The sequence below is a fragment of the Pseudolabrys sp. genome (genome assembly GCF_035943735.1).
Lineage (GTDB): Bacteria > Pseudomonadota > Alphaproteobacteria > Rhizobiales > Xanthobacteraceae > Pseudolabrys.
Map to the genome: position 1 here is coordinate 1 of NZ_DASZBV010000009.1, position 54,786 is coordinate 54,786.

61 protein-coding genes, 2 tRNA genes and 1 riboswitch (1 of these 64 only partly in view) are annotated in these 54,786 nt (G+C 65.3%); of the genes, 20 read left to right on the forward strand and 43 right to left on the reverse strand.

All coding sequences use genetic code 11. From position 1 onward, the window contains the following. Position 1 precedes the first annotated feature (1 nt). A tRNA-Ile gene (locus VGV41_RS05720) sits at positions 2-77 on the reverse strand. A 113-nt stretch (positions 78-190) separates the two neighbouring features. Beyond that, a complete protein-coding gene (locus tag VGV41_RS05725) occupies positions 191-1,156 on the reverse strand; it encodes an amidohydrolase family protein (protein WP_326862751.1) in 966 nt (321 codons plus the stop codon). Positions 1,157-1,451: 295 nt separating this feature from the next. Between VGV41_RS05725 and VGV41_RS05730 the strand changes: the two genes are divergently transcribed. Then, positions 1,452-2,546, forward strand: a complete 1,095-nt coding sequence (locus VGV41_RS05730) for a hypothetical protein (RefSeq protein WP_326862752.1) — start codon at positions 1,452-1,454, stop codon at positions 2,544-2,546. Positions 2,547-2,595: 49 nt separating this feature from the next. Here VGV41_RS05730 and VGV41_RS05735 read toward each other — a convergent pair whose 3' ends face one another. The 3 genes from VGV41_RS05735 to VGV41_RS05745 all read right to left on the reverse strand — a co-directional run bounded on the left by VGV41_RS05735 (position 2,596) and on the right by VGV41_RS05745 (position 3,928). Next, positions 2,596-3,147, reverse strand: coding sequence for a lytic transglycosylase domain-containing protein (locus VGV41_RS05735; RefSeq protein WP_326862753.1), 552 nt, complete (start codon positions 3,145-3,147; stop codon positions 2,596-2,598). 340 nt (positions 3,148-3,487) lie between these two features. Then, positions 3,488-3,646, reverse strand: a complete 159-nt coding sequence (locus VGV41_RS05740) for a hypothetical protein (protein ID WP_326862754.1) — start codon at positions 3,644-3,646, stop codon at positions 3,488-3,490. A gap of 54 nt (positions 3,647-3,700) precedes the next feature. Further along, on the reverse strand, positions 3,701-3,928 hold the full coding sequence (locus VGV41_RS05745) for a hypothetical protein (protein WP_326862755.1): 228 nt from the start codon (positions 3,926-3,928) through the stop codon (positions 3,701-3,703). A gap of 554 nt (positions 3,929-4,482) precedes the next feature. On the opposite strand from VGV41_RS05745, the gene VGV41_RS05750 reads away from it, so the two are divergent. From VGV41_RS05750 to msrA, 6 genes are all read left to right on the forward strand, one after another. Beyond that, positions 4,483-5,028, forward strand: coding sequence for an iron transporter (locus tag VGV41_RS05750; protein WP_326862757.1), 546 nt, complete (start codon positions 4,483-4,485; stop codon positions 5,026-5,028). Positions 5,029-5,179: 151 nt separating this feature from the next. Then, positions 5,180-5,416, forward strand: a complete 237-nt coding sequence (locus tag VGV41_RS05755) for a hypothetical protein (RefSeq protein ID WP_326862759.1) — start codon at positions 5,180-5,182, stop codon at positions 5,414-5,416. 158 nt (positions 5,417-5,574) lie between these two features. Continuing rightward, positions 5,575-7,311, forward strand: a complete 1,737-nt coding sequence (locus VGV41_RS05760; RefSeq protein WP_326862761.1) for a CocE/NonD family hydrolase — start codon at positions 5,575-5,577, stop codon at positions 7,309-7,311. 160 nt (positions 7,312-7,471) lie between these two features. Further along, positions 7,472-7,765, forward strand: coding sequence for a DUF1330 domain-containing protein (locus VGV41_RS05765; protein WP_326862762.1), 294 nt, complete (start codon positions 7,472-7,474; stop codon positions 7,763-7,765). An 82-nt stretch (positions 7,766-7,847) separates the two neighbouring features. Beyond that, entirely contained in the window at positions 7,848-8,147 is a 300-nt protein-coding gene (locus VGV41_RS05770; RefSeq protein ID WP_326862763.1) for a hypothetical protein, read from the forward strand. Between the two features lie 110 nt (positions 8,148-8,257). Beyond that, positions 8,258-8,971, forward strand: coding sequence for a peptide-methionine (S)-S-oxide reductase MsrA (msrA, locus tag VGV41_RS05775; RefSeq protein ID WP_326862764.1), 714 nt, complete (start codon positions 8,258-8,260; stop codon positions 8,969-8,971). 73 nt (positions 8,972-9,044) lie between these two features. Here msrA and VGV41_RS05780 read toward each other — a convergent pair whose 3' ends face one another. The 10 genes from VGV41_RS05780 to VGV41_RS05825 form a co-directional block, all read right to left on the reverse strand. Next, entirely contained in the window at positions 9,045-9,431 is a 387-nt protein-coding gene (locus VGV41_RS05780) for an acyl-CoA thioesterase (protein ID WP_326862765.1), read from the reverse strand. Between the two features lie 96 nt (positions 9,432-9,527). Further along, positions 9,528-9,884 (reverse strand): hypothetical protein, encoded by a 357-nt coding sequence (locus VGV41_RS05785; protein WP_326862766.1) that lies wholly within the window; start codon positions 9,882-9,884, stop codon positions 9,528-9,530. Positions 9,885-10,408: 524 nt separating this feature from the next. Further along, complete coding sequence (locus VGV41_RS05790; protein ID WP_326862767.1) at positions 10,409-12,961, reverse strand: DUF4238 domain-containing protein; 2,553 nt, start codon at positions 12,959-12,961, stop codon at positions 10,409-10,411. 5 nt (positions 12,962-12,966) lie between these two features. Then, the gene (locus VGV41_RS05795; RefSeq protein ID WP_326862768.1) at positions 12,967-13,263 is read right to left on the reverse strand and encodes a DUF2293 domain-containing protein; all 297 of its coding nucleotides are present in this window, start codon (positions 13,261-13,263) and stop codon (positions 12,967-12,969) included. 84 nt (positions 13,264-13,347) lie between these two features. Continuing rightward, a complete protein-coding gene (locus VGV41_RS05800; RefSeq protein WP_326862770.1) occupies positions 13,348-13,614 on the reverse strand; it encodes a DUF2442 domain-containing protein in 267 nt (88 codons plus the stop codon). A 49-nt stretch (positions 13,615-13,663) separates the two neighbouring features. Next, a complete protein-coding gene (locus VGV41_RS05805) occupies positions 13,664-13,873 on the reverse strand; it encodes a DUF4160 domain-containing protein (protein ID WP_326862771.1) in 210 nt (69 codons plus the stop codon). A gap of 158 nt (positions 13,874-14,031) precedes the next feature. Beyond that, positions 14,032-16,164 (reverse strand): RNA polymerase sigma factor RpoD, encoded by a 2,133-nt coding sequence (gene rpoD, locus VGV41_RS05810; RefSeq protein ID WP_326862772.1) that lies wholly within the window; start codon positions 16,162-16,164, stop codon positions 14,032-14,034. Positions 16,165-16,422: 258 nt separating this feature from the next. Further along, positions 16,423-18,399: a DNA primase gene (gene dnaG / locus VGV41_RS05815; RefSeq protein WP_326862774.1), complete on the reverse strand. Its 1,977-nt coding sequence runs from the start codon at positions 18,397-18,399 to the stop codon at positions 16,423-16,425. A gap of 457 nt (positions 18,400-18,856) precedes the next feature. After that, entirely contained in the window at positions 18,857-19,459 is a 603-nt protein-coding gene (locus VGV41_RS05820; protein WP_326862776.1) for an SCO family protein, read from the reverse strand. A gap of 22 nt (positions 19,460-19,481) precedes the next feature. Then, positions 19,482-19,646 carry a hypothetical protein gene (locus tag VGV41_RS05825; RefSeq protein WP_326862903.1) on the reverse strand — a complete coding sequence of 55 codons (165 nt, stop codon included), beginning with the start codon at positions 19,644-19,646 and terminating at the stop codon, positions 19,482-19,484. A 191-nt stretch (positions 19,647-19,837) separates the two neighbouring features. Between VGV41_RS05825 and VGV41_RS05830 the strand changes: the two genes are divergently transcribed. Beyond that, on the forward strand, positions 19,838-20,728 hold the full coding sequence (locus VGV41_RS05830) for a polysaccharide deacetylase family protein (protein WP_326862777.1): 891 nt from the start codon (positions 19,838-19,840) through the stop codon (positions 20,726-20,728). Positions 20,729-20,997: 269 nt separating this feature from the next. Next, a complete protein-coding gene (locus VGV41_RS05835; RefSeq protein WP_326862779.1) occupies positions 20,998-22,077 on the forward strand; it encodes a lytic transglycosylase domain-containing protein in 1,080 nt (359 codons plus the stop codon). 1 nt (position 22,078) lies between these two features. Here the strand turns inward: VGV41_RS05835 and VGV41_RS05840 are convergent, their stop codons facing one another. After that, positions 22,079-22,300 (reverse strand): hypothetical protein, encoded by a 222-nt coding sequence (locus VGV41_RS05840; protein WP_326862781.1) that lies wholly within the window; start codon positions 22,298-22,300, stop codon positions 22,079-22,081. Between the two features lie 225 nt (positions 22,301-22,525). Here VGV41_RS05840 and VGV41_RS05845 point away from each other — a divergent pair, with 225 nt between their 5' ends. Beyond that, on the forward strand, positions 22,526-22,735 hold the full coding sequence (locus VGV41_RS05845; RefSeq protein ID WP_326862782.1) for a hypothetical protein: 210 nt from the start codon (positions 22,526-22,528) through the stop codon (positions 22,733-22,735). A gap of 354 nt (positions 22,736-23,089) precedes the next feature. After that, a complete protein-coding gene (locus tag VGV41_RS05850) occupies positions 23,090-23,809 on the forward strand; it encodes a Crp/Fnr family transcriptional regulator (RefSeq protein WP_326862899.1) in 720 nt (239 codons plus the stop codon). A 14-nt stretch (positions 23,810-23,823) separates the two neighbouring features. On the opposite strand, the gene VGV41_RS05855 is transcribed toward VGV41_RS05850, so the two are convergent. Next, entirely contained in the window at positions 23,824-24,654 is an 831-nt protein-coding gene (locus tag VGV41_RS05855; protein WP_326862784.1) for a sulfite exporter TauE/SafE family protein, read from the reverse strand. Between the two features lie 215 nt (positions 24,655-24,869). Here VGV41_RS05855 and VGV41_RS05860 point away from each other — a divergent pair, with 215 nt between their 5' ends. From VGV41_RS05860 to VGV41_RS05870, 3 genes are all read left to right on the forward strand, one after another. Beyond that, entirely contained in the window at positions 24,870-25,823 is a 954-nt protein-coding gene (locus VGV41_RS05860; protein ID WP_326862786.1) for a 1-phosphofructokinase family hexose kinase, read from the forward strand. 6 nt (positions 25,824-25,829) lie between these two features. Continuing rightward, on the forward strand, positions 25,830-26,711 hold the full coding sequence (locus tag VGV41_RS05865) for an NAD(P)/FAD-dependent oxidoreductase (RefSeq protein ID WP_326862787.1): 882 nt from the start codon (positions 25,830-25,832) through the stop codon (positions 26,709-26,711). A 155-nt stretch (positions 26,712-26,866) separates the two neighbouring features. Then, positions 26,867-27,193, forward strand: coding sequence for a hypothetical protein (locus VGV41_RS05870; RefSeq protein WP_326862788.1), 327 nt, complete (start codon positions 26,867-26,869; stop codon positions 27,191-27,193). Between the two features lie 508 nt (positions 27,194-27,701). Here the strand turns inward: VGV41_RS05870 and VGV41_RS05875 are convergent. The 7 genes from VGV41_RS05875 to VGV41_RS05905 all read right to left on the reverse strand — a co-directional run bounded on the left by VGV41_RS05875 (position 27,702) and on the right by VGV41_RS05905 (position 32,018). Further along, entirely contained in the window at positions 27,702-28,106 is a 405-nt protein-coding gene (locus tag VGV41_RS05875) for a response regulator (RefSeq protein WP_326862789.1), read from the reverse strand. Between the two features lie 3 nt (positions 28,107-28,109). Further along, positions 28,110-29,162: an HWE histidine kinase domain-containing protein gene (locus tag VGV41_RS05880; protein ID WP_326862790.1), complete on the reverse strand. Its 1,053-nt coding sequence runs from the start codon at positions 29,160-29,162 to the stop codon at positions 28,110-28,112. 111 nt (positions 29,163-29,273) lie between these two features. After that, positions 29,274-29,666: a cupin domain-containing protein gene (locus VGV41_RS05885; protein ID WP_326862791.1), complete on the reverse strand. Its 393-nt coding sequence runs from the start codon at positions 29,664-29,666 to the stop codon at positions 29,274-29,276. Positions 29,667-29,777: 111 nt separating this feature from the next. Beyond that, positions 29,778-29,987: a DUF302 domain-containing protein gene (locus VGV41_RS05890; RefSeq protein WP_326862792.1), complete on the reverse strand. Its 210-nt coding sequence runs from the start codon at positions 29,985-29,987 to the stop codon at positions 29,778-29,780. A 219-nt stretch (positions 29,988-30,206) separates the two neighbouring features. Continuing rightward, the gene (locus VGV41_RS05895; protein ID WP_326862793.1) at positions 30,207-30,704 is read right to left on the reverse strand and encodes a cupin domain-containing protein; all 498 of its coding nucleotides are present in this window, start codon (positions 30,702-30,704) and stop codon (positions 30,207-30,209) included. Positions 30,705-30,769: 65 nt separating this feature from the next. Beyond that, positions 30,770-30,843, reverse strand: a tRNA-Gly gene (locus tag VGV41_RS05900). A gap of 53 nt (positions 30,844-30,896) precedes the next feature. Next, positions 30,897-32,018 (reverse strand): 2'-deoxycytidine 5'-triphosphate deaminase, encoded by a 1,122-nt coding sequence (locus VGV41_RS05905; RefSeq protein WP_326862794.1) that lies wholly within the window; start codon positions 32,016-32,018, stop codon positions 30,897-30,899. Positions 32,019-32,101: 83 nt separating this feature from the next. Beyond that, positions 32,102-32,180: riboswitch (SAM riboswitch) on the forward strand. An 82-nt stretch (positions 32,181-32,262) separates the two neighbouring features. Between VGV41_RS05905 and VGV41_RS05910 the strand changes: the two genes are divergently transcribed. Continuing rightward, positions 32,263-33,447 carry an O-succinylhomoserine sulfhydrylase gene (locus VGV41_RS05910; protein ID WP_326862795.1) on the forward strand — a complete coding sequence of 395 codons (1,185 nt, stop codon included), beginning with the start codon at positions 32,263-32,265 and terminating at the stop codon, positions 33,445-33,447. Between the two features lie 171 nt (positions 33,448-33,618). On the opposite strand, the gene VGV41_RS05915 is transcribed toward VGV41_RS05910, so the two are convergent. From VGV41_RS05915 to VGV41_RS05925, 3 genes are all read right to left on the reverse strand, one after another. Beyond that, positions 33,619-34,416 (reverse strand): SGNH/GDSL hydrolase family protein, encoded by a 798-nt coding sequence (locus VGV41_RS05915; RefSeq protein WP_326862796.1) that lies wholly within the window; start codon positions 34,414-34,416, stop codon positions 33,619-33,621. Positions 34,417-34,489: 73 nt separating this feature from the next. Continuing rightward, complete coding sequence (locus tag VGV41_RS05920) at positions 34,490-35,239, reverse strand: SGNH/GDSL hydrolase family protein (protein WP_326862797.1); 750 nt, start codon at positions 35,237-35,239, stop codon at positions 34,490-34,492. Continuing rightward, positions 35,236-36,450 carry an OpgC domain-containing protein gene (locus tag VGV41_RS05925; protein WP_414705063.1) on the reverse strand — a complete coding sequence of 405 codons (1,215 nt, stop codon included), beginning with the start codon at positions 36,448-36,450 and terminating at the stop codon, positions 35,236-35,238. Before VGV41_RS05925 ends, VGV41_RS05920 begins: the two co-directional genes overlap by 4 nt. A 47-nt stretch (positions 36,451-36,497) precedes the next feature. Between VGV41_RS05925 and apaG the strand changes: the two genes are divergently transcribed. Next, on the forward strand, positions 36,498-36,890 hold the full coding sequence (apaG, locus tag VGV41_RS05930) for a Co2+/Mg2+ efflux protein ApaG (protein ID WP_326862799.1): 393 nt from the start codon (positions 36,498-36,500) through the stop codon (positions 36,888-36,890). Here the strand turns inward: apaG and VGV41_RS05935 are convergent. From VGV41_RS05935 to VGV41_RS05950, 4 genes are all read right to left on the reverse strand, one after another. Next, positions 36,883-37,596 (reverse strand): hypothetical protein, encoded by a 714-nt coding sequence (locus VGV41_RS05935; protein WP_326862800.1) that lies wholly within the window; start codon positions 37,594-37,596, stop codon positions 36,883-36,885. The two genes, apaG and VGV41_RS05935, sit on opposite strands and share 8 nt — an antisense overlap. A gap of 76 nt (positions 37,597-37,672) precedes the next feature. Then, entirely contained in the window at positions 37,673-38,680 is a 1,008-nt protein-coding gene (locus VGV41_RS05940; RefSeq protein WP_326862801.1) for an Hsp33 family molecular chaperone, read from the reverse strand. A gap of 61 nt (positions 38,681-38,741) precedes the next feature. Then, positions 38,742-39,665: an ornithine carbamoyltransferase gene (gene argF, locus VGV41_RS05945; RefSeq protein ID WP_326862802.1), complete on the reverse strand. Its 924-nt coding sequence runs from the start codon at positions 39,663-39,665 to the stop codon at positions 38,742-38,744. Next, on the reverse strand, positions 39,662-40,867 hold the full coding sequence (locus tag VGV41_RS05950; protein WP_326862803.1) for an aspartate aminotransferase family protein: 1,206 nt from the start codon (positions 40,865-40,867) through the stop codon (positions 39,662-39,664). The genes argF and VGV41_RS05950 overlap by 4 nt, the downstream gene beginning before the upstream one ends. 432 nt (positions 40,868-41,299) lie before the next feature. Between VGV41_RS05950 and VGV41_RS05955 the strand changes: the two genes are divergently transcribed. Further along, positions 41,300-41,788, forward strand: coding sequence for a GcrA family cell cycle regulator (locus tag VGV41_RS05955; RefSeq protein ID WP_326862804.1), 489 nt, complete (start codon positions 41,300-41,302; stop codon positions 41,786-41,788). Between the two features lie 189 nt (positions 41,789-41,977). Here the strand turns inward: VGV41_RS05955 and phoB are convergent, their stop codons facing one another. From phoB to VGV41_RS06005, 10 genes are all read right to left on the reverse strand, one after another. Continuing rightward, complete coding sequence (gene phoB / locus VGV41_RS05960) at positions 41,978-42,679, reverse strand: phosphate regulon transcriptional regulator PhoB (protein WP_326862805.1); 702 nt, start codon at positions 42,677-42,679, stop codon at positions 41,978-41,980. Positions 42,680-42,690: 11 nt separating this feature from the next. Next, on the reverse strand, positions 42,691-43,413 hold the full coding sequence (gene phoU / locus VGV41_RS05965) for a phosphate signaling complex protein PhoU (RefSeq protein WP_326862806.1): 723 nt from the start codon (positions 43,411-43,413) through the stop codon (positions 42,691-42,693). Between the two features lie 14 nt (positions 43,414-43,427). Then, on the reverse strand, positions 43,428-44,243 hold the full coding sequence (gene pstB, locus VGV41_RS05970; RefSeq protein ID WP_326862807.1) for a phosphate ABC transporter ATP-binding protein PstB: 816 nt from the start codon (positions 44,241-44,243) through the stop codon (positions 43,428-43,430). Then, on the reverse strand, positions 44,240-45,079 hold the full coding sequence (pstA, locus tag VGV41_RS05975; RefSeq protein WP_326862808.1) for a phosphate ABC transporter permease PstA: 840 nt from the start codon (positions 45,077-45,079) through the stop codon (positions 44,240-44,242). Before pstA ends, pstB begins: the two co-directional genes overlap by 4 nt. Before the next feature lie 3 nt (positions 45,080-45,082). Then, on the reverse strand, positions 45,083-46,078 hold the full coding sequence (gene pstC, locus VGV41_RS05980) for a phosphate ABC transporter permease subunit PstC (protein WP_326862810.1): 996 nt from the start codon (positions 46,076-46,078) through the stop codon (positions 45,083-45,085). A 142-nt stretch (positions 46,079-46,220) separates the two neighbouring features. Beyond that, complete coding sequence (gene pstS / locus VGV41_RS05985; protein ID WP_414705064.1) at positions 46,221-47,258, reverse strand: phosphate ABC transporter substrate-binding protein PstS; 1,038 nt, start codon at positions 47,256-47,258, stop codon at positions 46,221-46,223. A 229-nt stretch (positions 47,259-47,487) separates the two neighbouring features. Continuing rightward, positions 47,488-48,720 (reverse strand): ATP-binding protein, encoded by a 1,233-nt coding sequence (locus VGV41_RS05990; protein ID WP_326862811.1) that lies wholly within the window; start codon positions 48,718-48,720, stop codon positions 47,488-47,490. Beyond that, complete coding sequence (locus VGV41_RS05995; RefSeq protein WP_326862813.1) at positions 48,717-49,772, reverse strand: UPF0104 family protein; 1,056 nt, start codon at positions 49,770-49,772, stop codon at positions 48,717-48,719. The genes VGV41_RS05990 and VGV41_RS05995 overlap by 4 nt, the downstream gene beginning before the upstream one ends. 139 nt (positions 49,773-49,911) lie before the next feature. Continuing rightward, complete coding sequence (locus tag VGV41_RS06000; RefSeq protein ID WP_326862814.1) at positions 49,912-50,799, reverse strand: alpha/beta hydrolase; 888 nt, start codon at positions 50,797-50,799, stop codon at positions 49,912-49,914. 95 nt (positions 50,800-50,894) lie between these two features. Then, positions 50,895-51,122, reverse strand: a complete 228-nt coding sequence (locus VGV41_RS06005) for a hypothetical protein (protein ID WP_326862816.1) — start codon at positions 51,120-51,122, stop codon at positions 50,895-50,897. Between the two features lie 235 nt (positions 51,123-51,357). On the opposite strand from VGV41_RS06005, the gene VGV41_RS06010 reads away from it, so the two are divergent. From VGV41_RS06010 to VGV41_RS06020, 3 genes are read left to right on the forward strand one after another with little or no spacing between them, the layout of a single operon-like run. Continuing rightward, on the forward strand, positions 51,358-51,918 hold the full coding sequence (locus VGV41_RS06010; protein WP_326862817.1) for a sigma-70 family RNA polymerase sigma factor: 561 nt from the start codon (positions 51,358-51,360) through the stop codon (positions 51,916-51,918). After that, on the forward strand, positions 51,915-52,586 hold the full coding sequence (locus VGV41_RS06015; RefSeq protein WP_326862818.1) for a hypothetical protein: 672 nt from the start codon (positions 51,915-51,917) through the stop codon (positions 52,584-52,586). Before VGV41_RS06010 ends, VGV41_RS06015 begins: the two co-directional genes overlap by 4 nt. A 17-nt stretch (positions 52,587-52,603) precedes the next feature. Next, the gene (locus VGV41_RS06020; RefSeq protein WP_326862821.1) at positions 52,604-54,124 is read left to right on the forward strand and encodes a S8 family serine peptidase; all 1,521 of its coding nucleotides are present in this window, start codon (positions 52,604-52,606) and stop codon (positions 54,122-54,124) included. A gap of 8 nt (positions 54,125-54,132) precedes the next feature. Here VGV41_RS06020 and VGV41_RS06025 read toward each other — a convergent pair whose 3' ends face one another. Both VGV41_RS06025 and VGV41_RS06030 read right to left on the reverse strand, forming a co-directional pair. Next, positions 54,133-54,444 (reverse strand): cytochrome c, encoded by a 312-nt coding sequence (locus tag VGV41_RS06025; protein ID WP_326862822.1) that lies wholly within the window; start codon positions 54,442-54,444, stop codon positions 54,133-54,135. A 45-nt stretch (positions 54,445-54,489) separates the two neighbouring features. Beyond that, positions 54,490-54,786, reverse strand: partial view of an EAL domain-containing protein gene (locus VGV41_RS06030; RefSeq protein ID WP_326862827.1) — the final stretch only. 2,550 nt of this gene lie beyond the right edge of the window; 297 of the gene's 2,847 nt are visible here — the last part of the coding sequence; its start codon lies off the right edge, out of view; the stop codon is at positions 54,490-54,492.

Here is a 54,786-nt window from a genome sequence, read left to right on the forward strand (position 1 = left end):
GTGGTGGGCCCGGCAGGACTCGAACCTGCAACCAGACCGTTATGAGCGGTCGGCTCTGACCATTGAGCTACGGGCCCGTTCCGTCATTGTACTATCAATGCCCCCAGGCGGCGCGCAATCCTCACCTGCCCGGGGCACCGCCTGCACGCCGCAGGCGAATGCAGCCGCGGCCGCCCGGCACCGCCCCGCATCACAGCCTGAGCAGCCGCCGGGCGTTGCCGCTCAATATTTTGGCCTTGTCTTCGTCCGACAGCGGCACACCGTTCATCCATTCCACCGCCGGCCGGTTATCGGGCACGAACGGCCAGTCGACCGCGAACAGCAGATGGTCGACACCCATCTCCATCACGCAACACAGCAGCGCCGGGTTGGAGAAGAAGCCGCTCGTCGTCAGGTAGAAGTTCTTCGAGAAGATGTCGCGGAAGCTCAGAGGCTTCTGCCCGGGACGCCTGAGCGCGGCGTCGATGCGCCACATCAGGAACGGGAGCGTCTCGCCCAAATGGCCGAGGATGATCTTGAGGTTCGGGTACTTCTCGAACGCGCCGGACAGGATGAGACGAATCGCCTGCGTCGCCGTCTCCACCGTGAAGCCCCAGGCCGGCCGCACGACCAGCGGGAAGTCCTTCGCGTAGTCCTGATAGTAGACCTCGGTCACGCGCGGATCCGGCAACGACGGATGGAAGTAGATCGGGACGTCGAGCTTCTCGGCGCGAGCATAGATCGGCCAGTACTTCGGCAGGTCGACGAATTCGCCGTTGGCCATGCCGTGGATCATGGCGCCCTTGAACCCGTGTTTGGTAACGCAACGCTCGAGTTCGTCGGCGGCCGCTTCCGGATTGGCGGTCGGCAGCACGCCGAAGGCGGCGAAGCGCCTCGGGTTGGCGGCGCAGGCCGCGGCCAGCCTGTCGTTCACCTCGCGCGCGAGCTTGACGGCGATGTCGGCCGGCAGCTTCTGCGTCGACGGCGCGCCGTGCGAGATCACCTGCACGTCGATGCCGGCCGCGTCCATTTCCTGCAGCCGCAGACTGCCGAGATCGTACAGCTTCTTGTCCACGTCGGCGCCGCGCGGCGCCTCGATGCCGGTGTAGTGCCTGGTGAGTTCCGGGTCCCAATAATGCTCTTCGATCGCGATGATCGGGCAGTTCGGCTTCTTCATCATCGGTTTCCCCCCGCCGGTCTTTGCCGGACGTGGCCCTCCCTAGCAAACGGGGGCAAGGCCTGTCACCCGGCCAGGGGCGTTCGCCGTGAAAGGCGGATCGATCGATGCCGGAGCCGCGCCCCCATCGGCATCATGCAGCGCGATCGCGCCGCGCACTGCTTTGCGCTGCGATGGCGTCAAGCCGGCTGTTCATCGGACCGCTGATGCAGTTCCGCCACGCCACCCCGCCGATATCGCACACAAGGTTTCATTTTGCGTGTTGCATTCTAGCCGACTCAGTTAAGCACGGAACATGTTGCCGTTTCTTCGCATCGTACCGATCGGTGGCGTATGCCTTACCGCTTTGGTCCTGGTGCTGGCTCTCGAGCCGCCGGGCAAGCCGCCGCGCGTCCCCTCGCCGGATATGGTCCTGGCACGTGGCCCGCTGATCGACCGGGCGGCACATCCGGAATGGCCGCAGATGCTGGTGCGCGCCGCCTACACGCGCGCCGGCGAGATCCTCAAACTGCGCGATCTGCCGAACACGCCAACACAAGTCGCGCCGATCATGTTGCCGCCGGAACGGCCGGCGATCCCGTCCGTTCTACCTGCGCCCGCGGCTGCGACGGCTGCGCAACCGGGACCGGATGACGCGGCGGCGAAGCCGACACCGCAGCCAGTCACGCGGACGGCGAGTTTGCCGGCCAATGTTGACAGTGTGAAACCGACGCCGGTCGCCGCGCCTTCGCCGACACCGCCGGCCGCGAGCACATTGACGCGAGACGAGACGCAAGCCGCACCGGCTGCTTCGGCTGCTAGCGCGACAATGTCCCAGGCCGACATCAAGACCGAAGTGAACCGGAAAGTGGCCGCGCCTGCCGCGCAGGTCGACCTCGCGGTCGCGGCGGATGTGCAAACCGCGCCGCCACCCGAGACTTCGACAGGCGCGGTGCCGATGCCGGAGCCGAAGCCGACAAAACTCGCCGCGTTGCCGGTCGAGCGCGCGGCGAGCGCACCCGCATCCGATGACGACGTCACCGGGTCGGTCGCCGATTCCTCGGGCGCGACCATCCCTGTCGACATCGGCGAGGCGTCGTCGACGGAGTTGCCTATCGTCCTGCCACGTGAGCGGCCGGCCATCCTGCGCATTCGCCACCGGGCCGAACCGCGGCGACGCGTGCAGCCGCATCATCAGGTCAAGGCAAGGGCGAAGCCGAAACCGAAGCTGCAGGGGAACGAGCAGCCGGCGAGCCAGGTCAATCTGTTCGATCAGTTGTTCGACGACAAGAATGCTGCGAACCGAAAGGCGCCTGCGGTCAGGGCCCGCGGCGCAAAGACGGCGACGACACAGGCGCCGAGTGCAACGAGCAACCTCTCGCCGCCGCCGCCCTACTACGACGCCCACTAAGCGGCAGCGCCGCTCGCGCGGCGCGGCTGCGGACGTCGCGTCTTGATCCTCAGTGGAAGTTCATGCCGCCCGGCGACAACGTGGCGAAGCTGCGGGTCTCCTGCGCGGCGGTCGGCGCGTGCTTGAGCGAGGCGAAGGAGTCCATCGCGACGTCATTCGCCGGCGCGGTCGCCATGCCCTTGCGCTTGGCGGCGAAATAGTAGCCGGCGGCATAATAATGGACGGCGCGCTCGGCATTGCCGCCGGCCACGTGGTAGGCGCCGGCGAGATATTTGACAGCGTAATTCATGTTGGTTTCGGCATCGAGCAGGCCGGCCGCGCCGCCGCGGTAGCCGAGCGAGCGAGCGGTCGCGAGCTTGATCTGCATTAGCCCGAAATTGCCGCGCGAGACGACGCGGGGATTGCCGCCGCTCTCGCGCTTGATCACGCGCCGCACCAGCGATTCCGGCACGCCGTTCTCGGAGGCGTATTTCGCGATCAGCAGGTCGAGATTGCCGTTGGCATCATAGGAGACGGCACGGCGTTCACGGGCTGAAGCGGGGACTGCGAGGGAGGCGGCGAGCATGAGAATCGTCGAGGCGAGGCAGAGGCTGCGAATCATGTCGTCTCCGGGTTTGGGGGGAGGCGCGGGATGTCGCGGACAACCCCGGCAACTTTGTGGCGCAACCGGCGCGGTTTAACCGCGTTCCATCACGAATTGATGCGATTTGTTGCCTTAACTTTAACGCGTCGGCCAGGACGGCTGTTGGTCCGGCCCGCGGCCGTCGAGGCAGATAAATGGCGGGAACCGGCGCCGTTCACGGTTTCACTTTGAAAAAGAAACCGTACCGCCCGATATCATTATCAATATGTGATCGCAGGGACTTTGGGGCCGTCGCCGCAGTGCTGGCCGGCGTCGACAGCAGCGGCGCACCGAAAGGGGCGCGCCGCATCGACGGATATCAGGCCGCCAGCGGATACCGTTCGGTTGCCGCGCGCGCCCGTACCAGGGCATCGGCGATCACGTCGATCACCGCCCTGAGGACCGTCAGGAAGCGGCCGAACACGGCGAAGGGCGAGGCGAAGCGGGCCTGCGATGGGCGCAGAATCAGAGTGGTCATTGTCGTGGTCTCTTGTCTTACGAGCGATCGGAAGTGCGGCTGGGGTGAGCGGGCTCACCAGCGCTGGTTCGACAGAAAGCGGCGCTCGATCTCGCGCTCGCCCTCGTCCGTGAACTTGCCGCCGGAGCGGGCCAGGTAGAGCCCGATCTCGCGTTCCGCCTGCCGCAGGCGGGCAGCCTGCATCGTGCGGAGCAGATGGCGGAAGAAGCCTTCCTTGCGGGCGGGCTTCACGCCACCGGTGTAGAGGTCGCGGGTCGTCAGTGCGGAATGTGCAAAGGCCATGGTTGTCTCCTTCGGAGATGACCAAGGACGTTTTCTCTCAAAGTTTCTTGCTGTTGTTGCGATGCAATATACTCGCTTCGCAGTGCAACAGAAGCCTTGCCGCCGCATGTGATCCATTCGTAATTCACATGGCGGGTTAGGAACTCCTTAAGGCAGCCAATTTTATTGCCAGTTAATCCGCATATAAGATTATTTGTTGCGTCATTCAGGCACATAAAGACATTATGCAATCGGTCATGTTTCCGTCATGCGATTTATGACGGGCAGCGGGATTTAGTGCATCCGGTTTTCGACCGGTTTGCTCTTCTGGCTGTCGGGGCTGTCGTCCAGATCCAGCGAAACCTCCAGACGGTATCGATCGGTGGCGCCGTCGGCGGCTCGGGAAAGGCGCCGGCATTGTCGGTGAGCACGTCGCGATTGCCGAGCTTCGTGACGCATTCAGCGATGCAGGCCTTTCGCCGGAATTCGCCCGGCGGCGCTCGACTACGGGCGATGAAACCCGAAGTTTCGCCTCTGCGTTGCGGTAACGAAGCTGAACACGAGGAGAAGAGCCATTGGCCGAGACCGCCGTATTGAAGAAGAGTGACGAAGCCGACGCGCGCGGTCTCGATCTCGGCAAGAAGGAAGGCGAAGCGTTCGGCCGCATTCTCAAGCACATGCTGGAAGAGGTGGCCGACGGCGGCAAGGAGATCGCGCACGGCGACTATCTCATCGCCTATGCCTTCGAGAAGGCCGAGGGCATGTATGTGCCGCGCGACGGCAAGCTCGAATGGATGGCTCCGGAGCGCGAGAACATCCACATCGAAGTCGCGGTGCGCGACCGCGCCGACGGCAGGCTGTTGCCCGGCCTCGATATCGACGTGACGCTCACCGATGCCGACGGCAAGGAGGTCGGCACCTATAAGCACGCGCTGCTTTGGCACCCCTATCTCTATCACTACGGCCGCAACTGGGTGATCCCCGGCGATGGCACCTATTCCCTACGCGTGCGCTTCCCGGCGCCGCAATTCCACCGCCACGACAAGAAGAACGGCAAGCGCTTCGCGCAAGGCGCCGATGTCACGTTCAAGAACGTCGCACTGAAGACTGGTCGGGAATAGAAGCCGCCCTTCACGCGAGCCCGCCCTGCGCGCTCCGCGGCGCGGCACGCTTTGCAATCCCCGCCGCAGACGCTTATATCCGGCCCTGGAGTTTCCAAACCCCGCGCGCGCCGCGGGGTTTTCGTTTGAAGGGCAAAAAGGACAAACCCGCATGGCCAAGAAGCCGGGAAGCAACAATAAAGGCGAATGGGCCTTTTTTGACGTCGTCTACGAGGACGGCTCGCAGCGCTCCAACCGGCGCGTGCCGGCCGAACTGCTCGGCGGGCTGGAGAAAGACGAGCCCGCGCGCGGCTACATCATCGAGCAGGATCGCGAGATCGCCGAGAAGTCTGGCCGCTCGCCGTTGGCGATCAAGAGCATCGCGCGCACCGGCGCGAAGAAGAAGTAGGCAGAGCCGGACCTCAAACTTTCACGGAATGAACCGACGCCCCACTTCCGAAGGACGTGAAAGAACGAAATGACGGCGCGGCCGGCCTTGCCGAGCTCGCGGACGACCTCCTAAAGTCGGCGGTACACTAGCCCTTCCAAGCGGGCCTCACTCCCGACATGGCCGATTACACGCGCGCTCCGGACCAGCCGCTCGATCAGGCGCCTGCGAACAGCATTCCGACGCATCCTCGAGACTGCCGATCTGGCCGCAACGACGTGATCGTTGGCACCATGCACTACGGCATGAAGTGCATGGTCTTCGAAAAGGATGTGCCGGTAAAAACCAGAGATGGCACGATCCTGTATGTGAACGTCTTTCGCCCTCCACACGAGGGACGGTTTCCGGCCATCGTGTCGTTCGACATCTACGGCAAAGACTCCATTCACGTCGATTCCGGGATGCCTGCGGGCGGGCCCTACACGCTCGGACAATACAATGCGTCCCTGTTCGCGGCGTGGGAAGCGCCGGACCCCGGCTTCTGGGTCCCGAACGGCTACGCGGTTGTCAAAGCCGCCGCCCGCGGCACATCCGGATCGGCGGGCAGGATATCGCCGATGTCCACGATGGAGGCGGAAGACTTCCATGACGTGATCGAGTGGTGCGGCGTCCAGGATTGGTGCAACGGCAAGGTCGCGACCAACGGCGTCTCCTACCTTGCAATGACGCAGTGGCGCGTCGGCCAACTCAATCCGCCGCATCTGGCCGCGATGATCCCCTGGGAGGGCGTGAGCGACCTCTATCGGGAATGGGCCTTCCACGGCGGCATACCGGAAACCAGCTTCTGCCCGTTCCTCGACGCGCTCGTGAAGAAAAGCTGGCCCGACGCCGAAGTCGATGAGCTGGATGTCGGCAAACGCAATCATCCGTTTCTGGACGACTACTGGAAAGAAAGACACGGCGACTTATCGCAGATCAAAGTGCCACTGTATGTCTGTGCGAGCTGGTCGACGCAGGGGCTGCACAATCGCGGAACGATCGAGGGGTTCCGTCAGGCCGCATCGGAACACAAGTGGCTGGAAATTCACGGACGCAAGGAATGGGAGTCTTACTTCCACCGTGAGTGCCTGGAGCGTCAGCTGCGCTTTTGCGACTATTTCCTGAAAGGCGAGGACAACGACTGGCTCGAGACGCCTCGCGTTCGCTACGAGCTGCGGACGCGTTTTTACGATGGTCGAACCAGGTTCGGCTCCGCCTGGCCGCTGCCGGACACGCGTTACCAGAAAATGTATCTGGACGCGACGGAGCGAACGATGCAGCCCGTCCCTCCGACAACGGCATCTGTCGCCTCCTATGTTTCCACGGCCCCAAATACCCCTGATGGCCGCGCAATCTTTCGTTGCACATTCGATGCGGACACCGAGATCACCGGCCACATGAAGCTGAAGCTATGGGTCTCGGCCGAAGCGGCCGACGACATGGACCTCTTCGTCGGGATTCGGAAGTACGACCGTCGCGGGCAGGAGGTGCATTTTCCCGATTTCAATCACGTCGAGAATGGACTGGCGGCACGTGGATGGCTGCGTGTCTCGCATCGGGAGCTCGATCCGCTCCGTTCGACGGATTTCCAGCCATGGCTCAAGCACGAGCGCGCCCTGAAGCTTGAACCCGGCGAAATCGTCCCTGTCGAAATCGAAATCTGGCCTTCCAGTACCTTCTTCCGGGCAGGAGAGACCCTGCAGCTGGAGATACAGGGCGGGTCTTTCACTTACACGCGATCCAACCCTTTGCCGCTACGCCACGGACGAATTTGCACCGACCACCACGAGACCATCAACAGTGGACGCCATCGGATTCATGCCGGTGGCATTCATGATTCCTTCCTGGTGCTCCCCACGGTTCTTCAAGGCGTCTGAGTTTCTTGGCGTCGTCGCGGTCCGCGCTCCACTCTGACCGGTCTTCTGCAGCAGTAAAGGCAGGACACGGGCGCCAAACCAAAGCGCGCTCGGCATCCTTGCCTCGCGCCGATGGGCCGCTACAGTGCCGCTTCCCAAACGACGCAAGAGGAAGCGCCCGATGCCGAAGGCCTACTGGATCACCGTCTATCGCGAGGTCAGAGACCCCGAGAAGCTCGCCGCCTACGCCAAGCTCGCCGCCCCGGCGACCAAGCCGTTCGGCGCGAAGTATCTCGCCCGCGGCACCGCGCAGATGGCCTACGAGCACGGGCAGAAGGAACGCGTGGTCATCACGGAATTCCCCTCGCTCGAACAGGCGATCGCGGCGCACGACTCGCCTGGTTATCAGGAGGCCGTGCGCGCGCTCGGCGACGGCGCCGTCCGCGACGTGCGCATGATCGAGGCGCTGGAATAACGGCGCCGGCGAGGGCGTGGCGCGCACCGCCGCGCCCTCACCGCGGTTGCGCTTTTGAGGCAGCAGCGCGATATAGCGCGCCATGCGCCTTCTCCGGCTGCCGCTGATCCGCCTGCTCGCGATCAATCTCGCCATCGGCGCGACGATCGCCGCGCTGATGCTCGGCGGCCTGCTGGCGCTCAATCCCGGCAACCTGCGTGGCCTGATCCTGGCCGACCGCAACGGCCCCGCCGCGCTGCTGCTGCTGGCCTTCGGTTTCGTCGTCACCTTCGGCAGCGTCGCCATGGGCACCGCCATCATGGCGCTCGGCAAGAAGCCGAAACAGTCCGGTGGTGGCGGCGGCACGCCGGCGCCGGTGCGGATCGCCCGCAAGGCACGCTGAGCCGGCCGTTCCGGACACGGCGCTGTCACGCAGACGTGTCAATTCGTGTCGTGCAACAGGGCCGCCCCGCCGCTATAGCGGAACGAGATTACTCTCGGGAGGCCGCCACGATGAAACGCCCTGCCCTGCTCATTGCCGCCGCGCCCGCTTTCCTGATCGCATTCGCGCTGTCGGCGCCGTTCGGCGTCCACGCTGAAACCCCCGTCATGGTGCCGCCGCCCGCGATGGACGCCCCGGCGCCCGCAGCGGGCCTCGAGACCGCCGTGCTCGCCGGCGGCTGCTTCTGGGGCGTGCAGGCCATCTACCAGCACGTCAAGGGCGTCACCAATGCCGTGTCCGGCTATGCCGGCGGCGCGCAGAAGGACGCCGAGTACGAGACCGTCAGCACCGGCACCACCGGCCACGCCGAAAGCGTCAGCGTGACGTTCGACCCGAAGCAGATCACCTACGGCAAGATCCTGCAGATCTATTTCTCGGTCGCGCACAACCCGACCGAGCTCAATTATCAGGGCCCCGATCACGGCACGCAGTATCGTTCCGAGGTCTTCCCGCAGAACGACGCGCAGCGCGCGTTCGCCACGGCCTACATCGCGCAGATGAACAAGGCGCACGTGTTCGACCGGCCGGTCGTCACCAAGGTCGACGCGACGACCGCCGCCTTCTTTCCCGCCGAAGGCTATCATCAGGACTACGCGACGCTGCACCCCTCGCAGCCCTACATCATGTTCAACGACGCGCCGAAGGTGGCGAACCTGAAGAAGATGTTTCCCGACGTCTGGCGCGACAAGCCGGTGCTGGTGCGCGAGGCGACCAAGACGAATTGACGAACGCCGCAGCCGACGAACAAAGACGGCGGGCTTGTGGCCCGCCGTTTCGATTCCATGTCGACGCCGCCGCTCACGCCGGCGGAATAGGCCGCGGCTTGCCGTTATCGTCGATGGCGACGAAGGTGAAATTGGCATCGGTGACCTTCTCGTGGATCTGCGTCTGGAAGCGCCGCGCCCAGGCCTCGACGTGGATCTTCATCGAGGTGCGGCCGATACTTTCCACGACCGTGTAGACCTCGAGCACGTCGCCGACGCGCACCGGCCGGATGAACTTCATCGCCTCGACCGTGATGGTGACGACGCGGCCGCGGGCGCGCTCGACGCCGGCGATGCCGCCGGCCTGGTCCATGCGCGACATCACCCAGCCGCCGAAGATGTCGCCGTTGGCGTTGGTGTCCGCCGGCATCGCGCTGATGCGCACGGTGAGTTGGCCGCGCGGGCTCAAGTCGTCGCTCATGTCGGCTTCCCTGCTTTGCATCTGACAGCCCATATGGAAACGCGGCAACGGCCGTTGTGCAACAGGCAAACGCGGGCGCGCCGTGCGGCCGGACGCTCATGCATGCGCGGTCCCACCGGGCGCTTCGCGCTCCGTCTCCTCCGCGCCGAGCGCGCGCGCGAGCAGGATGTCCAACAACTGTTCGCGCAAGCGCGCGGCGAGCCAGGCGTGCGTCGTCTCGATACCGGCGAGCGGGACGCGCGGCGCGGCCATGCATTCCCTCTGCGGCGCCATGCAGCATTGCTCGCGCCGGCAGCGCCGCTCCGGGCATTTGCGCCAGCGGCCGGTCATGTCGCTCACGGCGATCGGGACGATGCGCGACATCGCCTCGCGGATCACCTGTCCATCGGTCGGCAGCGGCGGAATGCCGGCAAGCGCGTCGCGCACGGCGGCTTCGCGGTCGGGGTCGGTCATGTCGCAGATCTCCGTGGGTATGAGGGTTCGTTTCCGCGCGCCGGACGGCGCCGGACTTTGCGAGGTCGCCCGTCCCGCCCGACCGGGCGAGAAGGGGTGGAGCGCCGGAAGGCGCTAACCACGGCCGCGCGAGGCGGCGGCGCCGGTTCGAGCGCCTCGCCTCCCGGCACTCCACCGCGGCGTTTTTCGACCCTGGGACCGTGCTTCCGAGCGGCGCGCGAGGCATGAGGCCCGCCGGACGGCCCGATCGGCCGCCCCTTGGGCCTGGCCTTGTCGGAGCGGCTTTCGCCGCCCCTAGCGCCGCCTCGTCCAGCCATTGAAGGCAGCCCCTCATAGTGGGGGCGGACGGGCACCCAGGGCCCCCGAGCGCCGGTTTGACGGACCGGCCCGCGGGCGCCGCCCTCCCCCCGTTCGCTGCGTCACTGCAGAACGCCCTCGCGTGGGGAAGGTGACCTGTATATAGACCTAACACGGATTATAGTCAAGGAGTATTTTACTAGGAAAAATAGACGAAATCCGGAGCTTCACCCAGCCTGCTCTGGCGATTGCGGTCCGTTAGCACTTCCCGAGAGCTCTTCGGCGGGTTCGACGAAGAAGGCCATCGGCACACCCGACAAGTGCCTTTCAGAACTCGACATCAAAAGCAGCCGGTTGACCGTATTGTCTTGTATGCCGCCCGGAGGGAAGACGCATGAGATGCGCCCCTCCTTGACCGGCACGCCCGACTTTTTGAATCCGGCCTGCGCCGCGGCATGCGCTTTGGCAAACCGGCTGACAAACTGCGCCTCGCGATTGGGTTTCGCCCCGCGCTCTTCGAGATTGGAAAGGTACTTGAAGAGGTCTCGTAGTAAATCCGGGTAACCCGCGCCGGTCTTGCTCAAGGCCGCGGCCACAACGTCCGTCGCGCTCTGTGGGAACGCGAATTTCGAGCGCTCGATGTCGGTCACGAGCGGGGCGAGACCGGGAGTCGCCGCCTTGTAGCGCCGCCGGATGGCGCCCTGGACCTCACTCCAGCGGAACGGGCTATCCGTGACGATGCAGGCACCCGTTGCTTGGGCCAAATACATCGTCATCTCAAAGTTCGGTACGAGCTTGAACATACTCATCTGCCCGCCGCCTTTCCCGCCTTCCAACGAGCCTTCCTGGAGGACGGCCAGGGGATCAGCCTCCCGCATTCGCACGCCGGCGCGCATGACTGCCTCGATCTCCTCCTCATTGAGGTCCGGCTTGAGCTCGCGGAGCTGCCTGCGCATCGCGTCCGTAGGCATCAGCATGATGCTGCGCCGATGGCCCTCTTCCATCGTCTTTTGTAGGCGGGAGTCATCCTTCGGGTCGAACCGCGGTGCCCGAGCCCTTGCCATGCTCATCATCTGATTGCGGAGATGAAAATCGAAGTCGCAGGGGTCCGGTATGAGGTTGACTATGCCGAGATCGACGAGCGGCATGATGTTCAGGAAGAACAAAATCGTCTTGAGGAACTCCTGCCGGTAGGACTTCGGGTTGCCGGTCGGGCTCATCTCCTTTTTCATTATTCCGGCGTGGACGAACGGGTGCGCGACAATCAGCTCCCCGAAATACAGGGGAGCCGCCAAGGCGAAATCCGTGATCGACGACGGGTGGATAGACCCAGTGTAGATGGCGCGAGCCTCGCCGTCGGGCTTGGGCAGCAGTGCGAGCAGATCGGTTTCGAGCGGCCACAGCGCTTCGTAGAGATTATAAATCTTGCCGATCTTCTCGTCGGTCAACTCGCGGCGAATCTGCACCCAGTCCTTCCCGGACTCGAGCTCTAGCATATTCACAATGGCATTTTGGAGCATCAGGTTGCGCTCGCGAATGCTCCTTTCGTTCCAGGCCGGGCGCAGCGCCTCCGGCTTGGACTGGCAGCACTCCTTAAATGATCTTCCGCGCCCGCATCCGCAGTAGTCGCCCGGCCGCAACCGCTTGTCCGGCGGCTTCTTGATCAAGAACTCCCGCGGCTTTTCCGTCCTGCCGAACTCATCCTGGTAATGGACATGGCCGCTGTCGTACTTAACGAATATCTCACCGCCGAACTCAAACAGGCCGAACTCTGGCGGCATCAGCGTTTTTCGGAGTTCGCTCCACGGCTGCGTCACGGCCCTTTCCGGGTACAGCCATTCCTTGCGCCCGCCGCCGATATACCGGCTCGCGCGCTTCTTGATGATGAAATTGATTTCCGCGACTTCTTGCGCGGTGAGCTTCCGCTCGCGGATAACCGAGTCGATCTTGGTTATCGACTGCCGGTAGTTGCGCGCAAAGGTCCTCTTCTGGAGCGGATCGGTGCTCGGGTTTTTCGCGTACTCTAGGTTCGTAAGGATTAGGCAGTGGTTCCGGTCCATCGGGTAAAGCGTCTGCGAACCCCGCAGCGCTATCCCGGGATCAAGCGGGTACGCGCACGCGCGATCCGTGGGAGGGACTGCATGGTTGTAGATCGTCACCGGGTGGTCGCTCGTAATGAACTTCACGTCGGACTCTTCGGCAGAGACAATCTCGCGCACGCCGCCGACCCAGATCGCGCAGTGCAGCATGCGGATGCCCTGCATCTCGAACATCAGCTCGTTTTGCGTGAGGGCGGGATATTGGGCCTGGAGCCAGGCCAAGCCCTTCGGTGTGCGGATTTTCTGAATATCGAGAAACTCGAAGAAGTCTTGGAAATGGTCGTGCCATTCGTGCATGTCCGCGCCTATGAATGCGCGGACGGCTTGCGACCCTCTAGTATCGACATCGCCAAACAAGCGGCGTTCGATCTCGTCGTTGACGGACGTGCCGAAGAAGGTCGAGTACAAGTCCCTCTGACAGAATGCCCTTGAGGTCGGCGTGTAATTCCACGCGCCGTTTTGAATGATCACGCGCCCGTCCGGGAGGACTTGCTGCTCCGGTGTCATATCAACATAGGCGAGCGACTTCCGACCGGGCTCGAAGAACCCTTCTTGATACCATTGCGGGACGTAATGGTTGTTTCTGGTGACCGACATCGCAGCGATACTAACCGCTGCAAACCAAAGGAAACAGTTCTTCGCCTGATCGCTTACGCCCTCGCCCAGGACGACAGCGGACAAGCCCCCTACTCACCCTCACCGAGCTTGCGCTTCACGCCCCAGCCGGCGAGCAGACCGGCAAGCTCGTCGGCCACGAAAAAGCGCGCGCTGTCGCGGTCGTAGCCTTGCGCCAGAAGCGTGTCGTAGTCGGTCAAAGTGTGCCGGGCATAGGCGACGAGCGACAGCCACGCGGCATTTTCGGGCGAGGCGACGCGCAGGCCCGGACTGTCCATCGCGTGATCGACGACCGCGGCGAACTCGTGCGCGGGGAGATGCGGCGCCAGATGGCGCAGGGCGGAGGCGATGGCGGAGCGGGACGACATGAAAGGAGTATAGCGGCGCGCGTGCTGGTGCGGTGCGCGACCCGCGCGGTTTCGAGTCGTCCGTCCTTGTGCTTCCGTGATGCGCTACTCGGCAGCGACCTGCGTCAGTTCGCCCGCCTTCGCCATGCGCTCGTGCAGGGCGATCGGATCGAGATCGAAGCCGTTCGGCCAGGTGAGCGCCCCGAGTTCGATGAAGACCCTGGCAAAGAATGCGGGATCCTTCAGCGGCCGGACCATCTCGCCATCGCGCGCGGCAGTCGACGAGAAATCATGCACGCCAGCGGAGCCATCGGAAAATCCCACGCGCAGCTTGTAGCCCCGCAGATGCTTGACCGAGACGACGTCAATCATTGGCGGGACCTGCGACCCGGAAGCAGCGGCCGTCGGTTTGGGCATGTCGTCAGTTCTCCATCAACGCGGTTTGCCGCAGCAGCACCCAGGACTTTACCAAATTCGCCTGCGTGCGGGGAAGCGAGCCGCGGATCATCGCGCCGTCGCTGAGCCGCACAAGCGCTTTGAACTCGCCGTAGAATGCGTGCACGTGCGGCGGATTGTGATCTTCAAAGAACATTTGGATGATGATGCCGTTGAAGATCGCGATAGTGGGCATACCAAATTACTATCATGGGTTGCAGGAAACGAAAAGCGGTCCGCCAGACATGAAAACGGCGGGCTCGAGGCCCGCCGTTTTCATTCCGATGGAAATAACCGGGGTCCCGTTTCTGCGGCGCACCACATCGTGCTGCGCCGCGCCCGGGACACGAGAGATCAGTTGTCGAGGAACGACCGCAGCTTCCGCGACCGGCTCGGGTGCTTGAGCTTCCGCAGCGCCTTCGCCTCGATCTGACGAATGCGCTCGCGCGTCACCGAGAACTGCTGACCGACCTCTTCCAGCGTGTGGTCGGTGTTCATGCCGATGCCGAAGCGCATGCGCAGAACGCGCTCCTCGCGCGGCGTGAGCGACGCGAGCACGCGCGTCGTCGTCTCGCGCAGGTTCGACTGGATCGCCGCGTCGATCGGCAGGATCGCGTTCTTGTCCTCGATGAAGTCGCCGAGGTGCGAATCTTCCTCGTCGCCGATCGGCGTTTCGAGCGACAGCGGCTCCTTGGCGATCTTGAGGACCTTGCGCACCTTCTCCAGCGGCATGCCGAGCTTTTCGGCGAGCTCTTCCGGGGTCGGCTCGCGGCCGATCTCGTTGAGCATCTGCCGCGACGTGCGCACGATCTTGTTGATCGTCTCGATCATGTGCACCGGAATGCGGATGGTGCGCGCCTGGTCGGCGATCGAGCGGGTGATCGCCTGCCGGATCCACCACGTCGCGTAGGTCGAGAACTTGTAGCCGCGGCGGTACTCGAACTTGTCGACCGCCTTCATCAGGCCGATGTTGCCTTCCTGGATCAGGTCGAGGAACTGCAGGCCGCGGTTGGTGTATTTCTTGGCGATGGAGATGACGAGGCGCAGGTTGGCCTCCACCATTTCCTTCTTCGCCTGGCGCGCCTCGCGCTCGCCCTTCTGCACCATCTGCACGATCTTGCGGAATTCGGCGATCTCGACGCCGGTCTGCGCGGCAAGGTCGTGCACCATGCCGCGAATGTCCTTGATCCGGTCCTTCTCGGCGCCGACGAAGTTCTTCCAGCCCTTGGCCGAGAGCTTCGACACGCGGTTGAGCCAGCGCGGATCGAGCTCGCCGCCCATGTAGTTGCGCAGGAAGTCCTCGCGCGCGACGCCGTAGGATTCGGCAAGCCGCATCAGCCGGCCTTCGTTCGACACGAGGCGCTTGTTGATGTCGTAGAGCTGCTCGACAAGTGAATCGATGCGCGCCTGGTTGAGCCGCAGCGACTTCACCTCGGCAATGATCTCTTCCTTCAGCTTCTTGTACTTGCGCTCCTGCGACGGCGAGAGATTGTCGCTCTTGAGGCGCAGCTCGATGTCCTGGTCCTGCAGGCGGCGCAGCTTCTTGAAGGAATCGGCAATGGTGTCGAAGGTCTCCACGACCTTCGGCTTGAGCTCGGCTTCGATCGCGGCGAGCGACAGCGAGGACTCCATGTCGTCCTCGTCGTAATCGCTCTCGGCAGCGGACTCGCCCGGATCCTTCTCCTCGCCGTCGCCGCTGTCGGCGGTCTTGAACGGCGTGGCGGCCGGCGGCGCGGCCGGCGGCGCCGGCGTCTGCACGACCTGCAGATGCGGCGCGCCGGGGACAGGCGTGCCGACCTGCGAGCCGGGAATCGGCTTGCCGTCCGGACCGATCACGGGCGGCTGCATGTTCTTGGCGTCGGGGCCGGCATAGGTGGCCTCGAGGTCGATGATGTCGCGCAGGAAAACCTTTCCTTCGTTCAACTCATCGCGCCAGATGATGATGGCCTGGAAGGTGAGCGGGCTTTCGCACAGCCCTGCGATCATCGCCTCGCGGCCGGCCTCGATGCGCTTGGCGATCGCGATCTCGCCCTCGCGCGAGAGCAACTCGACCGAACCCATCTCGCGCAGATACATGCGGACGGGATCGTCGGTGCGCTCGGACGGTTCTTTCTTTTCGGTGGTGGCGAGCGATTTGGACTTCGTCTCGACGAGCTCGGAGCCATTGTCCTCCTCGTCGTCGTCGGCGGCCTCCTCCGTCTTTTCGGCGTCGTCGGCGTCCGCTTCCTCGTTCTCGACGACGTTGATGCCCATCTCCGACAGCATCGCGTAGATGTCCTCGATCTGGTCGGAGGACACCTCGCCCGAGGGCATCACCTCGTTGATCTGGTCGAGCGTGACGTAGCCGCGCTTCTTGGCGGCCTTGATCATCTTCTTGACGCCGGCGTCGGTCAGATCGAGCAGCGGCAGCGGCGTATCGGGGGCGCCTTCGCCCTCCTTCTCCTGGGTCTCTTCCTTCGCCTGCGTCGCCTTTACTTTGCTCGCCATCTCTTGTCTCTCTGTAGCGGCCGTTCTGGCCGTCTTGCCGGCTCATCGGGACCGGACGGCGCCAGCCCGTCGCCAAAAAGGGCCCGCGCCCCGCTCGGAAGTGCGCCGGCCCGAATCAGGCCGCCAGTGTCGCGGGGCGCCACTTAAGCCCCTCTTAACTCTGTCAAAAACGACGGATTGTCGACCCGAACAATCCCTGCCGTCAGCTGCCGCCGAACCGGGCCGCGCCCGTCCTGGGCCGCCCGCCGTGGGTAGTCGTCATAAGCCACGAGCGCCCCGGCCGGAAGAGGCTCCGAAGCCCTCAATCAGGGCCTCGGTTCCGTCCATCCGGGCGAGGCGCGCCTTCACGTCTCGCAACCGCAAATAGTTGGCTTCGCTGGCGTCCTCGCCGAGGGCGTGCTCGGCTTCCTTGAGCTCCTTAAGTAGTGAATGCCACTGACGATGCAAGCCAACGAGCTGGCTCCAGGTGACCAGAACGTCGTCCGGCGCGGCGTCCTCGCGGGCGCCCCAGACCGAGGCGGTCGTGATGGCGGCGCCGAGGCGGGCGAGCGCATCCGACACGTTGCGGGCGGCGAGCTCCGCCTTCAGTCCCTCGGCATCGAGCGTCGCGGCATGGGCGGCAATGTCGATCAGCACGGCTTTCAGCCGTTCGGCATCGGCATGGCGGAATTCGAGCTGGCTCAGCTCCTCCAGATGGTCGTGCAGCAGCCACGGGTGGTTCAGCGCCGCCTGCAGGATCAGCGCCTCGCGCAGCGGCACCGCGGCGCGGTGCCCACGATGCACCGGGCTCGCCGCCAGTTGCTGGCTGACGACGACATAGGGCGTGGCGCGGCCGGTCTGCGGCCGGGCGAAGGCGCCGCCCTGGCGCGGTGGCCAGTCCCGACGCGGACCTGACGGCCGCGCGTTGCGCCAGGGTTCGCGCGACGCCTGCGCCGGGGCGAACAACTGCTGCAGCCGGCCGCGGAAGTCCTCGCGGTAATACCGGCGCACGGCCTCGTCGGCGATAGCGTTGGTCACCTCGCCGATGCGCGCCTCGAGCGCGGCGCGCCGTTCCGGGGTGTCGAAAACATGGCCTTCGGTCATGTTTGCCCACAGCATCGCCGCGAGCGGCTTGGCGGCGTTGATCACGTCGGCCGCCGCCTCGCGTCCGGCCGAGCGCACGAGGTCGTCCGGATCCTGTCCCTGCGGCAGCAGCGCGAATTTGAGACTCTTGCCGGGCTTGAGCCGCGGCAGCGCCAGATCGACGGCACGATACGCCGCGCGCACGCCGGCGCCGTCGCCGTCGAAGCAAAGCACCGGCTCGTCGGCCATTTTCCAGAGGAGGCCAAGCTGATCCTCGGTCAGCGCCGTGCCAAGCGGCGCCACGGTCGCCGGGAAGCCGGCCGTGACCATGGCGATGACGTCGACGTAACCCTCGACGACGATGACGGTCGCGCCGGCATTTTCTTGCCCAGCCTTCGTAGACCTGGCTGCGTGCACCGCCTCGCGCGCGGCAGCGCCGTTGTACAGATTCGAACCCTTGTGGAAGAGCGGTGTCTCCGGCGAATTGAGATACTTCGCGGGGACGTCCTTCTCCAGCGCGCGGCCGCCGAAGGCGATGATGCGCCCGCGCAGATCGGTGATCGGGAACATCACGCGGTCGCGGAAGCGGTCGTAGGGCACGGGAATCTCGTCGCCGGCAACGAGCAGCCCGGCTTCGATCATGTCTGGCACGGGGATGCCGTGCGAGCCGAGGTGCTCCTTGAGCGCGTAGCGATCGGGAGACGCGTAACCGAGGCGGAATTTCACTTGCGTCGCGGGATCGAGCCCGCGGTCGGCGAGATAGCCGCGCGCCTTGGCGCCGGGGCGGGCGGCAAGCGTCGCCTCGAAGAACTTCGCCGCGAGATCCATGACGTCGTAGAGCGACTTGCGTTTGGCCTCGCGCGCCTCGTCCTCGCGCGACACCTTCGGCAACGGCACGCCCGCGAGCTGCGCCAGGCGCTCGACCGCCTCCGGGAAGGAGACGCCTTCGGTCTCGATCAGGAAGTCGAAGATGTTGCCGTTCTTGCCGGAGGAGAAGTCGAACCACATCATCTTCGCGTCGTTCACGAAAAAGGACGGGGTTTTCTCCTTGTTGAACGGCGACAGCCCCTTCATCTCGCGGCCCGAACGAATGAGCTTCACCCGCCGCCCCACCACCTCGGAGACGGGGATGCGGGCGCGCAGCTCATCGAGGAACTGGGGCGAGAAGCGCATGGGTTCTGGTTCGAACGCCGCGAGGTGCGGGGGTTGGCGGCTTTTCCGCGATCCTGCGAATCGGTCGGCTATCTTAGGCCGGCAATCGCAGCGATTGCGGGGCATATGGCGAAACCGGGCGCCGCCGGGGTCGTTGGCGGCGTTTTCCTGCTTATCCACAGGACTGCGGCAGCGGATGGCGGGACCGGCAGCCGACGCACCGGCCTCGGTGGGCCGCAATGCAGCGCCTGCCCACGCATGTCGCGTGTCCGATGTTCGCAGGTGGATCGCATCCGACGGTGCCTGTTCGTTCCCCTCGGACAGACGCCCATCCAATACCGAACTACCGGTAAACGCCGGTTCGTTCGCCGTCCGTTTCACGGCGATAACGAGCGCTAATGAGTCATAAGACTGTACTTAAAGGCAAAGACGCCGCAGCGGCTTTCAGATCGTCGAATACATATCTACCAAAACTTGCTCAAAGGTACTTACGCAACTCAGACGCGGAGTCCTGCGGCTTGCGATCCAATCTGAATGGGGCGACGAAGCGGCCACTCTTGTCCATCAGATACACGATCGCGCTGTGGTCCATGCTGTAGTCGCCGTCCTTTCCGGTCGGCACTTTCTTGGCGTAGACGCGATATTCCTTCTCGACCTTGCCGAGCTCGGCCTCGTTACCAGTGGCGCCGCGCAGATGCGGATCGAAGCTCGAGAGGTACTCCTTCAGGACCGCCGGCGTATCGCGATCGGGATCGACGCTGATGAAGAGTCCCGCCGTGCGATCCGCATCCGGCCCGAGCGCACGCATCACCTCGGACATGTCGAACAACGTCGTCGGGCAAACGTCGGGACAGTGCGTGTAGCCGAAGAACACGAGGAACGGCTTTCCTTTGAAGTCGGCCGCGGTGATCACCTTGCCGTCCTGGTCGGTCAGCTTGAACGGGCCGCCGACCGCCGACGATCCCGACCCGCCGCCGCCGCCGAACTGCCCGGTCGCGTAGAGAAACACGGCAAGGAAGACGACGAGGCCGGCGAAGAAGGCGGACAGGACGAGAAGGATGTGCGACGCGCGCGAGGCCATCAGGGAACCCTTGCTCACGAGATCAGAAGCACGCCGCAAAGCCGGCGCGCAGCATCTCGAAGAAAACCGTCGTCCCGTACCAGGCCCACAGGCCCAGAGCGGCCACGGTCAAGAGGCCGGCCGCGGCGCCGAGTACGGCGAGCGGGCGCGCCATGGAGACCGGGGCTATGGGCGTTTGCGCTGTCATTAGGCTCCCTTGAGCCATCAGATAGGACCGTTCCCCCCGGAAGGCAACAAACCCGGCACGCGGGTGACGGCAGCCCACGCCGTTAACCATTTTCGCGCGCAAAAGCTGTGTTTTGGGGCGTTGCGTTGACTCAAAAGGTTAAACCCGAAATGAATAGCCCAACCTGAATTTATGGCAGTTGGGAGACCTCGATGCGTACTGCTATCACCTTGGCCGTAGCCTTCTTCATGGCGGCCGGCACCGCGGCATGGGCCGAAGACGCCCAGGCTCCCGCGCCGGCAGCGCCGACGCAGGCCAAATGCGACAACCCGAATGCACTCGGCGTGTCCCGCATCGTGCAGATCGACACGACCGGCGGCCCGGGCTTCGGCTTCGAGCACTTCAAGGCCTACGACTTCCTCAAGGACAAGGAAGTCGTGCTCACCTTCGACGACGGCCCGTGGCCCGGCAATACGCCGCGCGTGCTCAAGGCGCTGGCCGACCAGTGCACCAAGGCCCTGTTCTTCCCGATCGGCAAGCATGCCGGCTGGCATCCGGAGATCCTCAAGGAGGTCGCCGCGGGCGGCCACACGATCGGTTCGCACACCTGGTCGCACAAGGACCTTTCGCGCCTGACGCAGCAGGAAGCCGAGGAGGAATTCGAGAAGGGCATCGCCGCGGTCAGCATCGCGCTCGGCAACAAGCCCGTCGACGCGTTCTTCCGCTTCCCGACGCTGCGCAATCCGCCGGACATGATGAAATATCTGGCGCAACGCAACGTCGCCGTCTTCTCGACCGATTTCGACTCCTTCGATTTCAAGATGCGCCGCCCCGAGCAGGTCGTGAAATCCGTGATGAGCAAGCTCGAGAAGCACGGCAAGGGCATCATCCTGATGCACGACTTCCAGCACGCGACCTCGGAAGCGCTGCCGGAGATTTTGAAGGAGCTCAAGGAAGGCGGCTACAAGGTGGTGCAGATCACCGGCAAGACGCCGATTGAGCCGAAGAAGGAATACGTCGACGCCGTGCTCAAGGAGATGGGCGGCGGGCTCGACGAGGCGCGGCCGATGTCGAGCGTGATCAAGACGATCAGCGGCAACTGACGCTTTTGAAATTGTGAACGGCCGCGCGGGTCACCCGCGCGGCCGTTTTATATTTCGGGTTCCGGCCGCGGAACTGCGGCGGTGGCGCGACGCGCGCGCCGCAATGCGACCGCATCGTTTTCAAAAAACCGGCGCGTTTGCCCAGCACAACCCGACATAACGCCGGGGCATTCCTCCCGTTCCATTGTTTGTTCGCCACGCCGTGTGTTTCACGGCGCGAAGGTCACCCCCACGCCGCAGCGTGTCCGCGGCGCGTCGAGGATTCGTGAATGCGGCCTCTGATTGCCAGTACCTTCATTTGCCTTGCCGTCATGCCCGGTTCGCTGGGCTTCGATCAGAAAGCTTTCAGCAGCCGCCTCGACGATACTTTCGCCGTCGCCGCGGTTCCGGCCGGCAACGCCATCTCGGTACGGAGCAAGACGCTGCGGGAGCAAAAAGCTGCGGACCGGCTGGCGCCGCCCGCCGATGCCTTCAGCCCCGTGCCGCTCGCCGGCGTTGCGCCGTCGCTGACGCCGGTTGCCGATGCACCGATCGACATCCCGCCCGAGACCGGCACATCCAAATTGCTCGAGCCGCGCGACCTGCCCTCGCCGCCGCCGGCCCCGCCGAAGCCGGTGGTGCACCGGTCCACGCGCGAGGTTTGCGACACGTTGGCCGAGGCGGCGCAGCGCAACGGCCTGCCGGTGCCGTTCTTCATCCGCCTGCTGTTCCAGGAAAGCCGTTTCAAGCCCGGCGCAGTGAGCCGCACCGGCGCGCAGGGCATCGCGCAATTCATGCCAGAGACGGCGGATGCCGTCGGCCTCGACAATCCGTTCGATCCCCTGGAAGCGATCCCCGCCTCGGCGCGACTGCTGCGCAATCTGTTCGAGCAATTCGGCAATTTCGGCCTCGCGGCTGCCGCCTACAATGCCGGACCGAAGCGGATCCATGACTGGCTGGCCCGCAAGAGCAGCCTGCCGAAGGAAACCCAGGGCTACGTGAAAACCATCACCGGCCGGCCGGCCGAAGGCTGGAAGACCGCCAGCGCCGGCACGCCCGCCGTCAAGCTCCCTGAACGCGCGCCGTGCCAGCAGGAAGCAGGCCTGCTCGCTTATAACGGCCCCGATCGGATTCCGGTGCCGGAACCGGCGCCGCGCCGCGAGGCCCGGCTCGCGAACGCCAGAGACGCGAACGCCAAGGCCGCGCAGTCCAAGGTCGCGCAGTCCAAGCTCGCGCATGCCGGAGGCGCCCACGCCGTGCGCGAGGCCGCACGCCACCACGGGCACACGACGCTCAATCTGGCGGCGCGGCGACATTCTCCGGCGCCGCATCGCAAGATGCCCAGCCGCATCGCCTCCGCCGCCAAGTAGGTCAGCCGCGCGGCTTGCGCCGGCGCTCGGGCAACTGCTCGACCGTCAGCACCCGCGAACTGTAGAAGTCGCGCGCGCCGCAAGCGGGACAACGCAGCGAAACTTCATCCGGCAGAGTCGCCAGCCGGTAGACGTGGATCGCGGTTCCGCAGGCGTGACACGCGATGGAGCCGCGCGGATAGACGGCGCGTCGGCGGAAATCGGCGGGTCGGGCAGGAAACATCGAAATCATCCAGGATCAATTTCGTTTCAAATTGACCGAAAATTCTGCCGGTCGCGTTAAACCGATCCGATGCAGCGGGTAAATCCCCGTTAGTCATGCGCGAAACGCGGGTGGCTCATGCCGACGCCGCGAACAACCTGGCTGGCCTGACGACGGACGCAGCAAACCGTGCCGGAACGGCGCCCGCGGGCTGGCGTTGCCCTCCAAACGAAGGGCGACGGCACCATGGCGTCAATCAGACACAAGCGCAGGCTGGATGCGGTCGATGTGACCGGCTGGTTCCTCGGCGCGACCATCGTGGTGCTCGCTGTGCTCGACCTGATGATCTGGGCGGCCTTGTGGAACGTGCCCAACCCGATTTCCAAATTCATCGCGCCTCAAACTGCCAGCGCCGCGTTGCCACCTGCGCACGCGGCCCCTGCACCGTTCCGCTAAATTCATATCGCCCTGGCGATCGCGTCGCGCTGACGCTTGGCGGCACAGCGTTGCTATCTCCGCTCCTGCTTGCGGGCAGCAAGCCGTGCCGCAACCCGACATCAATCGCCTGATTCAAAACGGCGGTCCACGCAGCGCATCTCCTTGCAGCACCGCGACACAAATATGTGACGCAAGTAAATGCAGACATGTCACTCGCTTACCCCGGTCAGGGTGCATCAATACCGCACAAGGGAACCGTCGCCGGAACCTGAATTCGAACGGGCGGGTTCTCCATGAAAGGTCGCGCATCCAGGTCCGTCAGCGTGCGCGACATTTGCATTGAAACTGCGCGGAGCGCCGATCGTGTCGAAAATGCCCGTGCCGCAACGCAATCATCTGCTCGATCGTCTGTCGGCGGACGATCTCGGCCTGCTGCGCCCACATTTGCAGGAAGTCCGCCTCGACTATCTCGCGCCGCTGTGTGAAGCGGGACGTCCGGTTCAACATGTCTTCTTCCCGATGAGCGGCGTGGCGTCGCTCGCCAAGACGATGGAAAACGGCGCGTCGGCCGAGGTCGGCACCACGGGCAATGAAGGCTTTGTCGGCCTGCCGCTCCTGCTGGAGAGCGAACACGCACCGACCGGCGTGCAAATGCAGGTGCCCGGGCACGCGCTGCGTCTGCCGGCGCGCGCCTTCCTCGGCGCCCTGGAGCGCAGCCAATCGCTGCATCGCGTCCTGAGTCGCTTCGCCTTCGCCCTCTACACGCAGACCTCCCAGCTCGTCGCCTGCAACCGCTTTCACGACGTCGAACAGCGCTGCGCGCGCTGGCTGCTGATGGCGCACGACCGCATGCCGCACGACGATTTCCTTTTGACGCACGAGGTCCTGAGCATGATGCTCGGCGTGCGGCGCTCGAGTGTGACGATCGCGGCCGGCCAGCTGAGCGAAATGGGATTGATCGAGTACCGGCGCGGCCACGTCACCGTGACCGATCGCGCCGGCCTCGAGATGCGCGCATGCGAGTGCTACTGGTCGATTCGCCGCGAGTACGAACGACTGATCGGCTTCGCCGAAAAGGAATATGCCGACTGAGCGAGGCCGCTCGCTCAGGGCACCGCGCGGCGGCTGAAGGCGGTGAACACCGACGACGCCGAGGTCGCGTGTTCGTAGGCGAGGCGCCCGGCGACCACGAACAGCACCGCGGCGAGCACCAGCTTGAGCGCCCGCTCGGGGATGCGCACCGCAAAGTAGCTGCCGAGGAAAATGCCGGGCAGCGAGCCGGCGAGCAGCGAACCGATGATGTGCCAGTCAACCGAACCCATCAGCCAGTGGCCGCCGCCGGCGATGAGCGTCAGCGGCACCGCATGCGCAATGTCGGAGCCGACGATGCGCGACATCGGCAGGTGCGGATAGAGCAGCACCAGCGCAACGACGCCGATGGCGCCGGCGCCGACCGACGAGATCGACACCAGAACCCCCAGCACCGCCCCGACCGCCACCGTGCTGGCGGCGGTGCGCGCCGGCGCGAGCTGCTGCACGCGCGCGCGGTACAGCCCGATCAGCGTGCCGCCGAACACCAGCGCCAAAGCCGTCACGAACAATGCGCCGCTGAGTGCGAAGGTGATGAGGCCGCGCGCGGCGCTGCTGTCGAGATCGAAACGCGACAGCACCGCCATCGTCAGGATCGTCGCCGGGATGCTGCCGGTGGCGAGCCGCCGCACCACGCGCCAGTCGATCGAGCGCGCCAGACCGTGCACCAGACTGCCGCCGGTCTTGGTCGCAGCCGCGTAAAGCAGGTCGGTGCCGACCGCCGTAGCCGGATGCACGCCGAACAGCAGGATAAGCAGCGGCGTCATCAGCGATCCGCCGCCGACGCCCGTCATGCCGACGAGGAGTCCGACGAAAAATCCGGACAGCGCGTAAAGCGGATCGATCATGCATGCTCCGAGTGGCCGACAGGGCCGGCCCCGATGTAACCACATTTCGGCGGAACGGTCATGGTTCCGCAGCGTTGGAGTGCGCACAGCTTGATTGCTGGAAATGACTTTCGCGAAAGATTGAAACCGCGATTGGCGCCTCTGCGACAAAATATTACTCTCTTTCCGATTCCCTCCGTTTTTGTGGGGAAATCAGGCGAAGCGAAAGACGAAACGTGCCCGATATCGTCACGCTCACGATCAACCCGGCCGTGGACATTTTCGTCAACGTGCCGCGCGTCGAGCCGACCGCGAAGCTGCGCTGCTCGGCGCCGAAGCGCGATCCGGGCGGCGGCGGCATCAACGTCGCGCGCGTCGTGCACCGGCTCGGCGGCGACGTCGCCGCGATCTATCCGACTGGCGGCGCCATCGGCCAACTGCTGCATCGCCTGATCGAGCGCGAGGGCATCGACAGCATCGTCACCCCGTCGCATGTCGAGACGCGCGAGAACTTCACCGCCTATGAAGAGGAGACCGGCCAGCAATTCCGCTTCGTGCTGCCGGGCTCGCCGCTGCACCGACCCGAATGGGAGGCGGTGCTCGACAAATTGACCTCGCTTGCGGACAAGCCGCGCATCGTGGTGGCGAGCGGCAGCGTGCCCCCGGGCGTGCCCGAGGACATCTACGCCGAGATGACGCGCCGCGCCCGCGCGCTCGGCGCGCGCATGGTGATCGATACGTCGGGCCGGTCGCTGGCCGCCGCGCTCGCGGAAGGCGTCACGCTGATCAAGCCGAACCAGAACGAATTGAGCGAATTCGTCGGCCGGCAGCTCGAAACGGAATCCGATTGCGTCGCGGCCTGCCGCGCGCTGATCAAGTCGGGACGCACCAAGCTCGTGGCGCTGACGCTGGGCGAGCAGGGCTCATTGCTGGTGAGCGAGGAGCGCGCGCTGCGCGCAAAGCCGATGCGCATCGAAGTGGTCAGCGCCGTCGGCGCCGGCGACAGCTTTCTCGGCGGCCTCGTCGCGGCCCTGGCCAAGGGCGAGGCGCTCGACCGGGCATTTCGGGTCGCAGTGGCCGCCGCTTCGGCCGCGGTCATGAGCCCCGGCACCGAATTGTGCACGGCGGACGACGTGCGCGATCTGATGCCGCGGGTGGAGATCACGGAGGTCGCGGCAGCGGCCGCCTGACTCACCATGCTGGATTGTCTCATCATCGGCGGCGGACCGGCCGGTTTGACGGCGGCGATCTACCTCGCCCGTTACCGGCGCGACGTGCTGGTGGTCGACGCCGGCGAAAGCCGCGCCGCGCTCATCCCGGAGAGCCACAATTATCCGGGCTTCAAAGGGATCGCCGGACCGGCGCTGCTCGAGAAGCTGCGCGAGCAGGTGCGGCTCTACGGTGCCGGACTGGAGAAGGCCACGGTGACGGTGCTGGCCCGCGACGGCGACGTGTTCACGGCCGACGCTGGCGGCAAGAGCCTGCGCGCCCGCACCGTGCTCGTCGCCACCGGCCTCATCGACAAGAAGCCGGCGATCGAAGGCCTGCATGAAGGGATCGCACATGGCGCCATTCGCTTCTGCCCCATCTGCGACGGTTACGAGGCGAGCGACAAGCGCATCGGCGTCCTCGGTCCGTTCGATACGGCCGGACACAAGGCGCTCTTCCTGCGCACCTATTCGCGCGACGTGTGGCTGTTTCCGACCGACGGGCGCAAGCACAACGAACTGGCGCAGGCGCTCGATGACGCGGGAATTACCGTCGCCGGCGTGCCGCAGCGGGTGACGCCCTCGGCCGGCTCCGTGAGCGTCGGCGTGGCCGGTGGCGGCGCGCACGTGCTCGACGTTCTTTATCCGGCGATGGGTTGCGACGTCCGCTCCGATCTTGCGACGGCGCTCGGCGCCGCCTGCAACGGCATCGGCAATCTCCGCGTCGACGAGCACCAGCGCACCAGTGTCGACGGCCTTTTCGGCGCCGGCGACGTGGTTACCGACCTGCACCAGCTCAGCGTCGCCGTGGGACACGCGGCCATCGCCGCCACCGCCATCCACAACCGCCTGACGCGCAATTTGCGCTGACGCGCCGCCGATGCCGGTGCTGTCGTCCCCGACGCAATGCGTCACCGCTAAACGCTTTATTGTCCCAGTTTAACGAAACGGCCGCCTGCGGTATCCCGCTCCGCCGCCTCGGCGCCTCGGGCAGGCTAGGATTGCATCCTCCACGGATGCTCATCATGGCGAAGAAGATGGTCAGCGACCGCATGGTCGTGAAGAAGGCGGAGCTGGAAAAGAAGCTGCTCGCCTACCTGCGCAAGGCCGGTCGCTGCGTCGACGCGGCAGGCGTCGTCATCGCGCCTGTCGCCGAGGCGACCGGCGGCCATGCGAATTGGACGATCGCAGCCGTCAATTATGGAAGGGCGCCCAAGCCCGACTGTGACGAAGAGCTGACACGCATCGCGCCGCTCTTTCTCCGCCACTTCAACATTACCGTCGAACCGGCGGCGCGGTCAGTGGAAAATCAGCCCCCGGCTAAAACGGAAGAGGCCGCGTCCGCGGCCTGATCGCGGAACGCCGCGTCCGATATCCGGCATCCGCTTGTCAAGATTTGAAAGTCTGGTCGCTGATATTTGCGAGCAAGCCTCTCGGACATCGTCGCCTTTCCGTTTCACGCAACGACTATTCAAGACAAGTTCCTGATGGCGCACCGTCCGCTCCCGATGGCTCGTCCACAGCCGTGGGCACGTCTCGCACGAGGAGCGGCTCTACTCCGCATAGCGAACTTCGCTTGCTGCGTCAGCTTAGGTCGGGACGGGCCAGAAGCCGACTAAAGGCGCGCTGCGGATTAGGATCGGGCTGAGGCGGTGGTCGGCGCTGCGGCACCACATAGAGGGAGGTCATTTCCCCAAAAGCGCATCCGGAGACGCCAGCACCAGCAATCGCCCGCCCGAGGCAGTGCTTCGCTTCAAGGAAATTGACAGGCCTGCAAAGCAAGACCGCGGCCGTTCTCGTGGCTTGCCTGGATCAACATCAAAGCCCGGCAGTTCTCGCCGTCGTGGGCATTGTAGATTTTTATCGCCCTTCCGCCGGTGCCGGCTCGTCGGTAGGCTCCTTTGGCGTCAGCAGTCTTGCCAGGGTGGCGCTTAATTCCGCGCGGTGAAACGGCTTCTGCAACACCGGAAAGCCTTGGTAGCCGTTTAGCATTCTGTCTTTGTCATAGCCGGTCACAAAAACTAACGGTACGCCGCGCGCGATAAGCGCATCGGCGATTGGGTAGCTCGTTTCTCCGTTGAGATTGACATCAAGGACCGCCACGTCGATGGCGTTAGCCTCGACCATCGCCAGCGCCTGATTGACTTTGGCGACGGGACCAATGACCACACAGCCTAATTCGGCGAGCATGTCTTCAAGAAGCCACGCCACGATCATCTCGTCCTCGACGACGAAGACTCTGCGGCCTGACAAGGGGCTATTCATGGCTCATCCAACCGCCGACCGGGGGACTGGCATGGTGATCTGGCAAACTAAGCCGGCGGGCTTGTAGTCAAGGTGAACTTCGCCATCGAGGTCCCGCGCCAGCCCGCCCTCGATCAGGCGCGACCCGAAGCCCTTTCGCCTGGGCGGCTTCACCGGCGGGCCACCGCTTTCCTGCCATCGCAATCTCATCCGGCCACCTTGTGGCGTCGGATCAACCTGCCAAGCGATGTCGATCTTTCCGGCGGCGTCGTTCGAGAGCGCGCCGTATTTTGCGGCATTGGTCGCCAGTTCGTGGAATACCATGGCGAGGGTCAAGGCCGCTTTTGGTTGCAGGCGAACGTCGTCGCCCCTAATCGAAAAATGGGCAATTCGTCGGTCGTTGAGGCCAAACGGCTGCAAAATCCGATCGATGATTTCGCGCAGACCCACAGCCTGCCACTGCTTGCTTCCCAGCAGGCTGTGGGCCTTTGACAATGCCAGTATTCGACCCTCGAAGGCCTCAACCACTTCCTTGTCCGCCGCGCCGCGCAAGGTCTGCACGGCAATCGCTTGCACGGTGGCGAGCGTGTTCTGAGTGCGGTGATTCAGTTCAGCCAGCAGAAACAGGAGGTGCTCTTCCTCCTGTATGTGCTTGGTCACATCTACGAACGAGGCGAAATGCTGGACAACGTCACCGCCCTTGTCGCGAACCGGGCTGATGAAAACGGCCGCCCAGAACTTGCTGCCATCCTTGCGGCGAAAACAAATCTCAAAATCTCCTTCGGAACTGCCGGCGAAAGCGCCTTCAATCTGCGCCAGCACCGCGGGTTCGGCGGGGCGCCCGAGCAGAACGTCGAAACTCTGGCCGACTATTTCCGTCCGGCTATAACCAGCCAGAGACAAAAAGCTGTCATTGGCAAAAATGAGCGGGTGATTGGGTTCCTTGGCGTCGGTGAACACCATCGCCATACGCGTCGTTTCAGCAGCGACGACGAACGGCCCAAGGTCCTTCCGGAAGCTCTCGACTTCGGATTCGGCCGCTTTCTGCTCCTTGGATTTATCCCGTTCGCTCGGCAAAACCGATATCCTGTCTAGCCACGCCGATGCTGAATAGCGCCTTGTCGCGCTTCTGCATCGAACCCAGTTCAAGCTTATACAACAGGGATCAGCCAGTACCCAGCGGGCAATTTATTCCGTCGTTTGGCCGTCGAAGTGTTCGTTATCGGCCTCCGCATCGGCGCGGGTATGGTGGACGACGCCGTCTCGATGATTCGGCGGAGAATACAGCGTATAAAGCTTCAACGGGGCACTGCCGGTATTGATGATGTTGTGCTTGGCGCCGGCTGGAACGACGACCGCGAAGCCCGCTTTGATCGCCGTCCGAACGCCATCGAGAACCGCCTCGCCGGTTCCTTCTTCAACGCGAAAGAACTGATCGAGCTTATGGACTTCGGCCCCGATTTCCTCCTTCGGCTTTAGCGCCATGAGGACAAGTTGGCAGTGCTTTGCCGTGTAGAGCACCCGGCGAAAATCGTTATTCTTGACAGCAAGATCCTCGATATCCTGCACAAAGCCTTTCACAACAACCTCCTTTTCGCTGTCCGTTCGGTGCAAATCAATTGCGTTCCCAAGCAAGCCGCCCGGCCTTGCAGACATGCGTAGACTGTGAGTGCGTTGTGCTTCCTGCGATTATCAGATCGCGACGATAACGCGCTGAAGTTTGCCGGTGACGGATTTGGCGATAATTTCGAGCGCCGGATTCCCGACTTGCTCCATGGATGTCGCTGAGTCGATGGCCGCGACTTCGATTTTTCCGCCGCCGAGGTCCTGCACAATCACATTGCACGGCAACATCGTTCCGATCTTGTCATCGGCCGTCAATGCCTGGTGCGCCAGATGCATGGAGAACGACTGCCATATTGGATTCGTTGCTCGGCTTTTTTACGCTAGCGCTTGGCCAGTCATTTTGACCTAACGCAAATTACGGCAAGGATGCGCGGTAGACTAAATTTGTTTCTGACAAACAGCGGCCGTCCTGTTGGTCGCGGCGCAAGTCCAAGGCGGGTCAGGACCGCACTTCGGGCGCGCCGCAGGCCGCAACGGCCGCTGAGAAAAGCCAATTCAGGCCCTCGGAAAGTGTAGCCCGAAGCGTTGGATAAGCTCGGGAACGCTGCTCATGTCCACGTCGAGGGCGTAGCGTAAGCGGATCGCCGCGAGCCGTTGCGGGTCAGGATGGCCGCAGCTCAACTCCGCTCCTGCCTCGCGGAAATAATTCTCGAACCCAGCCGGTGATATGATTTCCAATATTCGGGCGGGCGTGTCACCCGCGTTCCAGAACGTGTGCCACTGTTCGCGCGGCTTGAAGATTAAGTCTCCAGGATTGCCGATAACCACTGTATCTCCGAGCAACGCCCCGATACTGCCCTCAAGGATGAAGCTATATTCGTCCTCACGATGGTGCCGGTGCATGGGAGCGGCCAAGGCTCGCGGCTGCATCGGATGTTCTACAAGCGCGAAATGCTTGCCAGCGTCTTCTCCTTCAATGATAAGTCGCGCGCCAAGACCTCCTAAAACTGCGAGATGGCCATCACGCGGACCCAGGACCCTAGGCGATGTCATGAAGCCCCTCTTTCAGCGCTGTCGTCTGCTCGAAGCGGGAGTGTGATTCTCAGCGGACATGGGCTTGGAGCGGGCGAAGGGAATCGAACCCTCGTATGCAGCTTGGGAAGCTGCCGTTCTACCATTGAACTACGCCCGCGTCGGCGGCGACCATAGCCAATCGCGCCCCCGCGCCGCAAGCGGGTCGACGGCCTAAGCCTTGAAATGCTTCGACAGCTTCAGGCTCTGCGCCTGATAGTTCGAGCCGATGCCGGTGCCGTAAAGCGTGTCGGGTTTCGCCAGCATCTTCTCGTAGACGAGGCGGCCGACGATCTGCCCGTGCTCGAGGATGAACGGCACCTCGCGCGAGCGCACTTCGAGCACCGCGCGCGAGCCGGTGCCGCCGGCGCCGGCATAGCCGAACCCGGGGTCGAAGAAGCCGGCATAGTGCACGCGGAATTCGCCGACCAGCGGGTCGAACGGCACCATCTCGGCGGCGTAGCCGGGCGGCACCTGCACCGCTTCCTTGGAGGCGAGAATATAAAATTCGTTCGGATCGAGGATGAGGCTGTTGTCCGGCCGCGCGGTGATCGGCTCCCAGAAGTCGAGCACCGTGTAGCCGGCGCGCCGCTCGACATCAATCAAACCGGTGTGACGCTTGGCGCGATAGCCGACAACGCCGTCGACGCCGGCGGCCGGCGACAACAGGCTGCCGGAGAGATCGACGCTGAAGGTCACGCCCTCGCTGACGTCGGCTGCCGCGTCGTCGACGAGCCGCTCGCGCGCGTGCAGGTCGCGCAGTTCGTCGGCGGTCAGTTGCGCGTGGCCATGGCGAAAGCGGATCTGCGACAACCGCGAGCCCTCGCGCACCAGCACCGGAAAGGTGCGCGGCGAAATCTCGGCATAGAGCGGCCCGCGATAACCAGGCTCGACGCGGTCGAAGCCGCGCGTCTGATCGGCGATCACGCGGGTGAAGACGTCAAGCCGGCCGGTCGAGCTCTTCGGATTGGCGGCGGCGGAAATATCCTTCGGCAGCGCCAGGCTTTCCAGCAGCGGTACGATGTAGACGCAGCCGGTCTCCAAGACGGCGCCGTCGGCGAGCGAGAATTCATGCAGCTTGAGGTCGGCGATGCGCTGCGCCACTGAGGTGCGGCCGGGCAGGAAGCTCGCGCGAACCCTGTAGGCAACGGCGCCGAGCCGCAGGTCGAGGCTCGCCGGCTGAATTTGGTCAGCGGCAAACGGCCGCGCCTGCACGATGGCGCCGTCCGCGGCCAGCATGGCGATCATGCGGTCGGGCAGAATGCCCTTGTGCTCGTTGGCGAAAGTGAGTGCCACCCAGTGTCCTCGTCCTGCGGCGATCGGTCCCGATCTAACCCGAGGCCTGCCTTGACGGGAAGCGCCCGCCCCCGCTACAACCTCGCTTATCCCGTGGTCATTTGAGCCGGCCGGCTTGCAGCCACGTAAAACAACTCGCTAAAAGGCCGGGGACGCGTAAGCAGCCCGGCCGAGACTTTTCTCCGGCCGGTTTTTTGTTGCCTGCGCGGGCCCTTCGACCGTGCAGGCTCGCAGGGAGGCCCGCATGTCCGCGAAGAAAGATTACCGCCCCGAAACCCGCCTGGTCCACGCCGGCACGCTACGCTCGCAATTCGGCGAGATGTCCGAGGCGCTGTTCCTGACGCAGGGCTACATCTACCCGAGCGCCGAGGAATGCGAGGCGCGTTTCTCCGGCAAGGTCCCCGGCTACGTCTATTCGCGCTACTCGAATCCGACCATGAGCATGTTCGAGCAGCGCATGGCCGCGCTCGAAGGCGCCGAGGCCGCGCGCTCGACCTCGACCGGCATGGCGGCGGTGACCACCGCGCTGATGGGCCTCGTGCGCATGGGCGATCACGTCGTGGCGGCGAAGGCCTTGTTCGGCTCGTGCCGCTGGGTGATCGAGGACTGGCTGGGGCGCTTCGGCGTCACGTCGACGCTCGTCGACGGCGACGATCTCGATCAGTGGAAGAAGGCGGTGACCAAGAACACCAAAGTGTTCTTCATGGAGACGCCGACCAATCCGACCTTGCAGGTCTACGACATCGCGGCGGTCGCCGAGATCGCGCACGGCGCCGGCGCCAAGCTCGTCGTCGACAACGTGTTCGCGACGCCGCTCTACCAGAGCCCGCTCAAGTTAGGGGCCGACGTCGTCGTCTATTCGGCGACCAAACACATCGACGGCCAGGGCCGCGTGCTCGGCGGCTGCATCCTGGCGACGGAGAAGATCATCGTCGACAATTATCATCAGCTGTTGCGCCAGACCGGGCCGTCGCTGTCGCCGTTCAATGCCTGGGTGCTGTTGAAGGGGCTCGAGACCCTGTCGGTGCGCGTCGCGCGCGAGACCGAGACTGCGGGCATTATCGCGAACAAGCTCGCCGGCCACGACAAGCTCACGCGGCTCGTTTATCCGGGCCGCAAGGACCATCCGCAGGCGGCGATCGTCGCCAAGCAGATGACCGGCGCCTCGACCCTGATCGCCTTCGAGATCAAGGGCGGCAAAGCCGGCGCGTTCCGCTTCCTCAACGGCCTGTCGCTGATCGGCATCACCAACAATCTCGGCGACGCCAAGAGCCTGATCACGCATCCGACGACGACGACGCACCAGCGGCTGACGCCGGAGCAGCGCGCCGAGCTCGGCATCGGCGACGGGCTGGTGCGGCTGTCTGTGGGCCTCGAGCATGTCGACGATCTGCTCGACGATCTCACCGGCGCGCTCGAGAAGGTGTGAGGGCTTCTTCTCCTTCCCCCTGAAAGGGGAAGGGTCGGGATGGCGGTCCACTTTTCCGAATTGGAAAAATGGCAATGCCCCACCCGCTCGCGTCGTGCGTCGAAGACCCGCGTAACCGCGCTTTTGCCTGGCGAGCGACCTCCCCCTTTCAGAGGGAGGTAAAGAACAATGCTACTGCGCCTTCGCGCGCGCGGACACCGTGGCCGACACCACCGGTCGCTGCGCGGCTTCGGCGATCGCCTGCCCGAGCCCTTTGGCCATGCAGGCGTAGCTCCAGTCGTTCATGTGCAGGCCATCGGGCGACACGAACGCCTCGAAGCGCAGATGATCGACGTCGTGCCACCGCTTCATCACGTCGTAGCGGCGGAAGAGATCGACGTTCTCCTGCTTCGCCGTGACCGAGATCAGTTCGACCATGCGCTCGGATTCCGGCTTGGCGATCACCTTGGGCGCGAACTGCGGATCGATCAGCACGACGTCGGCGCCGGTCGAGCGGATCTTCTTCAGGCCGGCGCGGATCAGCGCGCCCTGCTCGCTGCTCATGTGGCCGCGCACGACCGAATTGGTGCCGAGCTGCCAGAGCACGAGATCGGGCTTCGCCTTGACGACCGCGTCGTCGAAGCGCTTCAGCATGTCGGGGACTTCCTCGCCGCCGATGCCCTGGTTGATCACGACGATCTTGTTGTGCGGATAAAGCTTCTGCAATTCGGCGCGCAAGCGGCTCGGATAATTCGCCGCCGGCGAACTCGCGCCGGCGCCCTGCGTCGAGGACGAGCCGATGGCCACGATCGTGACGGAGTCGCGACCGGTCAGCTTCTGCGCAAGGTGATGCAGCGGATTGCTGAAGCGCGCCAGTTCCTGAGCCGTCTGGCACGTCGGTTCGGCCGCGCGGGCCGCGAGCGGCAAAGCGAAGGTGGCGGCGAGCGCCAGTGGTGTCACGCCGCGACGAACGAAAGAAAGTGCCTGCAAACGAGATACTCCCCGGCCCCGGCGCTTGCTCATCGCAGGACCGGCCCCCGGTGCCCCCCGTCGGGGTCCTGCGTCATTGCCCGCCTTTCGGCGGTTCTTCAGGTTTGACCGCGTCCACGATGAGCGCGGATAGAAGTTGCCCTATGCAATTGTGTACCTGCCCGGCCGTGTCAAGCGCCTTGGTGGCAGAATACAGGTCGAAGGTTCCCAGATCGCTCCACAATTTCATAATCGCAAAGCGATCGAGCATCGGAATTTCATGTTGCACTGCAACCCAGCGCATGACTTCCACGTAGGTGCTCAGTGCAATCATCGACTCCGTGCGGGGAGAATACTGGGCGTTGATCAAGATCATGTCGGCGCCGCCAGCCTTGGCAGCGGCGATGCCGCGGTCGAGGGCCTGATTGAACAGGTCGGGATCGACGCCCTGCATGGCGTCGACCGTGCCCGTCTGCCAGACAATCAGATCCGGCCTGGCTCGCTTCACATCGCCGGCCAGCAAGTCCGCCATCTGAACCGCGGTGCGCCGGGCCGTGACATCGGTGGCCAGCGTCACGGCGACCCCCGGCAGCGCGGCCTGCAGCGCGGCCTTCAGGCGGGCGGGATACGCCATCTCGGCACCGGCGGGACCCGGCAGCGACGAGGAGCCGGCGCCCAGCACCAATACGGTGAGGCGCTTGGCGGCGATGGCCGCCGCCGCCTTGGGCAGATGGTTGCTCTCCTCGAGCAAAGGCCGCGCCACCAGGCACTCCTGCGGCATCTCGGCCTTCGCCGATCCCGCCAACACAACGAATGCCAGCAGAACCGCTGAACGCGTCCTCATGCGTCGCCCCCAGCAAACCCCGGCTTTGCCGCCGGCGGTCGCGGCCCCCTCTCGACATTCCTATACCATGTCAGCAGGGCCGCCGTGGCAACCATGATGGCGATGCCGGACACGCTGACGATGACGTGCGTCAGCAGCCGGTTGGAGACTTCGGTGAACACGAAGTGGCCGGCGAACGCCAGGAACACGCCGAGGCAGAAGATGGCGAGCGAATGCTGGCCGCAAATGATCGCGGGTTCGGCCCACGGCGTGCGCAGGGCCGGCCAGTCGCGCGGCACGAAATTGACGGTGATCACCGCCAGCGCGAAGAAATGCAGGATGCGCAGGACGTCGAGATTGGTCTTGTCGATCGGATAGATGTTATCGCCGATGATGCGCGGCAGATACGGCGCAAGCCGCGGGAAATACCACGTCATCGCGACGAAGAAGGCGAAGCCGAGATAGGCGACGGCGAGCGCCAACGTCACCCGCGAACTGATGAACCACGCCAGCCGCTTGGCACCGCCGAGCGCGCACCAGGCGCCGAACACGAACAGCAGTTGCCAGGCGAACGGGTTGAACAGCCACACGCCGCTCGGATAGGCAGCGATATTCCAACCGAAGATGTCCATGAGCACATAGAGGGCGGCCGAGGCGATCAGCGCCAGCGACGGCGCGCGCAACAGCAGCCACAGCGCCGGCGCAAACCCGACCAGCAGCATGATATAGAGCGGCAGCACGTCCATGTTGACCGGCTTGAACTTCAAAAGCAGCGCCTGGATGATGGTGACGTCGGGATTGCGCAGGAAATCGAGGACGCCCATCTCCTCGGTGAACAGCGGATTGCTGAAGGAATGCGCGACGTAGGCGATCTCGGCGAGGTAGATCGCAAACAGGAACACATGCGCCACGTAGATCTGCCAGGCGCGCCTGAGGATGCGGGCCGCGGCGACGATAAAGCCGTGCTGCCGCATGGCGCGGCCGTAAACGAATGCCGCGGTATAACCGGAAATGAAGACGAAGATTTCCGTCGCGTCGGAAAATCCGTAATTGCGGATGGTGATCCAGCTCACCGCGTTCGACGGGATATGGTCGAGGAAGATCAGCCAGAGCGCGATGCCCCGGAACAGATCGAGCCGCAGATCGCGTTCGGAGGTTACGGGCGCCATGAACGGCTTTTCTTTCCTGCGGCATTGAGGCCATAATCCCCGCCGACTGCCCCGGAACAACACGAATCCGCGGCATATGTTTGGCGGACTCTTAGTTGACGGATTTTTGAATGTATCGGGCCGTAACCCGCAAGATCGAAGTCACCGTGACGCCGCGCTTCCTCTCCGAGCGCTCGTCGCCGGCGAACAATTATTTCTTCTGGGCCTATACCATTGACATCGCCAACCTCGGCGGCGAGACGGTGCAGCTCAAAACGCGGCATTGGCGCATCACCGACGCCACCGGCAAGTTGCAGGAGGTGCGCGGCCCCGGCGTCGTCGGCGAAGAACCGGTGCTCAAGCCGGGCGAATCCTACGAATATACGAGCGGTGTGCCGTTGCCGACGCCGTCCGGCTTCATGGTGGGCAGTTACGGCATGATCACCGACAAGGGCGAGCATTTCGATATCGATGTCCCCGCCTTCTCGCTCGACTCTTCCTACGCCGAACGGACGATCAATTAGCCGCCTGCGGCAGGCATTCCTTGAACCGGTCGAGCGCCTGCTTGGGTAGAACGGCCAGCACCGCCCCTCCCTGCGCGAAATCCTGCAGTTTCAGGACGGCCGGCGTGCGCACCGCAACGCAACCGGCGGTGCCGGTCTTTCCCGGCAGCCAGGCGTGGATAAAGATGCACGAGCCGGCGCGAGCCTTTGCATCGGTCGGGTAGTCGACGACGAGCCCGTGCGCGTAGTCCGGCACGCGCGACATGTTCTCGCCGTGCACGCGATTGCCGACCTTGGCGCGGCTGGTGATGGTGTTGTAGGCGCGCGCGTGCGGATCGTCGACGCAGACCGTGCCTTCGGCGAGGCGCAGATAGTCGCGTAGCCGCGAGGGCTGGAAGCCGAACGGACGGCCGATCCGATAGAAGCCCGCCGGCGCCTTCTTGTCGCCGTCGACCTTGATCGGCTCCCGGTCCTTCGCATAAGCGCGGAAGGCGTGCGCCCAGCCCATGCCGTTATGACCGACCAGCGCCGCGACCGGGCCGCCGTCCGCCTTCCAGGGCGCCTGCGGCGTGGGGCGGTTGAAGCGCTGCAGGGTGGCATTCGCGCTGGCCATGTCGAGCGCCGTGACGAGCACGAGCTTGCGGGCGCCGGCAAGCGGCGCCGGGCAGCTTTGCGCCAGCGCCGGCAGCGGGACGAGAAGGATCAGGAGGAGGAGAATCGCGCGCATCGCGCGCGACCATAGCACCGGCATACCGCGCCTGCATTGCGGGGCCGTCTCCTCCCCGCGATAAAGCTGCTCTTGGTTACTCTTCGCCGGCGCCCACGTCGCCGGGAGCAAACTGGTAGTTCGCGCTGCAGAATTCGCAGGTGACGGAGATCTTGCCGTCCTCGACCATGTGGTCGCGGTCGTCCTGCGAGAAGTTCTTGAGCATCGACTCCACAGTCTCGCGCGAGCAGGAGCATTCGGCACGGACGTCGCCGGGCTGGAAGACGCGGACCCCCGGCTCATGGAAGAGCCGGTAGACCAGCCGCTCGCTCGACAGCGACGGATCGATCAGTTCGAGGTCCTCCACCGTCGAGACCAGCGCCTGCCCCTCGACCCAGGCGTCGTCCTCCTCGACGACGTGCGGCTCGACCCCTTCCGGGGCGTCGCCCGGATGAAGATCGGCGACGCGCGCGCGCTCCGGTGACTTCGGCAGGAACTGCAGCATGATGCCGCCGGCCCGCCAGCGATGGCTGGCGCCGCCTTCGCCGGCCCGCAGTTCCTCGGCGACCGCGAGGCGCACCCGCGTCGGAATCTGCTCGGAGCGAAGGAAATACTCGTGCGCTGCGTCCTCCAGCGTGCCGCCATCGAGCGCCACCAGACCCTGGTAACGGCTCATGTCGGGCCCCTGGTCGATGGTCATCGCCAGATGCCCCTGCCCCAGGATGGCGCCGGCGTCGGTCTTGCCCGCCGTGATCGCCTCGGCGACGCGGCCCTTGTCGTAGCGCGCGCAGGCGCGGACCTTGCCGGGCGCGGTGAAGTCGACCACCAGCATGCGCACCGGACCGTCCGTCTGCGTCTGCAGGATGAAGCGGCCCTCGATCTTCAGCGCCGAGCCGAGCATGACGGTGAGGACGATGGCCTCGCCGAGCAGCTTCGCCACCGGTTGCGGATAGGCGTGCTTCTCCAGGATCTCGTCGACCACGGGCCCGAGACGGACGACGCGCCCGCGCAGGTCGAGCGAGGAAACTTCGAACGGCAGCACGATGTCGTCGACGGCAAGGGCCGACGGCGCGCGCGAGGGGATTTCTGTGCGAGGTTCAGACATGCGTCTTATGTAGCGCGCGAGCGCGGATTTTCGAGAGGCTGTTCCGCGCGCCCCGACGCCATCACGCCTCGGCGTGCAGGCACCAGGTGAGCACACCCTTCTGCGCGTGCAGGCGGTTCTCCGCCTCATCGAACACGACCGACTGCGGCCCGTCCATCACCTCGTCGGTGACCTCCTCGCCGCGGTGCGCCGGCAGGCAGTGCATGAACAGCGCGTCCGGGTTCGCCTTGGCCATCAGCCGGGAATTGACCTGATAGCCCTTCAGGATGTTGTGGCGGTGCTTGCCGTCGCGATCGCCCATCGACACCCAGGTGTCGGTGACGACGCAGTCGGCGTCCTTGACCGCCGCCTCCGGATCGGTGCCGATCTCGACCGAGGCGCCGGACGCCTTGACCCAGTCCTTGAGCCACTTCTTCGGCTTGAGCTCGGCGGGCGTAGCGACGCGCAGACGGAAGTCGAAGCGCTCGGCCGCATGCATCCACGAGGCGAGCACGTTGTTGGCGTCGCCGGTCCAGGCGACGGTGCGGCCGCGGATCGGGCCCTTCTTCTCCTCGAAAGTCATGACGTCGGCCATCACCTGACAGGGATGCGAGCGGCGCGTCAGTCCGTTGATCACCGGCACGGTGGCATGCTGCGCGAGCTCGGCAATCGCCTCGTGGTCGAGGATGCGGATCATGATGGCATCGACGAAGCGCGAGAGCACGCGCGCGGTATCGGCGAGCGTCTCGCCGCGGCCGAGCTGCATCTCCTGCGCCGTGAGCATGATCGCCTCGCCGCCGAGCTGGCGCATGGCGACGTCGAACGACACGCGCGTGCGGGTCGACGGCTTGTCGAAGATCATGGCCAAAGTCTTGCCGGCGAGCGGCTTGGAGTCATGCCCGCGTGACCGCGCCGCCTTCATGGCGCGGCTGTTGTCGATCATCGCCTGGAGATCGGCCTTGGAGACGTCGATCAGGTCGAGGAAATGCCGGACCTCGCGCATCATGCCGCCCCCTTCTTGGGTGCATGCATCTGCGAAAGCCGCACGCAGGCGCGGTCGATCGCATTGACGGCGTAATCGATTTCCGCCTCGCCGATGATGAGCGGCGGCAGCAGGCGCACGACATTGTCGCCGGCGGCGGGCACCAGCATGTTCTCGGTGCGCAATTCATCGACCATGGCCGAGGCCGGCGGCACCATGCGCAGGCCCATCAGCAGGCCTTCGCCACGCACCTCGGCGATCACCGAGGAATGCCGGTCCTGCAACTCGGCCAGCTTCTGCTTGAAGCGCAGCGCGGTCTGCTTCACCTGCGCCAGGAAGTCCTTGGTATTGATGACGTCGAGCACGGCATTGGCCACCGCCATGGCGAGTGGATTGCCGCCGAAGGTGGAACCATGCGTGCCGGCCGTCATGCCCTTAGCCGCTTCGGCCGTACCGAGGACGGCGCCGACCGGGAAGCCGCCGCCGAGCGCCTTGGCCAGCGCCATGATGTCTGGCGTCACGCCGCTGTGCTCGTAAGCGAACAGCGCACCGGTGCGGCCGACACCGCTCTGCACTTCATCGAACATGAGGAGCAGGCCGCGCTCGTCGCAGAGCTTGCGCAGCGCGCGCAGGAAAGCGTGCGGCACGACGCGCACACCGCCCTCGCCCATCACCGGCTCGATCAGGATGGCGCCGGTCTCGGGGCCGATCGCCTTCTTCACCGCCTCGAGATCGCCATAGGCGACCTGGTCGAAACCCTCGACCGGCGGCCCGAAGCCGTCGAGATACTTCTTGTTGCCGGTCGCCGACAGCGCCGCCAGCGTGCGGCCGTGGAAGGCGCCCTCGAAGGTGACGATGCGGTAGCGCTCGGGCTTGCCGGAGACGGCCTGATACTTGCGCGCCATCTTGATGGCGCCCTCGATCGCCTCGGTGCCGGAATTGCAGAAGAACGCCACGTCGGCGAAGGACGCCGCGCACAGCCGGTCGGCGAGCGTCTCGGCGCCAGGAATGCGGTAGAGGTTGGACACGTGCCAGAGCTTGTGCGCCTGCTCGGTCAAGGCCTTGGTCAGGACCGGGTGCGCATGGCCGAGGGCGTTCACGGCGACGCCGGAGGCGAAATCGAGGTAGCGCTCGCCCTTGGCCGTATAGAGCCAGGCGCCTTCGCCCCGCTCGAAAGCAAGGTCGACACGCGCATAGGTCGGCAATAGGTGCGGGCTTACAGGCATTGTCTCGAACGTTATCGTCTGCGCGCGGTGGTGTCGCCGCCCCGCTCACGCCTTAAGCGCTTCCGGGAGCACGCTTTTCGGGATCACGCGCGGGCCCCGAAAAGAAATGTGCCGCCTCGCCGGGCGGCACTTTTGGCATTCTATGAGCCGCGCCCGGTCCGGTCAACGGCGGCAAAGAACCGAATCAAGCGACTCAATTATGCCGCAAGTGCCGATTCTAAAGGAAAACCTGTTGGTAGTTGGGGCTTTGGCGATGGCAAAAGCTTGTGCCTGAGTCAAGCACTGGTGTAGCTTTTGGCTCAGGCGGTACGACATGTCGTACCGGGAGACGAGATTTCTGTTCATCCCTGGAGCGTGAGCGTTCAGGCGCCGAGACACGGCGCCCGGCGAACGGGGATGGATTCAAGCGAGAGGCTGGGAGGCCGCAAACCCATGAGCTGGACCGACGAACGGGTGGAACTCCTGAAGAAGCTTTGGTCGGATGGGCTGTCGGCGAGCCAGATTGCCGCCGAGCTCGGTGGCATCACCCGCAATGCCGTCATCGGCAAGGTGCACCGCCTCGGCCTGTCCGGACGGGCCAAGAGCCCCTCGTCGGCCGCGCCCCGGCCGCGCAAGGCTCGCACCTCGGGCCACATGCTGCGGGTGTCGCGCCCGGCGATCCGCGGCAACACCGCGCTGGCCTATGACTACGACCTCGAGCCGGAGCCCCAACTGCTGGAGATCCCGGTCGAGCAGCGCAAGACGCTGCTGCAGCTCAACGAGCACACCTGCCGCTGGCCGGTCGGCGATCCGGGCGCTGGCGATTTCTTCTTCTGCGGCGGCGACACCGCCAACGAGCTGCCGTACTGCTCGTATCACTGCCGCGTTGCCTACCAGCCGGCGCACGACCGCCGCCGCGACAAGCGGCCGTTCCGCGGCTGAGCGCCGCCGCGATCGTCTTCGATGGCCGGGCCAATGCCCGGCCATTTTGTTTGGGAGGCCGTGTCCGTCACGCTGAGGAGCGCGCGAAGCGCGCCTCGAAGGGTCTCAGAGTCAGAACCGCGCTGATCGCAGGATCACAGATCCTTGGAGGCCCGCGCTGCGCGCGGACGCCTCAGGATGACGGGACAGTCAATTCGCCCGGCCGAAGCGGTCGTCGAGCGAATAGCCGGCGCCGCGCACGGTGCGGATCGGGTCCGCCTCGTGGCCGCGGCTGATCGCCTTGCGCAGGCGGCCGATGTGCACGTCGACAGTGCGCTCGTCGATGTAGATGTCCGAGCCCCACACGCCGTCAAGCAACTGCTCGCGCGAGAACACGCGGCCCGGCCGCTCCATCAGGAACTCGAGCAGCCGGTACTCGGTCGGCCCGAGATCGACGGCGCGGCCCGAGCGCGTCACGCGCTTCTTGTCGCGATCGAGCTCGATGTCGCCGATCGCCAGCACGCTCGCCACGCGCTCCGGATTGGCGCGGCGCAGCAGCGCGCGCACGCGCGCGATCAGCTCCGGCACGGAGAACGGCTTGACGATGTAGTCGTCGGCGCCGGTGGCCAGCCCGCGCACCTTCTCGCTCTCCTCGCCACGCGCTGTGAGCATGATGATCGGCAGCCCCTTGGTCTCGGGACGCGCGCGCAGCCGGCGGCACAATTCGATGCCGGACAGGCCGGGCAGCATCCAGTCGAGCACCACCAGGTCGGGCGCCTTCTCCTTCAGCCGGGTGTCGGCCTCGTCGCCACGCGCCACGCTGTCGACCTCGTAGCCTTCGGCTTCAAGGTTGTAGCGGAGCAGCATGGTCAGCGGCTCTTCGTCCTCGACGATCAGAATTCGCGCGTTCATGCGTCAGGCCTTCAGACTTCGCCCGCCTTGCGCAAGGCAGCAAGCGTGGTGGTGTCGCCCTTCGGCCGCTGATCGGCGATCGGCTTGCCCTCGATGATGTAGTGCACCGTCTCGGCGATGTTGGTCGCATGGTCGCCCATGCGCTCGATGTTCTTGGCGCAGAACAACAGATGGATGCAGAAGGTGATGTTGCGCGGGTCTTCCATCATGTAGGTGAGCAGTTCGCGGAACACCGACGTGCAGACCGCATCGATCTCCTCGTCGCCACGCCACACCGCCATCGCCTCGGCGACGCTGCGACGCGCGTAGGCGTTGAGCACCGCCTTGAGCTGGCCGAGCAGCAGGTCGGTCATGTGCTCGACGCCGCGGATCAGCTTCGGCGGCGGGAATTCGCCGTTGAGAGCGATGACACGTTTGGCGATGTTCTTGGCGAGATCGCCGATGCGCTCGACATCGTTGGCGAGCCGCAGCGCGCCGACCACCTCGCGCAGATCGCTCGCCACCGGCTGGCGGCGGGCGATGGTCAGCACCGATTTCTCCTCGATCTCGCGCTGCAGAGCGTCGATCTGCGCGTCGGCGGCGGTGACGCGCTGCGCCAGCGCGGTGTCGCGGCGGGCGAGCGCATCGACGGCGTCGGCGACCTGCCGCTCGGCGAGGCCGCCCATTTCGGCGACCATGCGCGCAAGCTCCTGCAGGTCGGAGTCAAAAGCCTTGACGGTGTGGTGCTCGGTCATCGTTCGCCCTCCACCTAGCCGAAGCGGCCGGTGATGTAGTCGTGGGTGCGCCGGTCGTTCGGCGCGGTAAAGATCGTGCTCGTCTCGCCGAATTCAATGAGCTCGCCGAGATACATGAAGGCGGTGAAGTCGGAGACGCGCGCCGCCTGCTGCATGTTGTGGGTGACGATGGCGATCGTGTAGTCGTCCTTGAGCTCGGAGATCAGCTCCTCGATCTTGGCGGTGGAGATCGGGTCGAGCGCCGAGCACGGCTCGTCGAACAGGATGACTTCTGGCTTCACCGCCACGGTCCGGGCGATGCACAGGCGCTGCTGCTGGCCGCCGGACAGCGACAGTCCCGAGGCGTTGAGCTTGTCCTTGACCTCGTTCCACAGCGCGGCGCGCTCGAGCGACACGCGCACGCGGTCGTCGACCTCGGACTTCGACAGCTTGTCGTAGAGCCGGATGCCGAAGGCGATGTTCTCGTAGATGGTCATCGGAAACGGCGTCGGCTTCTGGAACACCATGCCGACCTTGGCGCGCAGAAGGTTGAGATCCTGCGACGCCGACAGGATGTTTTCGTCGTCGAGGGTGACGAGGCCGGTCGCGCGCTGGTGCGGGTAAAGATCGTACATGCGATTGAGCACGCGCAGCAGCGTGGACTTGCCGCAGCCCGACGGGCCGATGAAGGCGGTCACGTGGCCCTGATAGAGCGGCACCGTCACGCTCTTGAGCGCGCGGTGATCGCCGTAGAAGAAGTCGAGATTGCGCACCGAAATCTTCTCGGCGAGCCCTTCGGCCCTGGCCGTCCGGTTGCCGGGAAGGGCGTTGGAGTAGTCGGCGATGCTCATGACGATTTACTCGCTGCGGAAAGGGTGCGGGCGATGATGCTGAGCGCAAGCACCGCGAGCGTGATGATCAGCGCGCCGGTCCAGGCGAGCTTTTGCCAATCGTGATAGGGGCTCAGCGCGAACTGGTAGATGACCACCGGCAGGCTCGCCACCGGCGCGTTGAGGTTGACGCTCCAGAACTGGTTGTTGAGCGACGTGAACAAGAGCGGCGCCGTCTCGCCGGAGATGCGCGCCACCGCGAGCAGCACGCCGGTCACCATGCCGGCGCGCGCGGCGCGGTAGGCGACCTTGCGGATCATCAAGGAGCGCGGCAGGCCGATCGAGGCGGCAGCCTCGCGCAAGGTGTCGGGCACCAGGATGAGCATGTCCTCGGTCGTGCGCACGACGACCGGTACGACGATCACCGCGAGCGACACTGCGCCGGCCCAGCCGGAGAAGTGGCCCATCTGCGCCACCATCACTTCATAGATGAACAGGCCGATGACGATCGACGGCGCGCTCAAAAGGATGTCGTTGATGAAGCGCACGACCATCGTGAGTTTGTCGTAGCGGCCGTATTCGGCCATGTAGGTGCCGGCGAGCATGCCGAGCGGCGTGCCGATCGCGACGGCGATGCCGGTCATCACCAGGCTGCCGACGATCGGGTTCAGGAGGCCGCCGGCCGCGCCCGGCGGAGGCGTCATCTGCGTAAACACCGCCAGCGACAGGCCGCTGAAGCCTTCCCACAGCAGCACGCCGAGGATCAGCACCAGCCAGGCGAGCCCGAACAAGGTGGCGGCGACCGCCAGGCCCATGGCGACGATGTTGCGGCGACGGCGTTTCTCGTAGAGGGCCATGTGCTAGGTCCCCACCCGCGCGTTGAGCCGCATCAGCATCAATCGCGCGGCGGCGAGCACGATGAAGGTGATGACGAAAAGGATGAGGCCGAGCGCGATCAGCGACGAGGTGTAGGTATCGCCGACCGCCTCGGTGAATTCGTTGGCGATGGTCGCGGAGATCGTGGTGCCCGGCGCCAGCAGCGACGGCGAGATGCGGTGCGCGTTGCCGATGACGAAGGTGACGGCCATGGTCTCGCCCAGCGCGCGGCCGAGCGCGAGCATCACGCCGCCGATGACGCCGACCCGGGTGAACGGCAGCACCACGTCGCGTGAAACTTCCCAGGTGGTGCAGCCGAGCCCGTAGGCGGCTTCCTTCAACACCGGCGGCACCGCGGCGAAGACGTCGCGCGAGATCGAGGTGATGAACGGCAGCACCATGATCGCGAGGATCAGGCCGGCGGTCAGGATGCCGATGCCGTAGGGCGGCCCGGCGAACAGGTCCGACAGGATCGGTACGTTGCCGAACGCGTCGATGATGAATGGCTGCACGTATTGCTGCAGGAACGGCGCGAACACGAACAGGCCCCAGATGCCGTAGATGATCGAGGGAATGCCGGCGAGCAACTCGATGGCGATGCCGATCGGGCGCCGCAGCCACATCGGGCAGAGCTCGGTCAGGAATATCGCGATGAACAGACCGACCGGCACCGCGATCACCATCGCGACCGCGGAGGTGACGAGCGTGCCGTAGATCGGCGCGACGGCGCCGAATTTCTCGGTCACCGGGTTCCAGGTGTCGCTGACGAGAAAGCCGAACCCGAATTTCGCCAGCGCCGGCCAGGCGCCATGCACCAGCGAGATGATAATGCCACCGAGGATGATCAGCACGGCGATCGCCGCGCTGCGCGTCAGGATGCGAAAGACCAGATCGTTGAGACGAAGCCGCTTGAGAACGTCGACGCGATCTGAAGGCTTGCTCACGGAGACAGCCTCGCCCTTTAGTGCCAGATCGACCATGCGCGGCGACTCCGACTGTTACTCTTCTCTGCCGCCGGGCCGCCGCGGTCGCCTGTGCGAACCTCAGCTCCGGCATAACAATGCCCCACGGGGGCGGTCGAGTGGAAAAGGCGCCCGGGGGCGCCTTTTCCGTTTGTCAGGCTTAGAACACCGGCTTGCCGGCGCCGTCCTTGACCTCATTCTTCCACTTGGCCTGGATCAGCTGCACGACATTGGCCGGCATCGGGATGTAGTCGAGGCTCGACGCCATCTCGCCGCCGTTCTTGTAGGCCCAGGCGAAGAAATCGAGGGCTTCCTTGGCGGCGGCCGCATCCTTCGGCCGCTTCGGAATCAGGATGAAGGTCGCACCGGCGATCGGCCACGACTGCGCGCCCGGCTCGTCGGTCAGGATCATGTAGAAGCCCGGCGCCTTCGCCCAATCGGCACCCGACGCGGCGGCCATGATCGCTTCCGGCGTGGCGGTCACGGTCTTGCCGTCCTTGTTGACCATCTTCATCGTGGTCAGCTTGTTCTGCTTGGCATAGGCGGTCTCGACGTAGCCAATCGCGCCCTTGGTCTGCACGACGCCGTTGGCGACGCCTTCATTGCCCTTGGCGCCAATGCCGCCCGGCCACTCGACCGCAGTCGAAGAGCCGACCTTGTCCTTCCAGGCGGGGCTCACCTTCGAGAGGTAGTTGGTGAAGATGAAGGTCGTGCCCGAGCCGTCCGAACGGTGCACCAGCGCAATCGCCTGCGACGGCAGTTTGGCGGTCGGGTTGAGCTTCTTGATCGCCGGATCGTCCCACTTCTTGATTTCGCCGAGATAGATCTTGGCGAGCGTCGCGCCGTCGATCGTCAGGTCGCCGCTGGCAATGCCATCGAGGTTCACGACCGGGACGATGCCGCCCATGACGGTCGGGAACTGGATGACGCCGATCTTGTCGAGTTCAGCCGGTTGCAGCGGCATGTCGGACGCGCCGAAGGTGACGGTGCGCGCGGTGATCTGCTTGATGCCGCCGCCCGAGCCGATCGACTGGTAGTTCAGGCCGTTGCCGGTCTGCTTCTTGTAAGCATCGGCCCACTTCGCATAGATCGGATAGGGAAACGTTGCGCCGGCACCCGAGATGTCGGCAGCCTTGGCCGGAACATGCGCCGCAACGGCGATCAGGCCGGCAGCAGCCAGGGTGGTCCAGAGTTTCACGAGATATCTCCGTGTTGGCGGCCACGGCGGTACAGGGCCGCGCTCGTGTCGATGCGCCCCCGCAGGCGACCGGCCGCGTTGTTTTGACGAACTCACTCCATGTGCCCCGGGCCGCGGTTGCTTGTGCACGCAACGTCTGTCGATCCGAGACCGGGGCAGCCTTAGAGGCCGCGTGTCACCGGTATATTACCGTTTTGCGACAGATGGATGACATAACAAGCGACTGAAATTATTGACTTTTTCTGCCCTGGCCGGTTTCGGCGCTGTGCAGTGGGATGTGCATTGTGAAAGCCGCTCCGGCGCCCGGCGTGCTTTCGATGGTGATGCGGCCGCCATGCCGGTTGAGCACGTGCTTGACCAGCGCGAGGCCGAGACCCGTGCCGCCTTGCGAGCGGCTGTCGGCAACGTCGACGCGGTAGAAACGCTCGGTCAGCCGCGGCAGATGCTCGGGCGGGATGCCGAGCCCGAAGTCGCGCACTGTGATGCGCACCTCCGGCGTACCGGCGCGCGTCTGCCCGCGCACCAAGGTGATGTCGACGCGCTTGCCGGCAGCGCCGTACTTGAGCGCGTTCTCGACCAGGTTCTCGAGCGCGCGAACGAGCTCGTCGCGTTCGCCGAGCACGACGAGCGGCTCGTCCGGCGCGCTCACCTTCATGTCCACCCCGCGATCGCGCGCGAGCGTCATCAGTCCGTCCACCACCTGCCGCACCACCGGCGCCAGCTCGACCGGCGTGTTCGGCTGCAGATGCGCGTTGAGCTCGATACGCGACAGCGACAACAGGTCGTCGATCAGGCGGGCCATACGCGCCGCCTGCACCCGCATGATGCCGAGGAATTTCTCGCGCGCGGCGGCGTCGTCCCTCGCCGGCCCCTGCAGCGTCTCGATGAAGCCGAGCAACGCCGCCAGCGGCGTGCGCAATTCGTGGCTCGCATTGGCAATGAAGTCGGCGCGCATCTGCTCGACGCGGCGCAGGGGCGTCAGGTCGTTGAATGTAATGAGCAGCAGGTCCGCCGTGCGCTCAAGACCAGGCAGTTTCACCGGCGTGACGAAGGCCTCGAACCAGCGGTCGAGCGGCACGCGGTCGAAGAACTCGACCCGCTGCGGTTCGCGCCGTTTCCCGGCGCGGCGGATGGCGTCGACGAGTTCCGGCGTGCGCAGGCTGATGAGGGCCGGCTCGCGCGGCCGCAGCGCCGGCGCGACCGACGCGGCCGCGCTGTTGAAGGCGATGACCCGGCCGTCACGGTCGAGGACGATCGCCGGGGCATGCAGGCCGTTCACCAGTGCTTCGATGACCGCGGCATGCGGATGAGCGATCGCGACCTCGGTTCCGGCGGCGGCGCCAAGCGCGAAGGGGCCGTAATCCGGCTCGCCCAGCAGCGCCCGCCAGGCGCGGCCCAGGCGGACCGACCATGGCTGGCCTGTCCGTGCCTTTCCGTCCTCGGCGGCCTCTGTCGTCATCATCGGCGGCGCTCGCCCGTCTCGCTCTCGAACTCGCTGCGGATCGGGGCTGAGGCTTTCACCGATGTCAACTCCGCCGGCGTCTTGCTCCTGCGCATGTTCAGCCAGATCTCGCGGATGCCGAGGATAACGACCGCGACGATGAATGGCGCAATATAATAGAGCATACGGAACAGCAGCAGGCCGGCGACCAGATCTTCCTTGTTGAATTGCCAGAGCGCGACCAGCATCGCCGCGTCGAACACGCCGAGGCCGCCCGGCGCGTGACTGGCAAAGCCGAGCAGCGTCGCGGAGACGAACACGACCAGCAGCGTCACGTAGCCGACATGCGGTTCCGTCGGCAGCAGCATGAACATGGCCATGGCGCAGAAGCCGAGGTCGCACAGACCGATGCAGATCTGCACCAGGGTCGAAGGGCCATTCGGCAGCCGCACGGTCCAGTCGCTCTTGCCGACCGAGCGCGGCGCGCTCCACACCCAGGCGATATAGGAGAAGAGCACCGCCAGGATGCCGACCGCGATGAGGCGGTTCAGCCAGCCCGGCAATTGGGTGATTGGCCCCGCCGCGTGCGGATCGGCGGCGACGCTCAGGCCCAGCACCGTGGCATTGCCGAGCCAGAAGGTCAGGCCGGCGACAAAACAGATCTTGGCGACGTCGACGGCGGAGAGCCCGCGCGCGGAATAGATGCGGTAGCGCACCGCGCCGCCGGTGAAGACGGTGGCGCCGATATTGTGGCCGACCGCGTAGCTGGTGAAGCCGGAGAGCGCCGCGGTCGTATAGGGGATTTCGGGATGCCCGATCGTCCGCAGCGCGAACCAGTCGTAAAAGGTCAGGGTGAAATAGGCGCAGGCCACGAAGACCGCCGCGAAGGCGATGCGGCGCGCAGACACGGCCTTCAGCGCGGCGAAGACCTGGTCCACGTCGATGCCGCGCAGCATGTGCACGAGCACGATGACCGCCACCGTGATGATGGCGATGCTCAACAGGAAGCCGATGCGATTCCAGCCGATCGTGTTGCTGAAGAAGCGCGCCACCGCGCGCAGCAATCTTGGCATTCTTCCTCCGGGCCGAGGCGCGGGCCGCCGCCCTCCGCGCGCGGCCGGCCCCGACAGGGTCCGGTCCCCACTAGCAGAACTCATCCGCCGGCGCGAGGGACGCCGTCAATGAGGGTGAAAATCGGCGTCGGAACGGGATTCAAAGCCGGCGGGTGAAGAAGGAGGCCAGCGCTGCGGTCGTCTCGGCCGGCGCCTCCTCGGACAGATAATGGCCGCAGGGCAGCGCCCTCGCCTCGACGATGTTGGCGGCATAACGCTGCCAGATGTCCGCCGGCTTGTGATTGCGCCCGACGCCGCCGGTCGCGCCCCAGAGCACCTGCACCGGGCATGCGATGCGGCGGCCGGCGTCGACATCCGCCGTGTCCATCTCGAGATCGATGCCGAAGGTGGCGCGGTAGTCCTCGCAGATCGCGTGGATGGTGTCCGGATTGCGGAAGCAGCGCATGTATTCGGCGAGGGCCTCCTTGTCGAAGAAGGACAACCCCTGCTCCGTCTTCGCCAGCTTCTTCTTGATGTACCAGTCCGGATCGGCGCCCATCATGCGCTCGGGCAGATCGTAGGGCTGGATGTTGAAGAACCAGTGCCAGGAGAACGTACCCCACTGGCGCGTCACGTTGTTGAGCAGATGGTGCTGCGGGATGATGTCGAGGATCGCAGCGCGCGTGACCGCCTGCGGGTGATCGAGGCACATGCGGTGCAGGACGCGCGCGCCGCGATCGTGACCGGCGGCATGGAATTGAGAAAAACCGAGCGCCGCCATCACCTCGATCTGGTCCTGCGCCATGGCGCGGAACGAATAGTTGACGTGCCGCTCGCCGCCCGGCGGCTTTTCGGAATCGCCGTAGCCGCGCAGGTCGGTGCAGACGACGGTGAAGTCGCGCGCCAGGACCGGCGCCACGGCGTGCCACGACAGATGTGTGAAGGGATTGCCGTGCATCAGCAGCAGCGGCGGGCCGCTGCCGCCCACTACCGTGACGATGCGGGCGCCTGACGTCTGGATATCGCTGCGGGTGAAGCCGTCGAGCATTGCACCTGCCAGCGTAAGTCAATGCGCGGCAAAAGGAAGCCCCGGCTCCGCGGGGACGTCGGAGCCGGGGCGCCTGGGGCGGCGACAGCGGGGGATCAGTCGCAAACCGTCACGCGGCGAGCGCGCGGGCCCCAGGGCGTCTGAACGACGCGGCGGACGATGTAGCAGTCGGGGCCGTAGTCCGGGCCGTAGAAGCCGACGTGCCAGCCGTGATGCCAGCCGTGATGGTAGTGATGGGGGAAGGCGGAAGCGGCGGTCGGGGCGAGCGCGGCAGCGCCGAGGGCGACGGTGGCGGCGAGGGCGATGGTGAGCTTGCGGATCATGGGTCTCTCCTGGGGTTCTAGGGGATGCGGGGCATCGCATCCTGGCCATAGGTCGCGGCCGGCCCGGGGGAGGTTCAAAACTTTTTTAGCCTTGTCGGCGGGGTTGCTTGCCGGCCGCCCATGGAAGGGAGCACCCTGCAACCCTGGCCGGGGCGGGCACGCAATTTTCCGTAAATCCGCTTGAACCTCAGCGGCCTTTGCCGCGACCCATACACGAGCCGAGCGGGCATTTGCGATGCAGACGAGTTCGGACGAAGTCCTGATTTCACGCATCGCCAATGGCGACCGGCTCGCCATGCAGGTGCTGTTCGCACGGCACCATTTGCGGGTCTACCGCTTCGTGTTGCGGCTGGTGCGCAACGAGGCCACGGCGGAGGATCTCATCAGCGAGGTCTTCCTCGACGTGTGGCGGCAGGCGGCCAAGTTCGAAGGCCGCTCCGCGGTGTCGACGTGGATGTTGAGCATCGCGCGCTTCAAGGCGCTGTCCGCCTTGCGGCGCAAGCCGGAGCAGGAACTGGACGAGGAGACGGCGGCGGCGATCGAGGATCATTCCGACGATCCGGAAGTCACGCTCGCCAAGAAGGACAAAGGCGCGGTGCTGCGCGAATGCCTCACCGGGTTGTCGGCCGAGCATCGGGAGATCGTCGATCTCGTCTACTACCACGAGAAGTCCGTGGAGGAAGTGGCGCGGATCGTCGGCATCCCGGAGGCGACGGTGAAGACGCGCATGTTCTATGCGCGCAAGAAACTCTCCGAGCTCCTGAAGGAGCGCGGCATCGATCGAGGTTGGCCATGACGAGCGAACACGAAAGCGCGGAAACCGACAGCATCGAAGCGCTGCTGCCCTGGCACGCCGCCGGCACGCTGAGTCGCCGCGACGCCGAGCGCGTCGAGGCCGCGCTCGCGCGCGATCCGGAGTTGGCGCGCCGCTACCAGCTGGTGCGCGAGGAGTTTGGCGCCACGATCGCGCTCAACGAGTCGCTCGGCGCGCCGTCGGCGCGCACGATGGAGAACCTGTTCGCGAAGATCGACGCCGACCTGCAGCGACGGCCGCGCGCCATGCGCGGGCTCGGCGCGCGCATCAACGACTTCTTCGGCGCCTTGCCGCCGCGCACGCTCGCCTGGGCCTCGGTCGCGGCGGTGATCGCCATCATCGCGCAGGCGGGATTCATCGGCATGATGGCCACCCAGCCGGCCGGCGGCCGTTTCGAGACCGCCTCGGCGCCGACCACGGCGCCCGGCGTCGGCGCCTTCACCATCATCCGCTTCGCGCCGCAGGCGACGATGGACGACATCAACAAGTTCCTCGAGATGAACCACTTCGATGTCGTCGCCGGACCGAGCGCCGGCGGCCTCTACAAGGTGCGCGTCGCTGACAGAGCGCTGCCGCAGGCTGAGCTCGGCGCGCTGACGCAGAAACTGCAGAAGGACAAGCTCGTCGGCTTCGTCGCACCGACCCGCTGACCCTGACGGAGCGAGCCATGATCAAGCGCCCTGCCCTGTTCTGCCTCGCACTTTTCTTCGCCGCCGGATTTGCGCAGAGCGCGTCCGCACAGTCGCTGAAGTCGGTCGGCGTGAGCCGGCCGCCGGTCTCGGCGCCACCGCCGGTGCGCGGTGGTGGTAGCGGTGGTGGTGGTGGCGGCGGCCGCGGCGACGGCGGCTATCACGGCGGCGGTTATCGCGGCGGCCTCGGCGGCTGGGGCGGTGTGGTGACCGGCATCATTTCGGCGCTGCCGCCGCCGGGCGCCTACGGCGACGACGGCCCGGTCGACGGCGGCTACGGCCCGCCGCCGCGGCGGCGAACACCGCAACGGCAGGCGCGGCGCAATTCCAATGCCCCGCCAGCCGGCGAGCGGCGGCTGGTCCCGGACGAAGTGGTGATCGAATTGCGCAATTCGGCGACACCGGCGCAGATCGACGCGCTGCAGCGCCGCTTCCGCCTCGCGCGCATCGCGCAGACACCCAGCACGCTCACCGGCACCACCGTCTTCCGCTGGCGCATCCCCGATCGCCGCTCGGTCGCCACCGTGGTGCGGCAGCTTGAAAGCGACGGTCTCGTCGCCTCGGCACAACCGAACTACCGCTTCACGCTGCAGCAAGCCGCGGCGGCGACGCGCGAGGGCGACCCGGCGCAGTACGAGCTCGCCAAGCTGCATCTGCCGGAAGCGCATACGCTGGCGAAAGGCGATGCCATCCGGGTGGCGGTGATCGATTCCGCCGTCGATACGGCGCATCCCGATCTCAAGGGCGCCGTCGCCGCAACCTTCAACGCCACCGGCACGCCAGTCGAGCCGCACGCGCACGGCACCGCCATCGCGGCGCTGATCGCTGCGCACGGCAAGCTCGTCGGGGCGGCGCCGGGTGCCGCCATCCTCGCCATCCGCGCCTTCGACCCCAAAGGCGGCAGTGCCGAGGGCACCACCTTCGCCATCCTCAAGGGCCTCGACTGGGCCGTCGCGCAACACGCCCGCATCGTCAATATGAGCTTCGCCGGCCCGGCCGATCCCGCCATCCATCGCGCGCTCGAAGCCGCACACCGCAAAGGCGTGGTGCTGATTGCCGCCGCCGGCAATGCCGGACCGAAGTCGCCGCCGCTCTACCCGGCCGCCGATCCGGTGGTGATCGCCGTCACCGCCACCGACGCCCATGACAAGGTGCTCCCCGTCGCCAATCGCGGCCGCTACATCGCGGTGGCGGCGCCCGGCAGCGACCTCCTCGTCGCCATCCCGAACGGCGGCTATGAAGTGTCGTCCGGCACATCCTATTCGGCAGCCGAGGTCAGCGGCATCGCCGCGCTGCTCATCCAGCGCAAGCCGACGCTGCGGCCCGACGACATCCGGCGCGTCCTCGAAGCCACGGCGCGCGATCTCGGGCCGAAGGGACATGACGCGCTGTTCGGCGCCGGCCTGGCCGACGCCTACAGAGCGGTGCTGGCGGAGACGCCCGCGGTTGCTGCGACGCCGTCGCTGCCGGTCGAGCGCGTCAGCACCGACCGGCACTAAGGCTGACGCTATTGCTGGATCGTGCGCAGATAGGCGCTCGCGTCGTGGGCATCCTCGTCGCCGAACCTGAACTCCGGCATGTCCGGATGGCCGGACGATATCCCGCGCGCCAAAAGCCGCGGAAAATCGTCGAGGTCGAAGCTGCGGCCCAGCGTCCGGAACGGCGGCGCACCCTTGTGCCGGCTGCGGTCGTGCGAGCCGATGGCGTGGCACGAGCCGCAGAACTCCTGCAGCAACGCGCGGCCATGGCGCAACGGGTCCTGCGCGGACGCCGGCGCAGTCAGAAGGCCGAGGGCGATGAGGACGATAAGGACGCGCATGGCCGCCATCATGCGATCAAGAGCCGCGCCTCGCCTTGCGCAAGATCAAGCCGCCTCGCGCGCATTGAATTTGCGCAGCAGTCGCGCAACCTCGCTCACCGGCCGCGGCGGGCTGAACAGGAAGCCCTGCACCTGGTTGCAGCCTTCGACGCGCAGGATGTCGAGTTGCTCGTGCGTCTCGACGCCTTCGGCAACCGTCACCATGCCGATGTCGGCGCCGAGCTGCGTCACCGCGCGAATGATGGCGAGACAGTCGTCCTTCTTGCCGAGCTCGGAAATGAACGAGCGGTCGATCTTGATCTTGTCGAAGGGGAAGCTGCGCAGATAGCCGAGCGAGGAATA

Coding starts and splice junctions, on each gene's coding strand:
- VGV41_RS05725 (WP_326862751.1), bottom strand. CDS start 1,156: ATGAAGAAGCCGAACTGCCCGATCATCGCGATCGAAGAGCATTATTGG.
- VGV41_RS05730 (WP_326862752.1), top strand. CDS start 1,452: ATGTTGCCGTTTCTTCGCATCGTACCGATCGGTGGCGTATGCCTTACC.
- VGV41_RS05735 (WP_326862753.1), bottom strand. CDS start 3,147: ATGATTCGCAGCCTCTGCCTCGCCTCGACGATTCTCATGCTCGCCGCC.
- VGV41_RS05740 (WP_326862754.1), bottom strand. CDS start 3,646: ATGACCACTCTGATTCTGCGCCCATCGCAGGCCCGCTTCGCCTCGCCC.
- VGV41_RS05745 (WP_326862755.1), bottom strand. CDS start 3,928: ATGGCCTTTGCACATTCCGCACTGACGACCCGCGACCTCTACACCGGT.
- VGV41_RS05755 (WP_326862759.1), top strand. CDS start 5,180: ATGGCCAAGAAGCCGGGAAGCAACAATAAAGGCGAATGGGCCTTTTTT.
- VGV41_RS05760 (WP_326862761.1), top strand. CDS start 5,575: ATGGCCGATTACACGCGCGCTCCGGACCAGCCGCTCGATCAGGCGCCT.
- VGV41_RS05765 (WP_326862762.1), top strand. CDS start 7,472: ATGCCGAAGGCCTACTGGATCACCGTCTATCGCGAGGTCAGAGACCCC.
- VGV41_RS05770 (WP_326862763.1), top strand. CDS start 7,848: ATGCGCCTTCTCCGGCTGCCGCTGATCCGCCTGCTCGCGATCAATCTC.
- msrA (WP_326862764.1), top strand. CDS start 8,258: ATGAAACGCCCTGCCCTGCTCATTGCCGCCGCGCCCGCTTTCCTGATC.
- VGV41_RS05780 (WP_326862765.1), bottom strand. CDS start 9,431: ATGAGCGACGACTTGAGCCCGCGCGGCCAACTCACCGTGCGCATCAGC.
- VGV41_RS05785 (WP_326862766.1), bottom strand. CDS start 9,884: ATGACCGACCCCGACCGCGAAGCCGCCGTGCGCGACGCGCTTGCCGGC.
- VGV41_RS05795 (WP_326862768.1), bottom strand. CDS start 13,263: ATGTCGTCCCGCTCCGCCATCGCCTCCGCCCTGCGCCATCTGGCGCCG.
- VGV41_RS05800 (WP_326862770.1), bottom strand. CDS start 13,614: ATGATTGACGTCGTCTCGGTCAAGCATCTGCGGGGCTACAAGCTGCGC.
- VGV41_RS05805 (WP_326862771.1), bottom strand. CDS start 13,873: ATGCCCACTATCGCGATCTTCAACGGCATCATCATCCAAATGTTCTTT.
- rpoD (WP_326862772.1), bottom strand. CDS start 16,164: ATGGCGAGCAAAGTAAAGGCGACGCAGGCGAAGGAAGAGACCCAGGAG.
- dnaG (WP_326862774.1), bottom strand. CDS start 18,399: ATGCGCTTCTCGCCCCAGTTCCTCGATGAGCTGCGCGCCCGCATCCCC.
- VGV41_RS05820 (WP_326862776.1), bottom strand. CDS start 19,459: ATGGCCTCGCGCGCGTCGCACATCCTTCTCGTCCTGTCCGCCTTCTTC.
- VGV41_RS05825 (WP_326862903.1), bottom strand. CDS start 19,646: ATGACAGCGCAAACGCCCATAGCCCCGGTCTCCATGGCGCGCCCGCTC.
- VGV41_RS05830 (WP_326862777.1), top strand. CDS start 19,838: ATGCGTACTGCTATCACCTTGGCCGTAGCCTTCTTCATGGCGGCCGGC.
- VGV41_RS05835 (WP_326862779.1), top strand. CDS start 20,998: ATGCGGCCTCTGATTGCCAGTACCTTCATTTGCCTTGCCGTCATGCCC.
- VGV41_RS05840 (WP_326862781.1), bottom strand. CDS start 22,300: ATGTTTCCTGCCCGACCCGCCGATTTCCGCCGACGCGCCGTCTATCCG.
- VGV41_RS05845 (WP_326862782.1), top strand. CDS start 22,526: ATGGCGTCAATCAGACACAAGCGCAGGCTGGATGCGGTCGATGTGACC.
- VGV41_RS05850 (WP_326862899.1), top strand. CDS start 23,090: ATGCCCGTGCCGCAACGCAATCATCTGCTCGATCGTCTGTCGGCGGAC.
- VGV41_RS05855 (WP_326862784.1), bottom strand. CDS start 24,654: ATGATCGATCCGCTTTACGCGCTGTCCGGATTTTTCGTCGGACTCCTC.
- VGV41_RS05865 (WP_326862787.1), top strand. CDS start 25,830: ATGCTGGATTGTCTCATCATCGGCGGCGGACCGGCCGGTTTGACGGCG.
- VGV41_RS05870 (WP_326862788.1), top strand. CDS start 26,867: ATGGCGAAGAAGATGGTCAGCGACCGCATGGTCGTGAAGAAGGCGGAG.
- VGV41_RS05875 (WP_326862789.1), bottom strand. CDS start 28,106: ATGAATAGCCCCTTGTCAGGCCGCAGAGTCTTCGTCGTCGAGGACGAG.
- VGV41_RS05890 (WP_326862792.1), bottom strand. CDS start 29,987: ATGCATCTGGCGCACCAGGCATTGACGGCCGATGACAAGATCGGAACG.
- VGV41_RS05895 (WP_326862793.1), bottom strand. CDS start 30,704: ATGACATCGCCTAGGGTCCTGGGTCCGCGTGATGGCCATCTCGCAGTT.
- VGV41_RS05910 (WP_326862795.1), top strand. CDS start 32,263: ATGTCCGCGAAGAAAGATTACCGCCCCGAAACCCGCCTGGTCCACGCC.
- VGV41_RS05920 (WP_326862797.1), bottom strand. CDS start 35,239: ATGAGGACGCGTTCAGCGGTTCTGCTGGCATTCGTTGTGTTGGCGGGA.
- apaG (WP_326862799.1), top strand. CDS start 36,498: ATGTATCGGGCCGTAACCCGCAAGATCGAAGTCACCGTGACGCCGCGC.
- VGV41_RS05935 (WP_326862800.1), bottom strand. CDS start 37,596: ATGCGCGCGATTCTCCTCCTCCTGATCCTTCTCGTCCCGCTGCCGGCG.
- VGV41_RS05940 (WP_326862801.1), bottom strand. CDS start 38,680: ATGTCTGAACCTCGCACAGAAATCCCCTCGCGCGCGCCGTCGGCCCTT.
- argF (WP_326862802.1), bottom strand. CDS start 39,665: ATGATGCGCGAGGTCCGGCATTTCCTCGACCTGATCGACGTCTCCAAG.
- VGV41_RS05950 (WP_326862803.1), bottom strand. CDS start 40,867: ATGCCTGTAAGCCCGCACCTATTGCCGACCTATGCGCGTGTCGACCTT.
- VGV41_RS05955 (WP_326862804.1), top strand. CDS start 41,300: ATGAGCTGGACCGACGAACGGGTGGAACTCCTGAAGAAGCTTTGGTCG.
- phoB (WP_326862805.1), bottom strand. CDS start 42,679: ATGAACGCGCGAATTCTGATCGTCGAGGACGAAGAGCCGCTGACCATG.
- phoU (WP_326862806.1), bottom strand. CDS start 43,413: ATGACCGAGCACCACACCGTCAAGGCTTTTGACTCCGACCTGCAGGAG.
- pstB (WP_326862807.1), bottom strand. CDS start 44,243: ATGAGCATCGCCGACTACTCCAACGCCCTTCCCGGCAACCGGACGGCC.
- pstA (WP_326862808.1), bottom strand. CDS start 45,079: ATGGCCCTCTACGAGAAACGCCGTCGCCGCAACATCGTCGCCATGGGC.
- pstC (WP_326862810.1), bottom strand. CDS start 46,078: ATGGTCGATCTGGCACTAAAGGGCGAGGCTGTCTCCGTGAGCAAGCCT.
- VGV41_RS05990 (WP_326862811.1), bottom strand. CDS start 48,720: ATGATGACGACAGAGGCCGCCGAGGACGGAAAGGCACGGACAGGCCAG.
- VGV41_RS05995 (WP_326862813.1), bottom strand. CDS start 49,772: ATGCCAAGATTGCTGCGCGCGGTGGCGCGCTTCTTCAGCAACACGATC.
- VGV41_RS06000 (WP_326862814.1), bottom strand. CDS start 50,799: ATGCTCGACGGCTTCACCCGCAGCGATATCCAGACGTCAGGCGCCCGC.
- VGV41_RS06005 (WP_326862816.1), bottom strand. CDS start 51,122: ATGATCCGCAAGCTCACCATCGCCCTCGCCGCCACCGTCGCCCTCGGC.
- VGV41_RS06010 (WP_326862817.1), top strand. CDS start 51,358: ATGCAGACGAGTTCGGACGAAGTCCTGATTTCACGCATCGCCAATGGC.
- VGV41_RS06015 (WP_326862818.1), top strand. CDS start 51,915: ATGACGAGCGAACACGAAAGCGCGGAAACCGACAGCATCGAAGCGCTG.
- VGV41_RS06020 (WP_326862821.1), top strand. CDS start 52,604: ATGATCAAGCGCCCTGCCCTGTTCTGCCTCGCACTTTTCTTCGCCGCC.
- VGV41_RS06025 (WP_326862822.1), bottom strand. CDS start 54,444: ATGCGCGTCCTTATCGTCCTCATCGCCCTCGGCCTTCTGACTGCGCCG.